At 58.4% G+C, this 57,185-nt stretch carries 52 protein-coding genes and 1 pseudogene (1 of these 53 running past the window's edge); 28 read left to right on the top strand and 25 right to left on the bottom strand.

Annotated features, from left to right (window positions below; all coding sequences use genetic code 11):
* Both IV01_RS09945 and IV01_RS09940 read right to left on the bottom strand, forming a co-directional pair.
* Positions 1 to 1,736 (bottom strand): filamentous hemagglutinin N-terminal domain-containing protein (locus tag IV01_RS09945; protein WP_032629478.1); only part of this gene is annotated, 1,736 nt, incomplete at its 3' end.
* 7 nt (positions 1,737 to 1,743) lie between these two features.
* Positions 1,744 to 3,330, bottom strand: coding sequence for a ShlB/FhaC/HecB family hemolysin secretion/activation protein (locus IV01_RS09940; protein ID WP_032629552.1), 1,587 nt, complete (start codon positions 3,328 to 3,330; stop codon positions 1,744 to 1,746).
* A gap of 171 nt (positions 3,331 to 3,501) precedes the next feature.
* Here IV01_RS09940 and IV01_RS09935 point away from each other — a divergent pair, with 171 nt between their 5' ends.
* Positions 3,502 to 3,954 carry a thiol-disulfide oxidoreductase DCC family protein gene (locus tag IV01_RS09935; protein WP_032629480.1) on the top strand — a complete coding sequence of 151 codons (453 nt, stop codon included), beginning with the start codon at positions 3,502 to 3,504 and terminating at the stop codon, positions 3,952 to 3,954.
* Positions 3,955 to 3,981: 27 nt separating this feature from the next.
* A complete protein-coding gene (locus tag IV01_RS0125225) occupies positions 3,982 to 4,587 on the top strand; it encodes an isochorismatase family protein (protein ID WP_050507713.1) in 606 nt (201 codons plus the stop codon).
* 164 nt (positions 4,588 to 4,751) lie between these two features.
* Here the strand turns inward: IV01_RS0125225 and IV01_RS09930 are convergent, their stop codons facing one another.
* Positions 4,752 to 5,393: an HD domain-containing protein gene (locus IV01_RS09930; RefSeq protein ID WP_032629481.1), complete on the bottom strand. Its 642-nt coding sequence runs from the start codon at positions 5,391 to 5,393 to the stop codon at positions 4,752 to 4,754.
* A gap of 131 nt (positions 5,394 to 5,524) precedes the next feature.
* Between IV01_RS09930 and IV01_RS09925 the strand changes: the two genes are divergently transcribed.
* On the top strand, positions 5,525 to 6,478 hold the full coding sequence (locus tag IV01_RS09925; protein WP_032629483.1) for a GlxA family transcriptional regulator: 954 nt from the start codon (positions 5,525 to 5,527) through the stop codon (positions 6,476 to 6,478).
* Positions 6,479 to 6,490: 12 nt separating this feature from the next.
* Here the strand turns inward: IV01_RS09925 and IV01_RS09920 are convergent, their stop codons facing one another.
* Entirely contained in the window at positions 6,491 to 8,344 is a 1,854-nt protein-coding gene (locus IV01_RS09920) for an ABC transporter ATP-binding protein (RefSeq protein ID WP_032629485.1), read from the bottom strand.
* Positions 8,345 to 8,700: 356 nt separating this feature from the next.
* On the bottom strand, positions 8,701 to 9,111 hold the full coding sequence (locus tag IV01_RS09915) for a YybH family protein (protein ID WP_032629487.1): 411 nt from the start codon (positions 9,109 to 9,111) through the stop codon (positions 8,701 to 8,703).
* Positions 9,112 to 9,312: 201 nt separating this feature from the next.
* Here IV01_RS09915 and IV01_RS09910 point away from each other — a divergent pair, with 201 nt between their 5' ends.
* Entirely contained in the window at positions 9,313 to 9,795 is a 483-nt protein-coding gene (locus IV01_RS09910; protein ID WP_032629489.1) for a hydrolase, read from the top strand.
* Between the two features lie 40 nt (positions 9,796 to 9,835).
* On the top strand, positions 9,836 to 11,086 hold the full coding sequence (locus tag IV01_RS09905) for a PrpF domain-containing protein (protein WP_050507716.1): 1,251 nt from the start codon (positions 9,836 to 9,838) through the stop codon (positions 11,084 to 11,086).
* Positions 11,087 to 11,126: 40 nt separating this feature from the next.
* Here the strand turns inward: IV01_RS09905 and mrdA are convergent, their stop codons facing one another.
* Positions 11,127 to 13,016 (bottom strand): penicillin-binding protein 2, encoded by a 1,890-nt coding sequence (mrdA, locus tag IV01_RS09900; protein WP_032629492.1) that lies wholly within the window; start codon positions 13,014 to 13,016, stop codon positions 11,127 to 11,129.
* Between the two features lie 174 nt (positions 13,017 to 13,190).
* Here mrdA and IV01_RS09895 point away from each other — a divergent pair, with 174 nt between their 5' ends.
* From IV01_RS09895 to IV01_RS09880, 4 genes are all read left to right on the top strand, one after another.
* The gene (locus IV01_RS09895) at positions 13,191 to 13,520 is read left to right on the top strand and encodes a hypothetical protein (protein WP_032629495.1); all 330 of its coding nucleotides are present in this window, start codon (positions 13,191 to 13,193) and stop codon (positions 13,518 to 13,520) included.
* A gap of 67 nt (positions 13,521 to 13,587) precedes the next feature.
* Positions 13,588 to 14,337 carry a gluconate 2-dehydrogenase subunit 3 family protein gene (locus IV01_RS09890; protein ID WP_032629498.1) on the top strand — a complete coding sequence of 250 codons (750 nt, stop codon included), beginning with the start codon at positions 13,588 to 13,590 and terminating at the stop codon, positions 14,335 to 14,337.
* A 5-nt stretch (positions 14,338 to 14,342) separates the two neighbouring features.
* Positions 14,343 to 16,106 (top strand): GMC family oxidoreductase, encoded by a 1,764-nt coding sequence (locus IV01_RS09885; RefSeq protein ID WP_032629499.1) that lies wholly within the window; start codon positions 14,343 to 14,345, stop codon positions 16,104 to 16,106.
* Entirely contained in the window at positions 16,103 to 17,335 is a 1,233-nt protein-coding gene (locus IV01_RS09880) for a c-type cytochrome (protein ID WP_032629501.1), read from the top strand. The genes IV01_RS09885 and IV01_RS09880 overlap by 4 nt, the downstream gene beginning before the upstream one ends.
* A gap of 216 nt (positions 17,336 to 17,551) precedes the next feature.
* Here IV01_RS09880 and IV01_RS09875 read toward each other — a convergent pair whose 3' ends face one another.
* A complete protein-coding gene (locus tag IV01_RS09875) occupies positions 17,552 to 17,950 on the bottom strand; it encodes a winged helix-turn-helix transcriptional regulator (protein WP_418903542.1) in 399 nt (132 codons plus the stop codon).
* 116 nt (positions 17,951 to 18,066) lie between these two features.
* Between IV01_RS09875 and IV01_RS09870 the strand changes: the two genes are divergently transcribed.
* Positions 18,067 to 18,924, top strand: coding sequence for an SDR family oxidoreductase (locus IV01_RS09870; protein WP_032629502.1), 858 nt, complete (start codon positions 18,067 to 18,069; stop codon positions 18,922 to 18,924).
* A gap of 156 nt (positions 18,925 to 19,080) precedes the next feature.
* Entirely contained in the window at positions 19,081 to 19,389 is a 309-nt protein-coding gene (locus tag IV01_RS09865; RefSeq protein WP_032629557.1) for an RcnB family protein, read from the top strand.
* A 113-nt stretch (positions 19,390 to 19,502) separates the two neighbouring features.
* On the opposite strand, the gene IV01_RS09860 is transcribed toward IV01_RS09865, so the two are convergent.
* The gene (locus tag IV01_RS09860) at positions 19,503 to 20,261 is read right to left on the bottom strand and encodes an SDR family NAD(P)-dependent oxidoreductase (protein ID WP_032629505.1); all 759 of its coding nucleotides are present in this window, start codon (positions 20,259 to 20,261) and stop codon (positions 19,503 to 19,505) included.
* A 142-nt stretch (positions 20,262 to 20,403) separates the two neighbouring features.
* Here IV01_RS09860 and IV01_RS09855 point away from each other — a divergent pair, with 142 nt between their 5' ends.
* Positions 20,404 to 21,303 carry a LysR substrate-binding domain-containing protein gene (locus tag IV01_RS09855; RefSeq protein ID WP_032629506.1) on the top strand — a complete coding sequence of 300 codons (900 nt, stop codon included), beginning with the start codon at positions 20,404 to 20,406 and terminating at the stop codon, positions 21,301 to 21,303.
* Between the two features lie 147 nt (positions 21,304 to 21,450).
* On the top strand, positions 21,451 to 22,284 hold the full coding sequence (locus IV01_RS09850; protein ID WP_032629507.1) for an AraC family transcriptional regulator: 834 nt from the start codon (positions 21,451 to 21,453) through the stop codon (positions 22,282 to 22,284).
* 2 nt (positions 22,285 to 22,286) lie between these two features.
* Here the strand turns inward: IV01_RS09850 and IV01_RS09845 are convergent, their stop codons facing one another.
* Complete coding sequence (locus IV01_RS09845; protein ID WP_032629559.1) at positions 22,287 to 22,874, bottom strand: LysE family translocator; 588 nt, start codon at positions 22,872 to 22,874, stop codon at positions 22,287 to 22,289.
* Positions 22,875 to 23,054: 180 nt separating this feature from the next.
* Between IV01_RS09845 and IV01_RS09840 the strand changes: the two genes are divergently transcribed.
* Together IV01_RS09840 and IV01_RS09835 are read left to right on the top strand one after the other, a co-directional pair.
* Positions 23,055 to 23,261, top strand: coding sequence for a hypothetical protein (locus IV01_RS09840; protein ID WP_032629508.1), 207 nt, complete (start codon positions 23,055 to 23,057; stop codon positions 23,259 to 23,261).
* Positions 23,262 to 23,392: 131 nt separating this feature from the next.
* Positions 23,393 to 23,608: a hypothetical protein gene (locus tag IV01_RS09835; protein WP_050507721.1), complete on the top strand. Its 216-nt coding sequence runs from the start codon at positions 23,393 to 23,395 to the stop codon at positions 23,606 to 23,608.
* On the opposite strand, the gene IV01_RS09830 is transcribed toward IV01_RS09835, so the two are convergent.
* Positions 23,609 to 25,063: an MFS transporter gene (locus IV01_RS09830; protein WP_032629509.1), complete on the bottom strand. Its 1,455-nt coding sequence runs from the start codon at positions 25,061 to 25,063 to the stop codon at positions 23,609 to 23,611.
* Positions 25,064 to 25,195: 132 nt separating this feature from the next.
* Positions 25,196 to 26,515 carry an Nramp family divalent metal transporter gene (locus tag IV01_RS09825; protein WP_032629510.1) on the bottom strand — a complete coding sequence of 440 codons (1,320 nt, stop codon included), beginning with the start codon at positions 26,513 to 26,515 and terminating at the stop codon, positions 25,196 to 25,198.
* A 332-nt stretch (positions 26,516 to 26,847) separates the two neighbouring features.
* Between IV01_RS09825 and IV01_RS09820 the strand changes: the two genes are divergently transcribed.
* Positions 26,848 to 28,272, top strand: coding sequence for an MFS transporter (locus tag IV01_RS09820; protein ID WP_032629511.1), 1,425 nt, complete (start codon positions 26,848 to 26,850; stop codon positions 28,270 to 28,272).
* A gap of 60 nt (positions 28,273 to 28,332) precedes the next feature.
* Here IV01_RS09820 and IV01_RS09815 read toward each other — a convergent pair whose 3' ends face one another.
* Together IV01_RS09815 and norR are read right to left on the bottom strand one after the other, a co-directional pair.
* Positions 28,333 to 28,557, bottom strand: coding sequence for a DUF6555 family protein (locus tag IV01_RS09815; RefSeq protein WP_032629513.1), 225 nt, complete (start codon positions 28,555 to 28,557; stop codon positions 28,333 to 28,335).
* A 157-nt stretch (positions 28,558 to 28,714) separates the two neighbouring features.
* Positions 28,715 to 30,268, bottom strand: coding sequence for a nitric oxide reductase transcriptional regulator NorR (gene norR / locus IV01_RS09810; protein ID WP_032629514.1), 1,554 nt, complete (start codon positions 30,266 to 30,268; stop codon positions 28,715 to 28,717).
* Between the two features lie 322 nt (positions 30,269 to 30,590).
* Here norR and IV01_RS09805 point away from each other — a divergent pair, with 322 nt between their 5' ends.
* Genes IV01_RS09805 through IV01_RS09790 form a run of 5 tightly spaced genes read left to right on the top strand, consistent with a single transcriptional unit; the run spans position 30,591 to position 36,587 of the window.
* Complete coding sequence (locus IV01_RS09805; protein WP_080290335.1) at positions 30,591 to 32,087, top strand: UbiA family prenyltransferase; 1,497 nt, start codon at positions 30,591 to 30,593, stop codon at positions 32,085 to 32,087.
* Positions 32,084 to 33,400 (top strand): FAD-binding oxidoreductase, encoded by a 1,317-nt coding sequence (locus tag IV01_RS09800; protein WP_032629517.1) that lies wholly within the window; start codon positions 32,084 to 32,086, stop codon positions 33,398 to 33,400. Before IV01_RS09805 ends, IV01_RS09800 begins: the two co-directional genes overlap by 4 nt.
* A complete protein-coding gene (locus IV01_RS09795; RefSeq protein WP_032629519.1) occupies positions 33,397 to 34,137 on the top strand; it encodes an SDR family oxidoreductase in 741 nt (246 codons plus the stop codon). Before IV01_RS09800 ends, IV01_RS09795 begins: the two co-directional genes overlap by 4 nt.
* The gene (locus IV01_RS0125230; RefSeq protein WP_032629521.1) at positions 34,134 to 35,123 is read left to right on the top strand and encodes a lysylphosphatidylglycerol synthase transmembrane domain-containing protein; all 990 of its coding nucleotides are present in this window, start codon (positions 34,134 to 34,136) and stop codon (positions 35,121 to 35,123) included. Before IV01_RS09795 ends, IV01_RS0125230 begins: the two co-directional genes overlap by 4 nt.
* Positions 35,124 to 35,153: 30 nt before the next feature.
* Positions 35,154 to 36,587 (top strand): hypothetical protein, encoded by a 1,434-nt coding sequence (locus IV01_RS09790; protein WP_032629523.1) that lies wholly within the window; start codon positions 35,154 to 35,156, stop codon positions 36,585 to 36,587.
* Positions 36,588 to 36,836: 249 nt separating this feature from the next.
* Here IV01_RS09790 and IV01_RS09785 read toward each other — a convergent pair whose 3' ends face one another.
* Together IV01_RS09785 and IV01_RS09780 are read right to left on the bottom strand one after the other, a co-directional pair.
* A complete protein-coding gene (locus tag IV01_RS09785) occupies positions 36,837 to 38,663 on the bottom strand; it encodes a glycoside hydrolase family 15 protein (protein ID WP_032629525.1) in 1,827 nt (608 codons plus the stop codon).
* Positions 38,656 to 39,456, bottom strand: coding sequence for a glucose 1-dehydrogenase (locus tag IV01_RS09780; protein WP_032629528.1), 801 nt, complete (start codon positions 39,454 to 39,456; stop codon positions 38,656 to 38,658). Before IV01_RS09780 ends, IV01_RS09785 begins: the two co-directional genes overlap by 8 nt.
* A gap of 192 nt (positions 39,457 to 39,648) precedes the next feature.
* Between IV01_RS09780 and IV01_RS09775 the strand changes: the two genes are divergently transcribed.
* Positions 39,649 to 40,581 (top strand): LysR substrate-binding domain-containing protein, encoded by a 933-nt coding sequence (locus tag IV01_RS09775; protein ID WP_032629530.1) that lies wholly within the window; start codon positions 39,649 to 39,651, stop codon positions 40,579 to 40,581.
* A 9-nt stretch (positions 40,582 to 40,590) separates the two neighbouring features.
* On the opposite strand, the gene pstB is transcribed toward IV01_RS09775, so the two are convergent.
* The 4 genes from pstB to pstS all read right to left on the bottom strand — a co-directional run bounded on the left by pstB (position 40,591) and on the right by pstS (position 44,345).
* Positions 40,591 to 41,370, bottom strand: a complete 780-nt coding sequence (pstB, locus tag IV01_RS09770) for a phosphate ABC transporter ATP-binding protein PstB (RefSeq protein WP_032629532.1) — start codon at positions 41,368 to 41,370, stop codon at positions 40,591 to 40,593.
* The gene (gene pstA, locus IV01_RS09765; RefSeq protein ID WP_032629533.1) at positions 41,370 to 42,257 is read right to left on the bottom strand and encodes a phosphate ABC transporter permease PstA; all 888 of its coding nucleotides are present in this window, start codon (positions 42,255 to 42,257) and stop codon (positions 41,370 to 41,372) included. Before pstA ends, pstB begins: the two co-directional genes overlap by 1 nt.
* Positions 42,254 to 43,249: a phosphate ABC transporter permease subunit PstC gene (gene pstC, locus IV01_RS09760; protein WP_032629535.1), complete on the bottom strand. Its 996-nt coding sequence runs from the start codon at positions 43,247 to 43,249 to the stop codon at positions 42,254 to 42,256. The genes pstA and pstC overlap by 4 nt, the downstream gene beginning before the upstream one ends.
* Positions 43,250 to 43,319: 70 nt before the next feature.
* Positions 43,320 to 44,345 carry a phosphate ABC transporter substrate-binding protein PstS gene (gene pstS / locus IV01_RS09755; RefSeq protein WP_032629536.1) on the bottom strand — a complete coding sequence of 342 codons (1,026 nt, stop codon included), beginning with the start codon at positions 44,343 to 44,345 and terminating at the stop codon, positions 43,320 to 43,322.
* A 343-nt stretch (positions 44,346 to 44,688) separates the two neighbouring features.
* On the opposite strand from pstS, the gene IV01_RS0125235 reads away from it, so the two are divergent.
* Entirely contained in the window at positions 44,689 to 44,994 is a 306-nt protein-coding gene (locus IV01_RS0125235) for a hypothetical protein (RefSeq protein ID WP_050507724.1), read from the top strand.
* A 389-nt stretch (positions 44,995 to 45,383) separates the two neighbouring features.
* Entirely contained in the window at positions 45,384 to 46,715 is a 1,332-nt protein-coding gene (locus IV01_RS09750) for an OprD family porin (protein WP_032629538.1), read from the top strand.
* A gap of 29 nt (positions 46,716 to 46,744) precedes the next feature.
* On the opposite strand, the gene IV01_RS0125240 is transcribed toward IV01_RS09750, so the two are convergent.
* Entirely contained in the window at positions 46,745 to 48,511 is a 1,767-nt protein-coding gene (locus IV01_RS0125240) for a VRR-NUC domain-containing protein (RefSeq protein ID WP_154232234.1), read from the bottom strand.
* Positions 48,512 to 48,661: 150 nt separating this feature from the next.
* On the opposite strand from IV01_RS0125240, the gene IV01_RS09745 reads away from it, so the two are divergent.
* Entirely contained in the window at positions 48,662 to 49,183 is a 522-nt protein-coding gene (locus IV01_RS09745) for a nucleoside 2-deoxyribosyltransferase (RefSeq protein ID WP_080290336.1), read from the top strand.
* A gap of 131 nt (positions 49,184 to 49,314) precedes the next feature.
* Here IV01_RS09745 and IV01_RS09740 read toward each other — a convergent pair whose 3' ends face one another.
* Together IV01_RS09740 and IV01_RS09735 are read right to left on the bottom strand one after the other, a co-directional pair.
* Complete coding sequence (locus IV01_RS09740; protein WP_032629540.1) at positions 49,315 to 49,545, bottom strand: hypothetical protein; 231 nt, start codon at positions 49,543 to 49,545, stop codon at positions 49,315 to 49,317.
* A 96-nt stretch (positions 49,546 to 49,641) separates the two neighbouring features.
* Positions 49,642 to 50,544: a LysR substrate-binding domain-containing protein gene (locus IV01_RS09735; protein WP_032629542.1), complete on the bottom strand. Its 903-nt coding sequence runs from the start codon at positions 50,542 to 50,544 to the stop codon at positions 49,642 to 49,644.
* A gap of 115 nt (positions 50,545 to 50,659) precedes the next feature.
* On the opposite strand from IV01_RS09735, the gene IV01_RS09730 reads away from it, so the two are divergent.
* On the top strand, positions 50,660 to 51,748 hold the full coding sequence (locus IV01_RS09730) for an AbrB family transcriptional regulator (RefSeq protein WP_032629544.1): 1,089 nt from the start codon (positions 50,660 to 50,662) through the stop codon (positions 51,746 to 51,748).
* A 63-nt stretch (positions 51,749 to 51,811) separates the two neighbouring features.
* A complete protein-coding gene (locus tag IV01_RS09725) occupies positions 51,812 to 52,600 on the top strand; it encodes an exodeoxyribonuclease III (protein WP_032629546.1) in 789 nt (262 codons plus the stop codon).
* A gap of 1,031 nt (positions 52,601 to 53,631) precedes the next feature.
* On the opposite strand, the gene IV01_RS09720 is transcribed toward IV01_RS09725, so the two are convergent.
* The 3 genes and pseudogenes from IV01_RS09720 to IV01_RS27520 form a co-directional block, all read right to left on the bottom strand.
* On the bottom strand, positions 53,632 to 54,876 hold the full coding sequence (locus IV01_RS09720) for an AGE family epimerase/isomerase (protein ID WP_032629548.1): 1,245 nt from the start codon (positions 54,874 to 54,876) through the stop codon (positions 53,632 to 53,634).
* A 91-nt stretch (positions 54,877 to 54,967) separates the two neighbouring features.
* On the bottom strand, positions 54,968 to 55,831 hold the full coding sequence (locus IV01_RS27515) for a methyl-accepting chemotaxis protein (RefSeq protein ID WP_418903543.1): 864 nt from the start codon (positions 55,829 to 55,831) through the stop codon (positions 54,968 to 54,970).
* A pseudogene (locus IV01_RS27520) lies at positions 55,826 to 56,731 on the bottom strand (MCP four helix bundle domain-containing protein); the annotation flags it as partial. The pseudogene IV01_RS27520 and the gene IV01_RS27515, both read right to left, overlap by 6 nt.
* Before the next feature lie 127 nt (positions 56,732 to 56,858).
* Here IV01_RS27520 and IV01_RS09710 point away from each other — a divergent pair.
* Positions 56,859 to 57,185, top strand: partial view of a GFA family protein gene (locus tag IV01_RS09710; RefSeq protein WP_032629550.1) — the 5' portion only. Its footprint extends 156 nt past the window's final position; 327 of the gene's 483 nt are visible here — the first part of the coding sequence; its start codon is at positions 56,859 to 56,861; its stop codon lies beyond the right edge, outside the window.

Raw genomic sequence — 57,185 nt, forward strand, 5'->3', positions numbered from 1 at the left:
GCCGCCTTGGCCGCAGCATCAGCGGCGGCTTGGGCAGCGGCTTGGGCGGCAGCCTCGGCAGCAGCTTGAGCAGCGGCCTGCGCAGCAGCTTGGGCAGCAGCCTGCGCGGCCGCTGCAATTTCTTCGGGCGTTGGGCCGGGTGGCGTAGGTGGCGGCGTGATGACGGTGCCATTAATATCGCTGATGGTCAGCTTTCCGCCGGCAGTAGCCACCCCTTCTCGAATGACCTGCCCGGTTCCCGTGGCCAGACCAGCGCTGTTGTCGTTGGCCGTCAGGGTAATGTCTCCGGCAAAACGAATCAGGGAATTGACGTAGATGTTATTGCCCGCCTGCGCCGTCAGGCTCACCCCGGTGTGGGTATTTTCAAACCCGGTATAGAACGTGATGTTGCTGCTGGCCTGTAGTACCACGTTGCTGGTAGCGTTTTTCAGCAGATTGGAATCAATTTCCGTGGATTCGTCAGGGTCGTTGGTAAAGGCTGAAACATCGCTCAGGGTCTTTGAGGTGCCCGCCGTCGGCGTATTGACCGTAATGTCTTTCGGATCGAGCAGCCAGCTGCCGGTTTTGCCGTTCAGCGCCCGGGTATCGACCCGTGCGCCGGTCACGTCGAGCACATTGGCCGAGGTTTCGACGAAGCCCCCATCACCGGATGCAGCGCCGCCACGGGCTGATATCGCACCGTAAACCCGCGCGGTCTGCGCCCCCCAGACAATCACCCTGCCCCCCTTGCCGCTGCCGAGCGCGTCCGCCGAAATCTGCGCATCCTTGCTGACATAGGCTTGCCGGGCGTTCTGCACCGCAGGATTCTTGCCCTGATAGTCGCCGCCGACCAACACCGTCCCGCCCCCCAGTTTGCCGCTGGCATCTACTCGCGCGTCCGCCATCAGGCCCACCTGATCGCCAAGCACCTGAATCTCACCACCCTGACCCGCGCCGGTGGCAGTGGTGGTGCTGCCCGCTTCCAGCAAGGTCGCGCGGCTGGCCTTCAAGACAATCTTGCCGTTCTCGCCGACGGTGGCACTGTTGGCGTTGACCGTGCCGCGCTGATTCACCAGCGCGCCGTAAATGCCGACCGTACCCCCCTGAGCAATGACGCTGCCCAGGTTCAGTGCCTGATCATCAGTCGCCGAGACCACCACGTGCATGCCGGGATTACTGGAGTCGACCAACTGCACCGAATGCCCCGCCGCCAGCATTGTTTCGCCCTGCGGGGTGTTGATGATGCCGGTATTGGTCACATCCGGCGCGATCAGGTAGACCTTGCCACCGGAGGGTGTGGTGATTGCCCCCTGGTTGGAAACCGCGCCAGCAGTACCCTGCGCGGCGAAACGATTGTTGCCCGCGAGGAAGTCACTGTTGGAGATCGCCAGGCTCGACGCCACCAGGCCGGCCACGTTGATCTGCGAATTGGCGCCAAACATGATGCCGTTGGGGTTGATCAAAAACACCCGTCCATTGGACTGCAGCGTCCCCAGTATCACGCTAGGGTCCTGACCGGTAATACGGTTGAGCACGCGGCTGTTGCCGCTCTGCTGCAGGAATCTCACCATCTCGCCCTGGGCGACAGAAAAGCTCGACCAATTGATGATCGCATTAGGGCTGTTGGTGATCGTCAGCTGGTTGCCCTGCTGCGCGAAGCTGACCTGCCCGTTCACGACGACAGGATTGAGCGGGGCCGCCATGCCGTTGCCGGCGGCAACCAGGCACGCGCCGATAAAGGTGATTTTTATTTTCATGACTTCCTCAAAACGACAGGCTCAGGCGGGCGTGCAGGCGATTGTCACCGCGCTCGGTCTCACTGGCCTCGGCGTGCAGCACGTGACCGTAGTCGACCTGTAGGTTCAGATTGCGGCGATACGAAACCCGCATGCCAAGCCCGGTGCTGCTCAAGGCCACATGAGTGAATTCGCCAGGCAACGCGTGGTTGCGCGTCAGGTAGGCATTGTCGTAAAACGCCAGAGCGCGACACTGCCAGCTGCCACCCCCACAAATCGGCGGGGTATAAGCCTCAAGGTTGCTGCTGATGCCAGAGTCATTGGACACCTCACGCTCACGAAAACCACGCACCGACATCGCCCCGCCTGCGCCAAACTGCTCGCCCGGGATCAGCGCATCGTTGCTGTACTGCCCGTTCAGAACACCCCGCAACTGCCAGTCAGCCGGCAGTGCCTGGGTGATGTTCGCTGCCAGACGCAATGCGTTGTAGTCGTCTCGGGCGTTGGTCCGTGCCAGATCAAAATCACTCTGCCGACCGCGAGAACCACCGGGCAGGTTATGCACCAGGGTGACACCGAAATTCGCATCGCCATCCAGCTGCACCCAGGTGCCTTGGTAACCCAGGCTGAGGGGATGCACGGTGATGTCGTTGCCGAGCTGGACATCTTCGGCTTCAAGGTTGTTCTTGTAGGCCTTGTAGTCGATGCCGTACACCAGCTTGGACTGGTAATTACCGTCCGTGGCCAGGTTGTGGTTATAGCGTCCGCCAAAGATCGTGCCTTTGCCGCTGACCGCCAGATCAAAAATACCGGCGGTGACCAGTCCGTTGTCCACGTCCGAGTAGCTGGTGAAGACGTCCAGAGAATCGCCCAGTTCATATAAAGGCAGGTGATAGCCAAGCCCATAGACGCTGACCCGCTCGGGCTTTTCGAGAGTCGTGGTGTATTGCAGGCTCATGACCTGATCACGACCGAACAGGTTGGCGTTTTGAAGCACCGCGCCCATGTAGGTCTTGCCGGTTTCCCTGGTGCCGCTGTTGTCCATATTCAGCGACGCGCTCCACGGCGACTCATCCGTGACCTGCAGTTCAGCATCGACAGCCGCTTCTTGTGCGTCACTGTCCTTGAGCTTCATCACCGTCTGTTTGGCCGGGTTCTCGTTCGCCAGCTTCAGGCTTTTGGAAATCGCCGTCAGGTCAGGCGTCTGGCCCTCCTTGAGGCCCGGCAAGGCATAGCGAACGTTGTCGTTGCTGAAATGCTGGTTTCCGGCGATTCTGACCTGGCCGATGCGGGCTTCAACGACCTGAAAGACCACCACTCCGCCGTTCAGCTCCTGCTCGGGAAGGTTTACACGTACCAGTTGATAGCCACGCCGATGATAGGCAGCTTCCAGCGCTTCCTGTGCCTTGACCACATCGCCAAAATCACGCTCTCCACCCACGAAGGCCGCCAGACTGTGCTCAAGCTCGTGAGCCGGCAATAAGGTATTGCCGCGCACATCGAACTTATTGATGTCAAAACGGGGAGAAACGGATGCAACTTCATCGGCAGCGGCAAAACTGGCGCATGCGACCAATGAGGCAGGCACCAGAAACAGCAACGAGCGGTAGGTCATTGTTTGGCCCTTGGGCAGCAGTAAGATACGCAAACACTCAAATACGCACTGCATTCCGAGCCTGCAGGGGGTTTTCTCCTCCACAGTCTAGCCGGTGTAATATCAAACTGGAATCATTCGAATGTTGTGCCGACGAAATACGTCTGCAGTACACACACTGAGAACCCTGCCATGCCTGTCTCCCTGACCCGCCCCTCTCCCGCCCCGTTTCTGGCCCCTGGAGAAACCGTGGTGCTGTTCGATGGCGTCTGCAAACTGTGCAACGGCTGGGCGAAATTCCTGATCCGCCATGACCGGAAACAGCGCGTACGACTGGCGACGGTACAGTCGCCCGAAGGCCAAGCGCTACTTGCCTGGGCCGGTTTGCCAGCGGATGCGTTCGACACCATGGCGGTGATCCGGGACAACCATTACTGGGTACGCTCGGAAGCGTTTTTTGAAGTGGTCGCGCAATTGCCGGGCGCCTGGCCAGCGCTGCGACTGCTGCGTATTGTTCCGCGGTGGTTGCGAGATTGGATGTATGACCGAGTGGCGCTCAACCGTTATCGCCTGTTTGGCAAGCATGAGGTTTGCATGATGCCGACCCCGGATCACCAGCGACGCTTTCTCAAGGCGAAGACATGAACACCCACCTGAAAGGAATGAGATTAAATGACCGCTCCACTCAGCCCTGTTCCCCTGATCATTCTTGACGTACAGGACGCTATCGATCAGCCGTGTTGGGACGGCAAGAGTAATCCCGGCTATCTGGCAGTGATCCAGCGCCTGCTCCACCACTGGCGGTCCAACGGCTGGCCCGTTATTCATATCAAGCACGATGAACTGACGCCCACCTCCAGCTATTTCCTGAATGGCCCCTGGAACGCCATCAAGAAAGAGGTGACGCCGTTAGCCGAAGAAGTTGTCATCACCAAACAGCAGAACTGCGCCTTTATCGGTACGGAGCTGGACACTGTTCTTAAAGCCATGCAAGTCAAGCGTGTGGTGCTGACGGGGGTTGTCATCCACAACAGCATGGACGCAACGGTCCGTGCCGGCAAAGCCCTGGGTTACGCCTTCATCCTTCCCTCGGACGCGACCACTGCTGTCCCGGTGACTGGACCCCATGGAAAGACCTGGGACGCCACAACCGTTCATGAACTGACCCTGGCCATACTCGGCGGTGAATATGCTGAGGTCATGCCATCAGAAGAAGTGATTGCCCAGACCGGGAACCACGCCCAACTCCGGAGCGCGCTTGCTCGCAAAGAACGATGACGCGGTCTATCTGGATGACCCCGCCCCTGTGGGAGCCGAGCTTGCTCGCGATAAACGATAACGCGGTTTATCTGGATGACCCCGCTCCCTGTAGGAGCCGAGCTTGCTCGCGATGAACGATAACGCGATCTGCCTGACACACCGCCAGGGAAGACCCGGGCATATCACCCCGGCCATTGCGAGCTACGGATCACACTGCAGAAATTGCCCGCCTTGAACGATGGGGATTTGTCTGCCAGCACGTCCGCCTTGACGTTACCGAACGTGCTGTCGGGCTTATGTTTGATGCCGTCGTAAAAGGTTTGAATGATATCTTCCTTGAACGCCGATCCCCGCGGGTGAACGCGGGTGATGGCCTCACGTTCCTCGTCGCTGTATTGGGAATAGGTCAGGCCCAGCACGTCCATTTCTACCCCGGCCGTGACCAATGCGATCACCGGGTGCATATGTTGCGGGATGCCTGGCGTGGTGTGCAGCGCGATGGACGTCCACACGGTGTCGACGTCCTGTTGGGCAATCCCGCGCTCGTGCAAAAAATCCCTGGCGGCATTGGCGCCATCGACCTCGAATCGCTCACAGGCGCTGCTGTGTTGGTGGGTCAGCCCCATGTCATGGAACATGCAGCCGCAGTAGAGTAATTCAGGGTCGAATTTCAAGCCCAGGCGTTGACCCGCCAGCGCAGCAAAATAGAACACACGGCTGGAATGATCAAAAAGCAGCGGCGACTCGGTGTCCCGTACACATTCAGTGATTTCACGGGCCAATTGGCTGTCGGGAATGCTGATCCCATGGATGTTCAGCGTCATGTTTTCGCTCCAGAGGGTGGTTTGGATGGAGGACCAGTGTCACTCTCCACCGTCTTGTCCTCAATTGGCGTGATGCGTCATATACTGCCATTTCATGTGATTCCAGGACGCAGGCGAGGCCATCACTCACCATGAGCAAAATCATCGCCATTCTTGCACTGCCCGGCATGCAGTTACTGGACGTCTCGGGCCCACTCGACGTGTTCGCCCAGGCCAATCTGGAAGTCAACCGGCAGGTCTACAGCTTGCGGGTTGTCGCCTGTGAACCAGGCCCGATCACCAGCTCTTCAGGCGCACGTCTGTTGCCGGATTACGTCGCGGGTGAGCCTATGGGCAAGCTCGACACTTTCATCGTTGCCGGGGCGCCGCATGCGCCGAACATGCAGTTCAACACTGAATTGCTTGCCTGGATGCGCACCTGCGCCGGGCAATCAAGGCGCTTTGGTTCGGTGTGTACCGGGGCGTTTGCCTTGGCGGCGACGGGCTTGCTCAATGGTCGGCGGATCACCACACATTGGGCCCATGCAGGGAAGTTGGCCCTGCAATACCCGCAGGTGACGGTTGAGGAAGATGCATTGCATGTTCGCGATGGCAAGCTGCGTACATCGGCCGGTGTAACCGCAGGCCTGGACCTGGCATTGACGCTGGTCGAGGAAGACCTGGGGCGCGAGGTGGCGATGCGGGTCGCTTCGCAACTGGTGATGTTCTTCAAGCGCCCTGGCGGGCAGCTGCAATACAGCCGCAAAGGGGGTGTCGGTCCACTTGGACGTTCAGTATTACAAGAGGTGCAGCGCTGGGTTGCCGCCAACCCGGCGCTACCGCTAACGGTCGAGGCGCTGGCCGCTCATGCTGGCCTGAGCCCCAGGCATTTCGCACGTTTGTTTCACGCCGAAGTCGGAGCCACTCCAGCGGCCTGGGTGGAAGTCACCCGTGTGACCGCCGCGCGGGCCCTGCTGGAGGCGGGAGAGGACGCGCCCAAGCAGGTGGCTGCCAAGTGTGGCTTCGCCAATGTCGACACCTTACGCCGCGCCTTCGTAAAACACATGGGTATCACACCGGCCGACTATCGAAAACGGCACGCATAGCTCTCCTCAGCCCTACTCCACCGCCTCCGCCACGCCCTGATCTTCACCCAGGAACCCGCCACTCTGGTGCTGCCACAGCCGCGCATAGGTGCCATTTTTGCTCAGCAGTTCGCTGTGGGTGCCTTGTTCGATGATACGGCCGTCGTCCATCACGATTAGCCGGTCCATGGCTGCAATGGTGGACAGCCGGTGGGCAATGGCGATCACGGTTTTGCCCTGCATCATTTCATCGAGGCTTTCCTGGATGGCGACTTCGACTTCCGAATCCAGTGCGCTGGTGGCCTCGTCAAGCAGCAGAATCGGTGCGTTTTTGAGCATCACCCTGGCAATCGCGACCCGTTGACGCTGGCCGCCGGACAGCTTGATGCCACGCTCACCCACCAGGGTGTCGTAGCCGGAGTGGCCTTGCTTATCGCTCAACTGGCTGATGAAGCCATCGGCCTGGGCGTTAGCTGCGGCTGTGCGGATTTGCTCATCGGTGGCGTCGGGCCGGCCATAGGCGATGTTTTCGCGAATGGACCGGTGCAGCAGCGACGTATCCTGAGTGACCATGCCAATGGCGCTGCGCAGACTGTCCTGAGTGACGTGGGCAATGTTTTGCCCGTCGATGCGAATCTCACCCTTGTCCACGTCATAGAAGCGCAGCAGCAGGTTAATGAGCGTGGATTTGCCAGCGCCGGAGCGACCCACCAGGCCGATTTTTTCTCCGGCCCGAATGCTCAGGCTCAGGTTATCCAGCACCTGACGCTCGCCGTTGTAGTTGAAGCTCACGTTGTCGAACGTCACCGCCCCGCCGGTGGTAACCAGCACACCCGCGTCCGGCGCATCCTGCACCTTGGGGCCACGGGTCAAGGTCTCCATGCCATCCTGCACCGTGCCGATGTTCTCGAACAGCGAGGTCATCTGCCACATGATCCAGTGGGACATGCCGTTAATACGCAGCGCCATGGCCGTAATCGCCGCCACCGCACCGGTGCCGACTTCACCCTGGTGCCAGAGCCACAGGGCATAACCGCCTGCACCCATGATCAAGGCGACCACCAGTGCCTGATTGACGATTTCGAATTGGCTGACCAGACGCATCTGGCGAAACCCGGTGAGCTTGAAATCCTCCATGGCTGCGCGGGCGAAGTGCGCTTCACGTTTGGAGTGGGAGAACAGTTTCACCGTGGTGATGTTGGTGTAGGCATCTGAAATGCGACCGGTCATCGATGAGCGGGCATTGGCCTGCTCCTGGCCAACTTTCCCGAGACGCGGCACAAAATACAGCATGGCCAACCCGAACAATGCCACCCAGGCAATGAAAGGCAGCATCAGTTTCAGGTCGAAGCCGCCAGCCAGTGCGATGATCGCAATGAAATACACGCCGATCCCGGGTGCGATCTCGATAATGGTGAACAGCACCTCGCGTACCGACAGCGCCGTCTGCATCACCTTGGTCGTGACCCGCCCGGAAAACTCATCGGAAAAGAACGACAGGCTTTGGCGCAGCATCAGGCGGTGGAAGTCCCAGCGCAGACGCAGCGGCAGGTTGATCGCCAAAATCTGGTGCTGAACCATCGTGCGCAACGCCACCAACCCGATACTGGTGACCAGCACGAGGCCAATGCCCCATAGGACTCGACTCTCCTGTCCGGAGGTATCGCCGCCTGCTTGCCAGGTCGACAGCAGATCCACGACCTGACCGAGAAAGGAAAACAGCCAGGCTTCGTAAATCGACACACCGGCGCTGAGCAGCGCAAGCGCCAGAACATAACCACGAGCCCCCCGCGTGCAAGCCCACAGGAACCGCGGCAGACCATCGGGCGGCGGCGGTGCCTCGTCGGGCGGGAAAGGATCAAGTCGTTGTTCAAAAGCGCGAAGCATGGTGGTCTCCAAAACGATCTAATGGGCGCGATTCTGTCATTGAACAGTGTTGCGGGGTTCAGAAACTCCAGCTCAAAGCACCAACGGCCCGGCCAGCGTTGCGTTACTGTCGACGCAGTACCGAGTTTTCATGCCGGTACTGACAACACCTGCGCAGCCACGTTCGGATAGGCATACCGCGTTATCTTTCTTCGCGAGCAAACCCGGCTCCAACAGGTTCGGGATTCTTCTGTGGGAGGTTCTATGTTTGCTCGCAAGCGGATGTGGCGACGTGGGACCGCGATCGGGCTTAATCGATCTATCTGAAACCGAGCACATTCCAATCAAAAATCAACTATGGAATGGGTCCAACCGACTCAGGCTTCAATGCCCTGGTCGAGCAACGCCGTGCCATAGGAATTGTCCACGACGCACAGCCATTGCTGCGATATCTGGCGAAAGACATAGGTCGCTCGGCGTGTAATCTCGGTTTTCACCCCGGTCACGTCAGTGGCCTGAAGCAGGGTCTCCATAACAACGAGAGCTACGTCACCAGCCGGTATGACCTGTATTTCCCCTTGAGTGACGATAATGCTGTGGTTGAAATGCTCTGCAATCGCGACAAAGGCTCGGCGGATGCTGTCTTTGCCGGTAACCGTCAGTCCCGGTTTGACGACGAGCGTTGCATCATCGGCATAAAAGCTCATCAACGCATCGAAGTCTTCGGCCGTAATCGCCCGGTCTGCGGCTGCGATTGTCTCTTTGAGCGTTCGGGTAAGTTCGTCCATGGCTGTTGTTGTCCTGAAGAAGTCAAAAGACGATTACATAACCGCAGGCGTTTCGCCACTGTGTTGATCCCTGCGTGGGACAGGAAGCCGAGTGAATATGGCGAGGAGGCGAACCGGCGTAGTACGACTGTGATAAATTCTCGCCATCATTGCGGAGGTGAAGATGGGCGTTCCAGGGACTGATTGGCAGAGTATCCAGCCATGGTAATCAACCCACACTTTATCGTTCACGAGACCCATCACTGGATTCTCAACCACCACGTGTCCAACACCCTCCCCGGCTACCTGATGCTGGGTGCGAAGGTTCAAACCTCGTCACTGTCCGAGCTGGCGCCTGAGGCGTTGGCAGAACTGGGAGGGTTGCTCGCCAGAACCCAAGAGCAGCTTGAACGGCAGTTACAGCCAAAGCATCTTTATATCAGTCGGTTCGGGCACCAACCGGGGTTGCCTATTCACTTCCATTTCATCCCGGTCTATACATGGGTTGAGGATATGTTCTGGAAAGATCATAGATACCGGTTACTTGAAACCTTTGGCTGCTCTCAAAACGCCTCCACACTCACTGACGGCGCCGAGCTGACGTTGTTTATCTGGAGGGAGTTTGGCGAGTGCCCGGAGCCACCAGACATTCAAGGCCCGTCCATAGAGAAGGTGATCGACGAGTTGCGTACTGCATTCGCCTGAGAGCCCTGCCAAACCCGTTAGCCTATTCACGGAGTCACTGATGCACACTGACCAAGCCCCGCTACCTGCCGACCCAGGCCTCACTCTTCGGCACCACTCAGGGACAGTGGAGTTCCCGGTGCATTACATGCGTGGCGGCACCTCGACAGGCATCGTGGTGTGGGAGCCGTTATTACCCAACGACGAGAAACTGCGTGATGAGTTACTGCGCCATCTGATGGGCGTTCCCCTCTCGGGCAAACACCCGGGAAACCGGCAGATCACGGGGTTGGGGCGCGGGCCGGCAACCAGCAACAAGGTCTTTCTGGTGGGCGTTGAAGAATCGGCGAACGGTCCGCGATTGGTGAGCACCCTCGCCCAGCTTGCGAGTGACCACGCCGAAATCGACTGGAGCGTGAACTGCGGAAACATGTCCAGCGCGTTGCCGCTATGGGCCATCGATACCGGCTTGTTTGCCGCCTCGGCCGATCAAACCTGCGAAATTGAAATCAAGAACACCAACACCGGGGTTGTCACGATCACGCGCATGAGGCGAGATGAACAAGGACGGTTCGTCACCGCTGAAATCCCAGGCGTCCGGGGCGCTTTTCCCAGCGTAGATCTGTTCCTGCAATCGCCCGTGGGCAACAAAACCGGCGCCCTGTTACCCACGGGATCGGTGATCGATGTGGTCGCCGGGCATGAAGTTTCTTGCGTGGATGTCGCCGTGCCCATGGTGATCGCCGAGGCCGCGAGTTTTGGCAAGACAGGCCACGAGCCCGTCGCTGAGCTTGAAGCCGATCAAGTGTTCATGAAAGCGCTGCGTGAAGTGTGGGTCGAGTGCGGTTTGAAAATGGGCTTGCGTCGCAAGGACGGTGAGCTCATGACCCGTGCGCAGATTGAGAGTAGCGAAACCATTCCGAAAGTGTGCATCGTCAGCGCCCCGCGCGATGGCGGCAACATTGCGGTTCGCTATTTCACTCCCCAGACCGGCCACGCTTCAATGGCCGTTTCGGGCGGTTGCTGTCTGGCGGGAGCCTGCTTGATTCCAGGAACCACCGCCCACAGAAACGCCACCGGGATAACGCCTCCAGCCCATGACGTTTCAGATATTGAAGTCAGCATCGAAAACCCCGCCGGACGCCTGGACGCGACCGTGGTTGCGGCGCTTGAGGATGGCCAGGTCACGATCGAAAGCGCCGCCTACCGGCGCAGTGCGCAGATCCTGATGCGCGGACATGTACCGCTTTACCAGGCTTCAAAGCAGCTGTTACTTGCGCTAGAGGCCACTGGCGACCTCCAGCGCACGTGAATGGGCACTGAACAATCTGGTGGAACAGGAAACCAGAAACTTAAACGTGCGGCGTCCCCGGCTTGGCCGCCACAACGTCCGGCACCTTCAGCTTGCCGTCCTTGTCCAGCAGCCATGCATCGAGAATCTGTCTGACCACGGGCCCTGCAACCCGACCGCCCGCCTCGCCGTTTTCAATCATCACCGAGACCACGATTTTCGGATGCTCGGCAGGCGCGAAGCCGACGAACAAAGCGTTGTCCCGATTCCGTTCGAGGGTCTTCATGCGGTCGTAGCGCTCGCCCTGCTTGATCGCCACCACTTGCGCCGTGCCGCTCTTGCCCGCGATGCGATATTGCGCGCCCTGGGCAGCCGCCCGTGCGATGCCTCGGGGATCATGCATCACCATCTGCATGCCGATGTTGACCTGATTCCACTCATTGGGATCGTGCAGCACGATGTTCGGCATCGGGTGTTCATCCACCGGCGCAATACCGCCAACTTCCATCGCCAGATGCGGGCGAACCCACACCCCTTTGTTGGCGATCAACGACGTGGCTTGCGCCAGTTGCAGCGGCGTGACCTGCATGTAGCCCTGGCCAATGCCGAGAATTACGGTCTCGCCGGGGAACCAGGCCTGGCGCCGGGTGGCGCGCTTCCATTCCCGGGAAGGCATCAGGCCCGCAGACTCTTCGAACATGTCCAGCGAGACCTTTTGCCCCAGGCCGAACATGGTCATGTAGTCGTGCATCCGGTCAATGCCCAGCTTGTGGGCCAAGGTATAAAAGTAGGTATCGTTGGAGCGCATGATCGCAGCGTCCATGTCCACCCAGCCATCGCCACTGTGGTTCCAGTTGCGGTATTTGTGGTCGAAATCCGGTAGCTGGAAATAACCGGGATCGAACACTTTGGTGCTGGCGTTGACCACGCCGCTATCGAGCCCGGCAATCGCCACCTCCGGCTTGATGGTCGAACCCGGCGCATACAGGCCGCGCAGTACCCGGTTAAACAGCGGACGGTCGATGGAGTCGCGCAAGGCCGCGTACTCCTTGAAGCTGATCCCGGTGACAAACAGGTTCGGATCGAAGCTCGGCTTGCTGACCATCGCCAGCACCTGACCGGTGGCCGGATCGAGCGCCACCACCGACCCACGCCGATCACCCAGGGCCTCTTCGGCAGCTTCTTGCAGGTGGATATCCAGGCTCAGGGTGATGTTTTTGCCGGGGATCGGATCGGTGTGTTTCAACACCCGCAGCACACGGCCCTGGGCGTTAGTCTCGACCTCCTCGTAACCCACGGTGCCATGCAGCTGGGATTCATAAAACCGCTCGATGCCGGTCTTGCCGATGGATTGCGTACCGCGATACTCCACCGAATCCAGCTGTTTGGCTTCTTTCTCGTTGATCCTTCCGACATAGCCAATCGAATGGGCGAAATGCGCCCCCAGCGGGTAATGGCGGACAAACTGCGGTTCGACATCGATGCCCGGTAACAGGTACTGATTGACCGCCAGAATCGCAATCTGCTCTTCCGTCAGCTCGTACAGCAGGGTCACCGGCTCAAACGGGTGACGGACCTGCTTGAGGTCCTTGTCGAACAGGATGCGCTCCTCGTCAGGGAGCTTGAGCAGTTCCATGACCTCATCAATAACCTTGTGCCAGTCCCCCGCCCGCTCGCGGGTCAAAGTCATGTTGAAGCTGGGCCGGTTATCCGCCAGCACCACGCCGTTACGGTCGTAGATCAGCCCGCGCTCTGGGGGGATGGGCAAAACATGCACGCGGTTGTTTTCGGAGATGGTCGAGTGGTAGGCGTATTCGGTGACTTGCAGGAAATACATCCTGGCCACCAGACAGACACTCAACAGGCCCACGAGCAGCGCGCAGGCAATCAGTCGGCGATTGACCAGACGCGCATCTTTCTCGTGATCCTTCAATGGAATTGGATCGGGCATTTCTGAAGCTTCTCGGTGATAACAAAATTAACGATTTATTGAATTGAGGTGCTTTTCCTGTAGGAGCGCACGAGCATCGCGAGGCCGCGATGGCGGTGTATCTGGCGGACCGCTATCGCTGCCTCGCGGTGCTCGTGAGCTCCTACAGGGAATGGCGCGGCCGCAGGAAAATGTGTGAACAAACATTTCCAAGCGCATCAGGGTACGCACGATACCAAGAAGTGCCTGTTTAGGGAGTATTGTCTTGCAGAAACCGGCACCAACGGTATGGAAAAGCACCTGGATTGTTACCGATCACGCAAAGGTAATTTGCGAAATCAGACCGGCGCAATAGTTAGTAACACAATTATGATGGCGCAGCGTCTGGAAAAGATGGCTGAGAAACTGGCTATTCCCCGCTTAGCGTGCGCCATGTGCAGGCCGCATAGCCAGAGACTTAATGTCACACCCATACGCAAGCTTTTCATTTGCCCGGCCAAGTCCGGCAAAAAAACCGTGTTTTGACCGCGAAGTGCACTCCCTCAGGGAAGTAACGGGCATTTCCGTTGCAGCCTTCGCAGGAGCCTCCTGAATGACTGAAAAATCCGCGAAAGGTTTCACCCGCCGCCAACTCCTCTTTACCTCCGCCACGACTCTCGCCGTCGGTGCTGCCGCCAGTGCCAAGGCCGCCACCCTGACCGGTGTGCCGCAGTGGGTGCCTTTCGATCACAACGGTCCGATGCACTATCAGACGCCGGGCTGGAAGTTTTTCACTGCCGATGAAGCCCGTGAAGTGGAGGCTATCGTCGAGCGCCTGATCCCCGCTGACGACCTGAGTGTCAGCGGCAAGGACGCCGGTTGTGCAGTCTTCATCGACCGTCAGCTGGCCGGTGAGTACGGCACCTTCGACCGCCTGTACATGCAGGGCCCCTTTGCCAAAGGTACGGCCATGCAGGGCGATCAGTCGCCATTGGTGCCGCAACAACGCTATCGCCTTGGGATTGCCGGCCTGACCGCGTATTGCCAGAAACAATCGCAGAAGAACTTCAGCGCCCTGAGCAACGAAGAGCGCGACAAGGTACTCACTGACCTGGAAAACGGCGCTATCGAGCTGCAAGGCATAGACGCCAAACTCTTTTTTCAGCAGTTGCTGGGCAACACCATGGAAGGCTTTTTCGCTGACCCGATCTATGGCGGCAACCGCGACATGGTGTCGTGGAAAATGATCGGCTTCCCCGGTGCCCGTTATGACTACCGCGACTACATCGGCCTGCATAACCAGAAGCTCGACCTCCAACCGATCTCCATCATCGGCAGCTCCGCCTGGAACAAGAAGGGTTAATCGACATGGCTAGAAAACTACCTTCCACCGATGTGGTGGTTGTCGGACTCGGCTGGGCCGGATCTATCATCGCCAACGAACTGGCCGATGAAGGCTTGAGCGTCATGGGCTTCGAACGTGGCCCATGGCGGGACACTGCTGCCGACTTCAACATCGCTTCGGCCACCGACGAGCTGCGTTACTCGCGCCGTCAGGAACTGATGCTGCGCACCAAACAGAACACCTGCACCGTGCGCAATAACGTGACCGAAACCGCGCTGCCGATGCGCTCCTGGGGTTCATTCCACCCCGGCAACGGCACCGGCGGCGCGGGCAACCACTGGGCGGGGATCACTTTCCGCTTTCAGCCCAACGAGTTCCGTCTGCACAGCTACCTGACCGAGCGTTATGGCAAAGAGCTTTCGCCTGAACTGACCCTGCAGGACTGGGGCACGGACTGGGAAGAAATGGAGCCCTTCTACACCAAGTTTGACCGCCTGGCGGGTGTTTCCGGCAAGGCGGGCAACATCAAGGGCGTGATTCAGGAAGGCGGCAACACCTTCGAAGGTGCGCGCTCGGAAGAATATCCAAACCCTCCCACCGAGCAGACCTACGCGCCGACGCTTTTCGCCGAAGCAGCCAAGAATCTGGGCTACAAGCCCTTCCCCGTGCCTTCGGCACTGGTGTCCCGGGCTTACACCAACTCGTTGGGCGTAAAGATGGGCGCCTGCACCTTCTGTGGGTTCTGCACCAACTACGGCTGCGCCAACTACTCCAAGGCCAGCGCCATCACCACCGTATTACCGGTGTTGATCCGCAAGCCCAACTTCACCGCCAAGACCAACTGTGAAGTGCTGCGGGTGACCATGGACAGCACCGGCAAACGCGCCACCGGGATCATTTTTGTCGATGCCAACGGTGACGAGTTCGAACAGCCGGCAGACCTGGTGGTGATCAGTGCCTTCATCTTTGAAAACGTGCGCCTGATGCTGCTGTCCGGTGTCGGCAAACCTTACGACCCGGTGACGAATACCGGCACCACGGGGCGCAACTACGCCTACCAGACCGCCAACAACGTGAAGCTGTTCTTCGATGACAAGAACTTCAACCCGTTCATTGGTGGCGGCGCCATCGGCATGGGCATCGACGAGTTCAACAACGACAACTTTGACCACTCAGGTCTGGGTTTCGTCGGCGGCGGCAGCACTCGGGTCACGCCCATTGGCGCAGCGCCCATTGACGCACGTCCGGTACCACCCGGCACCCCGACCTGGGGGTCGAAATGGAAGCAGGCCACCGTCAAGAGCTACGCCAGCACCATGTCCATCGGCTGTGAAGCCAGCAGCTATTCGATGCGCGGCAACTACCTGTCGCTGGACCCGACCTACAAGGATCCGCTGGGACGTCCGCTGTTGCGTATCACCTTCGATTTCCCGGAGAACGATCGCAAGATGGCGGCCTATGTCACCGGCAAAGTCCACGAAATTGCCAAGAGCATGAACCCGCTGCAAATGGTCGACAGCGCTCAGACCGGCCATTGGAACAGCTCGCCGTATCAGTCTTCGCACATTGTTGGCGGCTTCATCATGGGTGCCGACCCGAAGACCAGTTCGGTGAACAAGTACCTGCAAGTCTGGGACGTGCCGAATCTGTTTGTAGTCGGCTCTTCGGCCTTCCCGCAGAACCCTGGTTATAACCCCACCGGCACCGTTGCGGCCCTGGCCTTCAAGGCCGCCGACGCGATCCGCACCCGTTATCTGAAGCGCCCTGGGGAGATGATCCCGGTATGAAGACTCTTCTTTCTTTCAGCGTCGGCGTACTGGCCTTGGCTTTGAACGTCAGCGTCGCCCATGCTGGCACCGGTGCCGACTCGTACAACCTGGTGGAAAAAGGTCGCTACCTGTCGACACTGGGCGACTGCACGGCGTGCCACACCTTGCCGGGTAAACCCGCGTTCTCCGGCGGCGTAGTACTCGACACCCCGTTTGGCAAACTGCTCGGCGCGAACATCACCCCTGATCCGGTCACCGGCATTGGCCGCTGGAGCTTCGAAGACTTCCAGAACGCCATGTCCAAAGGTCACGGCCTGGACGGCAAGCGCCTATATGGTGCCATGCCGTACACCGCGTACACCAAGGTCACGCGCCAGGATAACCAGGCGATCTGGGCCTATCTGCAAACCATTGATGCGGTGGACAACAAGGTTGAAACCAACCAGCTGCCCTTCCCGTTCAACGTGCGCACCAGCCTGCTCGCCTGGAATCTGATGAACTTCAAGGAAGGCGAATTCAAGGCCAATCCACAGAAGTCTGAACAGTGGAATCGCGGCGCCTATCTGGTGGAAGGCCTGGGTCACTGCGGCACGTGCCACACCCCTAAAGGCCTGACTGGCGGCGACAAGAACGATCAGTTCCTGACCGGTGCCAACCTGCAGAACTGGGTTGCGCCGAACATCACCGCCGACGCTCACAGTGGCATCGGCAGCTGGACCGAGGACGACATCGTCAAGTACCTGAAAACCGGGGCCAACCGCTTCGATATTGCTTCGGGTCCCATGGCCGAGGAAGTCGAGCACTCTTCCCAGCACTGGCAGGATGCAGACTTGATGGCGGTTGCGGTGTACCTCAAGGATGGTGCCAAACCCGCTGCGCCACCCAAGGCGCTGGACGCCAAGGACCCGGCCATGGTCGCCGGGAAAATGATCTACGCCGACCGCTGCTCCGCGTGCCACGTGGGTAATGGCGAAGGTGCCGAGGGCCTGTTCCCGAAACTGGCCATGGCGCCACTGGTCAACAACGCCGATGCATCGTCGATGATTCGCGTGGTTCTGGCCGGCAGCCGTGCGGGTGCCACCGATGCTGCACCAACCGCTCCGGCGATGCCATCACTGGCCTGGGCGCTGTCCGATGACAACGTGGCCAATGTACTCACCTATGTGCGTAACAGCTGGGGCAACGCGGCACCTGCGGTGTCCAGCAGCGATGTGAAAGCCGTGCGCGACGCCCTGCAACCCAAGTAAACGATTCACCTCCCCTTGCCCGGCATTGTCATGATGCCGGGCTTTTTTTTGGATCGAATGTTTATGGCTACAGAGGGCGGTACGTGATGGCTCGGCGACGTGGGACCGGCTTTAGCCGGGAAGAGGCCAGTACAGCCGATGCATATTTGTCGACTCAACTGCCGCCTTCCCGGCTAAAGCCGGTCCCACGTCGTCGCTCGCACAGCCCGCAGGCGATCACCGAACTTTTTGGAGCTCTTCACCTTCACGAGCCTGCATGATCCTCGGCAGGTTGTGCTCGATCCAGGTCGCCAGGTTCTCCACTTGCACGGCCACTTCTTCACCCAGGGGGGTCAGGCGGTATTCCACGTGGGGCGGGACCACGGGCAGGGATTTGCGCTCGACAAAGCCATCGCTTTCCAGGTTCTGCAAGGTCTGCGACAGCATCTTCTCGCTCACCCCGCCAATCCTGCGCCGCAGCTCACTGAAACGGTGCATGCCCTCGCGCAACACCACCAGCACCAGCACGCCCCAGCGGCTGCACACGTGGCTGAGCACGATTCGTGACGGGCAATCGGCCGCCATCAACTCCCCCGCACGTGCTTCCATCACCGCCGAGAGCAAGGGGCTCATCATTTGTTTGGTTTCGCTCATGACACTTACCTTTTTGTAGGTACTTACGAAAGGTTAGCATAGCGACTATGGTGGGTCTGTCGTTGAATCTTTCTTAAAACACCTCGAGGAAACTTGCCATGTACGTCGTTACCGGAGCCACCGGCCAGCTGGGCCGCCTTGTTATCGAGCAACTGCTGAACAGCGTGCCTGCCGCGCAAATCGTTGCCGCCGTGCGTAATCCGCAGAAAGCCAGTGACCTCGCGGCATTGGGGGTGCAGGTGCGTCAGGCTGACTATTCCCAACCTGCCACCCTGGACAGCGCCTTTGCGGGCGCAGAAAAAATCCTGCTGATCTCCTCAAGCGAAATCGGCCAGCGTGCTGTTCAACATCAGGCGGTGATTGATGCGGCCAAGCGCGCCCAGGTCAAGCTCTTCGCCTATACCAGTGTCTTGCATGCCGACACATCCTTACTGGGCCTGGCTGAAGAACACCGCCAGACTGAAAACGCGCTGCAGCAATCCGGCGTGCCGTTCGTGCTATTGCGCAACGGCTGGTACACGGAGAACTACACCGCAGGCGTTCCTGCAGCGCTGGAGCATGGCGCGGTATTTGGCAGCGCTGGCGACGGTCGCATCAGTTCAGCGGAGCGCACCGACTACGCCGCAGCCGCAGTGGCCGTGCTGACTTCAGCTGAAGATCAAGCCGGGCGGGTTTATGAACTGGCAGGTGATGAGTCATACACCCTGGCTGAGTTTGCGGCCGAGCTGTCGAAACAGGCTGGCAACCAGGTGCCGTATACCGACCTGCCCCAAGCTGACTTCCGGGCCGCACTGGTCCAGGCCGGGCTGCCTGATTTCGTCGCCGAACTGCTGTCTGACTCCGACGCGGCAGCGGCCAAAGGCGCGCTGTTTGATGATGGCAAGCAACTGAGCCGCCTGATCGGACGCCCTACAACGCCATTGAAAAGCACCCTCGCGACAACCTTGAAACACTGACCGTCAGACTCGCTCGCCCTTTGCTTCAAGGGCGAGTGAGCCAGCAGTAAGCGCAACGCCATCACAAAAAACCGAATGATTTTTTATCCCGGTGGTCCTAGAGCTTAGACAGAGCATTCAGCACTGAGCCCCAGGAGTACTTATATGAAGAGCCTCATGAAGAGCAAATCACTCATCGCTTGTCTGGCTATTGCTGGCTGCGTTTCGATGACCAGCCTTGCGGTTCACGCCGCAGACACTCCAGAGCCTAAAGTCGAAGAATCCAAAGACAACATGCGTGATCTGGAACTTGGCTCCCGCGCCCCGGAGAAATTCCGTCGCCCTGAAGCAGCTCTGAAGGACTGGGCTAAACGCGGCCTGAAAGAACCGGTCAAGGAATCCCAGTGGGTGAAAATCAACGATAAGTACGTGCAGGTGCAGATCACCAACAGCCAGATCACCGAGATCGTGCCGATCAAGAAGTAAGCGGGTCTATTTGTAGGAGCTCACGAGCAACGCGAGGCAGCGATAGCGGTTTGTCAGATCCGCCGCTATCGCTGTCTCGCGTTGCTCGTGAGCTCCTACAGAGGATTTTTACATCACAGAAAAATCCCGCCCGAAGCTTCGATCCGCTGGCCATTGATCCACTTGCCGCCGTCTCCCAGCAGCATGCTGATCGCCGCGCCGATGTCATCCGCCTCACCTACCCGGCCCAATGCTGTGCTGGAGGCAATGACTTTGTTGACCTCTGGATTATCCCGCACGGTGCCACCGCCGAAGTCTGTCGCGATCGCGCCAGGGGCCAGGACGTTTACGTTGATGCCCCGTGGGCCCAGTTCCTGCGCAAGGTAACGGCTCCAGACTTCCACCGCGCCTTTCATCGATGCATAAGCGGCGTAGCCGACCATGCTGAACCGCGCCAGGCCGCTGGACACGTTGACGATCCGCCCACCGTCGGCCATCAGCGGCAGCAGTTTCTGGGTCAGAAAGAACGGGCCCTTGAAATGGATACTCACTAGCTGGTCAAACTGATCTTCGGTGGTCTGGGCAATGCTGTTGTAGATCCCGACACCTGCGTTGTTGACCAGGAAATCGAAATGCTCGGCATTAAAGACTTCTTTCAACACGCTGCCCAACTGCTCGGCAAATCCATCGAAACTGTCGCTTTGACCGACATCCAGTTGCAGCATGTGCGCCTTGGCGCCCAGTGCCTGAACTTCGGCGATAACGGCTTCAGCATCCGCCTGACGACTTTGATAAGTACCGATAATGTCCACGCCTTGCGCAGCCAGATGCAGCGCGGTGCTTTTACCCAGGCCACGGCTGGCGCCGGTGATGAGTGCGATTTTTCTGCTCATGGGATATTTCCTCGGTTGTTGTGTTCAGGGATTGAGGAAAAGTCTATTGTTCGCTGGCAGCGCGATAAACCGTAGAGATACGAAATGACTGGTCGCCTGAGCCGAACAATCTTCAAATCCTTTTCCGCAGGGAGCCCTCCTCATGAACAAGCTGGAATTGTTGCGCTCGTTCGTGCGTGTGACAGAGCTGTCCAGCTTCACCCAGGCGAGCGAAGCGCTGGGCCTGCCGCGTTCGACCGTCTCGGAACAGGTTCAGGCCCTGGAAGAATTGCTCGGCACCCGCCTGTTGTTGCGCACCACCCGTAAAGTGCAAGCCACCCCCGATGGCGAGGTGCTGTATGAGCGTAGCAAAGACATGCTCGCCCAGATGGACGAGCTCGAAGGTCTTTTCCGCAGTGATGCGACCCTTAGCGGGCGTTTAAGGGTCGATATGCCCACGGCGGTAGCCCACAACATCGTGTTGCCACGCCTGAGCGATTTTCTCGCCGAGCACCCAGGCCTTGATCTGGAAATCAGCAGCAGCGACCGGCGAGTGGACCTGGTTCGTGAAGGCTTCGATTGCGTGCTGCGCGTTGGCGAGTTGCCGGACACGACTCTGGTCGCGCGCAATCTGGGTGAACTGGCCATGGTCAACTGTGTCGGGGCCGGTTATGCCCGGCGTCATGGCACGCCCCACACGCTGGAAGACCTGCGCCAGCATCGAATGATCCATTACGTGCTGGCGTTCGGTTCTCCGCACGCCACTTTCGAGTATCAGGAAGACGGCAAGACCCACAACCTGCCGATGGCTCGCAGCGTGGCGGTCAACAACATCCAGGCGTTCGAGGCGGCGTGTCTCGGCGATCTGGGCATCATTCAGTCACCACGCATGGGATTGCGCAAACACCTGATGGCTGGCCAACTCATTGAAATCCTGCCTGACTACCGCCCGGCGCCCATGAAGATATCTTTGCTGTATGCCCATCGCCGCCATCTGCCGGAACGCTGTAAGGTGTTCATGGATTGGTTGCAGGGGTTGATTGCGGAGCACAATATTGTTTGATCGACCGGGTCGAAGCAGGCCCCTTTGTGGGAGCGGTGCTTGCCCGCGATAAGGACACTGCGATTCATCAGCCAGACCGCGTCGCTCTTGTCGCGGGCAAGCACCGCTCCCACAAGGATCTGCTCACTTTGAAAGGACGTGTAGGACATGGACGCACAGCAAAATACCGACGCCACCGCCCCTTTCTTCTGGCGTGACGACCGCCTGCCCTTCATCGAGGCGCGTTCGGTGGGTGATGGCCGCAAGCTGTGTTATTCCAGGCATTCCCATGAGGTGTTTTCCATCGGCGCGATCACCGCCGGGCAAAGCACTTATCTCCACGAAAAAACCAGCCAGCGAGTGCAAGCCGGCACTGTGGTGCTGATGAACCCCGGCGAGGTGCATGCCTGTAATCCTATCGCCGAGCAGCAATGGTCGTACCTGATGCTGTATGTGGACAGCCAGTGGCTGAAGGCGCTGCAGCAGGATCTGGGCCTGAATCCCAATCACGAGTTTCAACCTCTGGCTCACACCCACAGCTGCGATCCGGAGTTATTCAGCGGGTTGACGGGTCTTTACCAAACACTCATCGACGCCGACGCCAGCCTCCTGCAAAAGCAGTGCAGTGCACTGTCATTCTTCACCCTTATGCAGCAGACACTGGGTGCATCAGAGGTCAGGCCCGAGCAGGCGGTCCCGCGCATTGAGCGGGTCGCGCAGTTCATCAATGACAACTTCAAACACGCCATCAGCCTGGACGACATGTGCAGCGCCGCGAGCCTGTCGGGCTCCTATCTGATCCGCGCCTTCGAACAGCGCTATCACATGACGCCCCATGCCTACCTGATCAACCGGCGCATCCAGCATGCTCGCACCCGACTCAAGGCTGGCAGCCTGATCGTCGATGTCGCCCACGAGTTAGGGTTTGCCGACCAGGCGCATTTTCAGCGGGTGTTCAAGAAGCATCTGGCGGCAACGCCGGGGCAGTATCGTCTGCCCTGAATTCAGTGAATAAACAAGTAAACCGCACAGCCCACCAGCAACGCTGCCATGCTGCGATTGAATACCCTCACACCTCGCGCGCTGTCCAGATAAGGCCGCAGAAAAGTCCCGGCAAATGCCCAGCACGCCAGAGACGCATAGCAGATCACGAAATAAATCCCGGCGAACTGCCAGATCAGCCGCGCCTCACCGCTGGCGACAAACGCCCCCATTCCCGCAATACAGGCCAGCCAGGCTTTGGGGTTAAGCCATTGCATGATCGCCCCCTTGAGCAGCGAGGACTTGCTACTGGCATCGTCAGCATCCAGTCGGCCGTCATCCGCCGCCAGTTTCCAGGCCATGAACAGCAGAAATGCGACCCCGGCCCAACGAATCGCCAGGGTCAGGAACGGCCATTGCAACAACACTTCATGCAGGCCGAAGCCGATCAGGATTAATAACAGCGTGAAACCGAACGTCGCTCCGGTGACATGCAACAAGGCCGAGCCCAGCCCATGCCTGGCCCCCGAACTCAAGGCCACGATATTGACCGGCCCCGGCGTAATCGACGAAGCCAGCGCAAAAGCGGCCATGGACAGCAACAGACTCATTTCAACATCCTCATTGGTCAGCAAAGAGCGGACCAAGATAAGGATGCTAAGCGACTGGGTATTGAAGAAAATCACCCAGGATTACGCCTATGTGGCCCTGAATCAGGCAGAATGACCCGCACTGGATGGGCGGCCTCCGGTCCCGCACGCCCCCACGGCCATCATTTGCAGAGCGCAATAATGAACAGTTTTGAAGAGTCGATCATAGAAGCCGCGCAGGACGCGACGCCCAATAACACTGAAGCAGAGCGCTCGGCTGCCAAAGCCGCCGCCATCGAAGCGGTGGCCCAGATCATGGCCACCACCTCAGGGCTACAGCGCACCCTGGCACTGGCGGCACTGCTGGATTCATATTCCGACTCCGATGCTGATCTGGAAGACGAATAACAAGACAGAGCATTGAAATACGCACACTATATCAATGTGCTAGCATGTGGCTCGTTTGAATGCCACTCAATTGAATAGCCTCCCCTTGACCTGGATGTCAAACGCCCCTGGGCCCGTCGACTTCCGGAGTCATGAGTTTGAACATCGAAAACCTCAAGGTCATTCAGACTGATTTAGAGCGTACCGCCAGTGATCTGGAGGGTGTGTGGCTAAACCTTTCCGGGCACCTGCAATACCTGCAGCACTCGTACCAGATACGAGATGCCGCCGACGTCAGTTTGCAGATCGAAAAGCTTCAAGCCTCAGCTGAAGATTTACGCGACGTGGCGCAGCGTCTGGACTGCTGATCAGTCCTTCGCCTGAGACAACGGCCTGGCAACCTCCTCCAGTGACCGTCGCTCCGCAGCCATCCCCCAGATGCTTTGCACCAGCGCTGCCAGTAGCATCAAGCCTGCCCCGATCAGATAACCGATCAGCAAATTGCTCCGGTCATGTGTCTCGATCAACCGACCGAACAGTGTCGGCCCGATGATCCCGCCCAAGCCTGTCCCGAATGCATAGAACACAGCGATAGCCAGTGCGCGTATTTCCAGAGGGAAGGTTTCAGCGACGGTGAGATAAGCCGAGCTAGCGGCTGCAGACGCAAAGAAGAAAATCACCATCCAGGCCACGGCTTGCTGGCCGACATCGAGCAAGCCCTGCTGGAATAACACACCGCTGATAGCCAGCAGAATCCCGGACACTGCGTAAGTCAGGCTGATCATCACCCGTCGGCCCACCACGTCGAACAAACGCCCCAGCAACAGCGGCCCGCAAAAGTTACCCAGGGCCAATGGCAATACGTACCAGCCGATATGGTCGGCGGGCACGTCGTAGAAGTCTGTGAGCACTAAGGCGTAGGTAAAGAAAATCGCGTTGTAGAAAAATGCCTGGGCAGTGAGCAGTGTCAGGCCGACCAGCGCCCGCTGGCGGAAGGTCACGAACAGGGTCTGGAAGATTTCCTTGAGCGGCGTGTGATCGCGCACATGAAGACGCAATGGCCGGCCTTGCGGCGCAGGCAGAGTGTGGCCCTGAGCGCGGAGTTGATCTTCGATCTGTTCAACAATGCGCGTGGCCTGTGCCGCCTGACCGTGGATCAGCAACCAGCGCGGGCTTTCCGGCAGCCAGAGACGCATGAACAGGATCAGCAACCCCAACACCGCACCGATACCGAAACACAGGCGCCAGCCCAGATCGCCGCCGATCCATTGCGGGTCCAACAGCACAATCGAACCGCCCGCCCCCAGCGCCGCGCCGAGCCAGAACGTACCGTTGATGGTCAGATCCGCCCAGCCGCGATAACGCGCCGGAGTGAATTCCTGAATGGTGGAATTGATCGCCGTGTATTCGCCGCCAATGCCCATGCCAGTCAGAAAGCGGAACAGCAAAAAGCTTTCAATACTCCAGGAAAAGGCCGTGGCGGCGGTAGCACCGACATACAGCAGCAAGGTGATGAAGAACAATTTGCGGCGTCCGAGGCGGTCGGTGAGCCAGCCGAAAAACAAAGCGCCGAGCACCGCACCGGCAATATAAACACCGCCCGCCAGGCCGATATCGCTGTTGGACATGTGCAACGCCGGGCTGTCTTTCAACGCGCCGGACACCGACCCCGCGAGGGTGACTTCAAGGCCGTCGAGCAACCAGGTAATGCCCAGGGCAAACACCAGCAGCGTATGAAACCGCCCCCACGGCAGACGATCCAGACGAGCCGGAAGATCGGTTTCGAAGATTTGGCCCTGGATGGAGTTGTCGTGGATGGTCATCAGGCATGTGTACTTCGTTAGGACGCTATCGCGCGGTCGCTCCTACAGACGAGAACCCTGTAGGAGCGCGCTTGCCCGCGATGACGTCGGTACAGGGTTCATCACAATCAGAGCCTGTCACGCGACCGGGGTTCAACTCACCCAAAACCACAACAACATCAGATTCGCTGCAGAGATCAGCCCGAACAATCCCCAGGCGACTGTTTGTATCAAGCGGCTGTTAACGAACGGCCCCATCAACTGCCGGTCGCTGGTGAAGCGAATCAGCGGCCAGAGGGCGAATGGCAATTGCAGGCTGAGCACCACCTGGCTGAGGACCAGCATCTTGCCCACGGAGCTGTCGCCCAGCCACATGACCCCGATCAGCGCCGGGATCAGGGCTAATGCGCGAGTGATCAAGCGTCGCTGCCAGCAGGGAATTTTCGCCTGTAAAAAACCTTCCAGCACCACCTGCCCGGCGATGGTGCCGGTAAAGGTCGAGCTCTGCCCGGCCGCCAGCAAGGCAATCCCGAACAACACACTGGCCACCGCCCCACCCACCAGCGGGTCGAGCAAATGGTAGGCGTCCTGGATTTCCACCACGTCGGTATGCCCGCTCCTGTGGAAAGCCGCAGCGGCGAGAATCAGGATCGCCGCATTGATCAACAGCGCCAGGCTCAACGAGGCGATGGTATCGATCCGGGCAAATTTGATGGCACTGGCCTTGTGCACGTTATCGCTGCCATTGACCCGGGTCTGGACCACCGAAGAATGCAGGTACAGGTTATGGGGCATGACCGTTGCGCCGAGAATACCGATGGCGATGTACAGCGGCTCCTGACTGCTCAGCACATCCCAGCTTGGCTTGAGCCCCGCAGCAACGTCGGGCCAGAAGGGTTTGATGAGGATCAGCTCCACGGTAAAACAGGCGCCGATGGTCGCGATCAGCCCCAGGACAATCGCTTCCAGACGACGAAAGTTCGCCCCTTGCAGGGCCAGCACGATCAAGGTGTCAAAAGCGGTCAGCGCCACCCCGGTGGTGATGGAAACACCCAGCAACAAATGGAAAGCCAGCGCTGTGCCCAGCACCTCGGCGAGGTCGGTGGCAATAATCGACAACTCGGCCAGCAACCATTGCCCCTTCGCCACCCGAGGGCTGTAATGCGAAGCGCAAAGCTGTGCCAGATCCCGCCGAGTGGCGATCCCCAGTCGGGAGCAGAGGTTCTGCAAGACCATGCCTGACAAGCTTGCCAACACCACCACGAACAGCAATGCATAGCCAAAACGCGAACCGGCCTCAATCGCCGTGGCCCAATTGCCAGGGTCCATGTAGCCGATGGAAACCAGCAGACCGGGCCCGACAAACAGCAGCATCTTGCGCGCCAGCGAAGCATTGGCCGGGATGGGCACACTGTCAGTCACAGCCGACGGGCAGAAAGGAGCAGTCGCGGTATCAGGAAGTTTGAACGTCACAGGAACCAGGCAGGCAGCAGAACGAGGGGTTTAGCTTAGGGCTTCGCGACACATTCTGATACATCAGGCGTTTAACACGGAGCCCGTAGGAGCGCGCTTGCCCGCGATGGCGTTGGGTCAGGCACCAATTTTTCGGCTGAACCACCGCCATCGCGGGCAAGCGCGCTCCTACAGAAAACGTGTTTCCACCCAGAAAATTCTTTTTTATGTCGTTAAAGTGATTAATAACGCAATAAAAATCCAATCTTATGATGTTTTTAATCATTATTAACAAACATTACCAATTGTAAAAAACCTACCATACGCCATCAAAAAATAACGGAACCTCGCGTATGTCTTCTTCCCAAACCACCCGCCTTGCAACGGACGGCATTGATCCGGTCCGCGCTGCGCAGATTTCGGCGCGGATTGATCGTCTGCCGGCCGTCGCGACGGTCTGGAAACTTGTGGCGCTGCTGTCCATTGGTGGGTTTTTCGAGCTGTATGACTTGTTTCAGACCGCCTACATCAGTCCAGGCCTGTTGCGCGACGGCATTTTCGCCACCGGTGCTCAAGGGGTGTTTGGTTTCTCCGACCAGGCGGCCTTTGCTTCAGCGACCTTTCTGGGACTGTTCCTCGGCGCCAGCTTGCTTAGCCCCATCGCCGACCGTTTCGGTCGTCGGGCAATCTTCACCTTTGCGCTGATCTGGTACACCTTTGCTACCGTGTTGATGGGGATTCAAAGCGATGCACTGGGCATTATCTGCATGCGCTTTCTGGTGGGTATCGGACTGGGTATCGAGTTGGTAACCATCGACGCTTATCTCGCTGAACTGGTCCCCAAGCGTATGCGCAGCTCAGCGTTCGCATTCGCGTTTTTCATTCAGTTTCTGTCGGTACCGGCAGTAGCGTTGATGTCCTGGTGGCTGGTGCCTCAGGATCCGTTCGGTTATTCCGGCTGGCGCTGGGTGGTATTGGCCAGTGCCGTGTTTGCCTTGTTCATCTGGTGGTTGCGCTCGCGGTTGCCCGAATCACCGCGCTGGCTGGCGCAGCACGGCCGCTTCGCCGAAGCCGAACGCATCATGGATGACATCGAGGCACGCTGCGTGCGTGATCACGGCAAGGCGCTGGATGCTCCGGAGCCGGAAGTGGTCGCGGTTTCAGGCAAAGGTCGTTTCGCCGACATCTGGCAGCCGCCTTATCGTCGCCGGGCCTTGATGCTCATCGTGTTCCATATTTTCCAAGCCATCGGTTTCTTCGGCTTTGGTAACTGGCTGCCAGCGCTGTTGTCTGGTCAAGGGGTCAGCGTCACCCACAGCCTGGGTTACGCGTTCATCATCACCCTCGCCTATCCGCTGGGCCCACTGTTGTTCGTGAAATTCGCCAACCGTTTCGAAAACAAGTGGCAGATTGTCGGCTCGGCATTGGGCTCGATGATTTTCGGCACGCTGTTCGCGTTCCAGTCGTCAGCAGTCGGCCTGGTGTTCTGCGGGGTCATGATCACGTTCTGTAATGCGTGGCTGAGCTTCAGTTATCACTCTTATCAGGGCGAGCTGTTCCCGACCAACATTCGCGCACGGGCGGTGGGTTTCTGCTATTCGTTCAGCCGGTTGTCCACGGTCTTCAGCAGCCTGCTGATCGGCTTCTTTCTGGAACACTTCGGTACGCCGGGTGTGTTGGCCTTTATCGTCAGCAGCATGTTGATCGTGATGATCACCATCGGCCGCTTCGGGCCACGCACGCGTAACCTGGCGCTGGAAAATATCGCGCACCGTTGAAGGATCAAAGGTACCTACTGTGATTGCCGGCTCGCGTCATCAGCGAGCCGGCATGGTTGATCAACTCTGTATCCACTCGACGTTGGTGATCCCGAAATGCTCTGCGTAGGGTTTCGAGACCCGAGGGACTTTTTCCAGTCGATATTTGGGAATCCGCGCTATCCCGGCATCCACACTCGCATGATGCCAAGCCTCAGTGTTATCCATGTGCTCAGCACTGATATAAAAGGATTTGAACGCGCCGTTTAACAAATAATCGATTCGGTAATGTTTGTACTGTGACATTTCAGGCAACGGCTCCATTGATTGCTTAGTGCAATAGATGACCTGCTGCCTTCTGGAAAAATTCAGTCTTTTTTTTTGGCATGCGACAAGTTGCGCGCGGCTCTGCGACACACCTCACGAGCCACTCAAACGGCTGAACTACACTTCAAAAACATGCTTAACGAATGCCCAAACGTTTGGCGAGCCGACTCAGATTAGCGCGATCCAGACCCATCTCCCGAGCCACCTCAATCCATTTGCCTTGATGTTTCAGGAGCGCCTGTTCGATGAGGATTTTCTGATAGGCGTCGACTGAGGCCTTGAGCGTTAGTCCAGTACTGACAGCCATTGCTGCTCCCTCGACAGCCACCGGCGCGACAGCAGCAGTCCGGGCTTCGAGCCCGAGCATGTGCGCTTCGATGGTCAGGATCCGCGGCCGTTCGGGATGCATCGACAGGGCCTTGAGCACGCCACGACTGATGAGATGCTCCAGCTCCCGAACATTGCCGGGCCATTCATAACCCAGCAACAGCTTCTGTGCCTCACTGGTCAGCCGCAAACTGCGCAAGCCCATGCGCGCGCGGTTCTCTTCAAGGAAGTAACCGGCCAGCAACAGGACATCCCGACCCCTCTCGCGCAGGGGTGGCACGCGCAATGGGTACACGCTCAAGCGGTGGTAGAGGTCGGCACGGAAACGCCCACAACGGACTTCTTCGGCCAGGTCACGATTGGTGGCGGCGATGATCCGCACGTCCACCTGATGCTCCTGATCTGAACCCACCCGTTGCAACTGACCGCTTTGCAGCACCCGCAGTAGTTTCGCTTGCACCGGCAGCGGCAACTCACCCACTTCATCAAGGAAAATAGTGCCGCCGTCTGCCAGTTCGAACTTGCCACTGCGGCCGCTCACCGCGCCGGAAAACGCGCCTTTCACATGCCCGAACAGCTCGCTCTCTACCAGCATCTCCGGCAGCGCGGCGCAATTGAGACTGATCAGGGGTTTATGCGACCGCGGCGAATTGAAGTGGATGGCTTCGGCGACCAGTTCTTTGCCGACCCCGGTTTCACCGGTGATCAACACGGACAGCGGGCTGTTGCCCACCAACTGGATTTCCTGCTGCAGACGTTTGTGAATGGCACTCTGGCCGATCATTTCACGAGGCCCACGCCCGCCCGCGGCACGTTTGTAGACTTCAGCGAGTTGCCGCTGATCCTCGAAACCGCGGGCCAGTTGGTTGATCCGTTCGCTGGCCATGACGGTGGCGGCTGCCAGGCTGGCAAACGCCTCAAGGTTTTCCAGATCCACTGTGCCAAAGCTCGCCGGCTCCAGAGAATCCAAAGTAATCAGGCCCCAGGGTTTGCCCTGAAAGGACAAGGCGCAGCCAAGGCAATCGTGAACTTCAAGCTGGCCATGGTGGCCTTCCACCAGCCCATCATAGGGATCTGGCAGCTCGCAATCCGTGGAAAACCGCGTTGGGCCAGCACTCTCCAGCAGTATTCTCAACCGTGGATGCTCGTCAACCCGGAAGCGTCGGCCCAAGGTATCGGGGCTCAGCCCTTCGACACATAACGGGATCAGCACGTCACCTTCGAGTTTGAGCAGCGCCACCGCATCGCAGGGCAACAACTGCCGCAACGCCCGCAACAGACGTCGATAGCGCTCATCGTCGGGCAGTTCACGGCTCAGATCCGCAACCAGAGGTATCAGCGCCAGCAACAGGGGGTTGGTCATTACGACTGCATTCCAGTGATCGAAACGCGGTCATTATGACTCTTGGGGCGTTTAAAGACAGCGTTGAGGCTGCCGCATCGGGCTCCGACGTTATAAACACAGGGAAAAGTCCGTCGTCAGCCCATGAATCATCAACACCGTATCAACCCTGAGATGATGTAACTCCGGCGATACAACCCCTTGCCTGACAAGGCCTGCAGCGCACGGAAGGTTTCTGACGTCAGCGTCCTGACGATATGGGCGCAGCTGTTTAATTTTATTGAAGTGGCGAATCTGTTTTTCCGTTTCATAGTGCGCTCAATCCTGGCAGGAGTGCATTGACATGGCGAGAATTCAGGGAAGAGTTCCAGTAACTAGTCCTTTAGAAACTGACACTCTGGAGGTCATCACTCCAGAAACCAGCCACCCGTTAGTTGTCGATCTGGATGGCACCTTACTGCGTTCGGACCTATTGATGGAAACAGCGATGACATTTATTCGCAGCCATCCAATGCAAGTTTTCAAACTGTTCGGATGGTTATTGAAAGGCAAGGCGGCACTCAAAGAAGGTCTGGCGTTAAATACGCATATTGATGTAGCCGTATTGCCTTACGATCCCGAAGTCATCGCCTTGATCGAGGCACAGCGGGCCACCGGACGCGTGATCGTGCTCGCCACGGCCAGCCATGACAGCCTCGCGGTCCGGATCGCAGAACATCTTCAGCTGTTTGACCTGGTGGTGGCGTCCAACGCCGAGCGCAATCTGTCCTCCCACAAAAAACGCGATCTGTTGGTGGAGCACTTCGGCGAAGGCGGTTTCGACTATTTGGGCAATTCCCGGGATGACCTGGCGATCTGGGGTGCAGCGCGGCACGCCATCGTCGTCAACCCGGAACCCGGCGTTGAAAACCGGGCCAGGGCGCTGGGCAATGTCGAGCAGGTCATCCGCTCCAATGCTTCGAGCCTGCGCGACTGGCGCAAAGCGTTGCGCATGCACCAGTGGATGAAGAATGCGCTGATTTTCGTACCCCTGCTGGCCGCCCACCAGCTGAGCCAGCCGCAGCAACTCTTCAATGGAGTGCTGGCCTTCCTGTTTTTTGGCCTGTGCGCCTCCAGTGTCTACGTACTCAACGACTTGCTGGACCTGGCCGACGACCGCCACCATTCAACCAAATGCAAACGCCCTTTCGCCTGCGGCAAGCTGTCGATCAAAGCCGGTCTGGTGATCGTCCCGTTGCTGCTGATTGCCGCGTTCAGTGGCGCCGCGCTGCTCTTGCCCTGGCAGTTCTGCGGCGTATTGGCGGCTTACTACCTGCTGACCCTTGCCTATTCGTTGAACCTCAAGCGGCAGATGGTCACCGATGTGATCGTCCTGGCGATGCTCTATACCACACGAATCCTCGCCGGGGCGGCCGCATTCAACCTGCCGCTGACGTTCTGGATTCTGGCCTTTTCGATGTTCATGTTTCTCAGTCTGGCGTTGGTCAAGCGCTACGCGGAACTGCGTGAAGCACGAGCCAAAGACCTGCAGGCCAAGACTCGCGGACGAGGCTATTACCCCGGCGATCTGGACATGATCGCTTCGCTCGGTGCCTCGTCCGGGCATCTGGCGGTCATGGTTCTGGCGTTGTACATCCACGAAGGCACCACGGTTGCGCTCTACGGCCATCCCCACGTGATCTGGCTGGCGTGTCCCCTGCTGCTGTTCTGGATCACACGGGTATGGATGCTGACTCATCGCGGCCTGATGAACGACGACCCCGTGGTGTTCGCCATACGCGACCGCACCAGCCAGGCCGTCGGGGTTCTGTTCGCACTGGTGTTCTGGATCGCAGCATGACGGACGCTCTGTATTCCTGGGGACGCTACCCGCAGAAACCGCAAAGCGGTCACGCCTGCGCCTGGATCGATGGTCTGACCGAGCACCTGGATACGGTGATCAAACAACATCAGACCAGCCTTCCTTACGGCAGCGGCCGCAGCTATGGCGACAGCTGCCTGGCAGCCAGCGACCAGGTCATCGAGATGCGCGGCCTGGATCACTTCATCCGTGCGGACTGGAAAAGTGGCACGGTGCGGGTTGAAGCCGGGGTCACGCTCGCGGAAATACTTGCCGCGGCGATCCCTCACGGCTGGTTTCTGCCAGTGACCCCGGGTACCCAGTTCGCCACCGTTGGCGGCGCCATCGCCAACGATGTCCACGGCAAGAATCATCACCTGCGCGGCACCTTCGGCAATCACGTGCTGCGCTTCGGCCTGCTGCGTCATGGGGAGAAAGCGCAGATCTGCTCGCCCTCGGAAAACACCCGGCTGTTCGCCGCCAGTATTGGCGGACTGGGTCTGACCGGGGTGATTAACTGGGCCGATCTGCAACTGATGCCGATACGCGCCAGCCAGATCGACAGCACCGTGGTGCGTTTTGCCAACCTGGGTGAATTCTTCAGCCTCTCGGCGGAACTGGACCATCAGCATGAGTACAGCGTGGCCTGGATCGACTGCCTGGCCAAAGGCGCCAACAGCGGTCGCGGGGTTTTTATCGTCGGCGACCACGCGCGCTATGGCTCGCTTGAAGTCGAGCATGGCAGCTCGATGAAAATGCCGCTTACCCCGCCCATCTCGCTGATCAATAACCTGTCGCTGCGCAGCTTCAATTCCCTGTACTGGAATGCCCACCCAAAACAGCGCAGCGCAAAACGCAGTGCCTACACGCCTTTCTTTTACCCGCTGGATCGCATCCTGCACTGGAACCGCATCTATGGCCGCAAAGGCTTCCAGCAATATCAGTGTGTGATGCCCGAGGCCAACGCCGAAGTCGCCATGGCTGAACTGCTGAGCGCCATTGCCGATTCCGGTCAGGGTTCGTTTCTGGCGGTGCTCAAGCGCTGTGGCGATATTGCCTCGCCCGGGTTGTTGTCGTTCCCCATGCCGGGCACCTCCCTGGCGCTGGACTTTCCCCACAACAGCGAGCTGATCAACGGTTTGTTCCCGCGCCTGGATGCGATTGTCCGGGCAGCAGGCGGCCGGCTCTATCCAGCCAAGGATGCCCACATGAGCGGCAGCGATTTCCGTCAGGCCTATCCGGCCTGGGAGCGCCTGGAAGCGTTGCGCGATCCCTCCCTGATGTCCCGCTTCTGGAAACGAGTGACTTTATGAAAAGAGTGTTGATCATCGGTGCTACGTCAGCGATTGCCACCGCCTGTGCTCGCCTGTGGGCCAGCGAGGGCAGCGATTTTTTCCTGGTTGCGCGCAGCGCCGACAAGCTCGAACAGACCGCCGCCGACCTCAAGGCCCGAGGCGCCAAGACCATCACCGTGCATGAGATGGACGCCACCGACCTGTCCGCCCACCCCGCCATGCTGCAAAACTGCCTGTTGGCGCTCGGACAGATCGACGTCGCGCTGATCGCCCACGGCACCCTGCCCGACCAGAAACTCTGTGAGCGCGACGTCAGCGTCGCCATGCAGGAGTTCGCCACCAATGGCACCTCGGTCATTGCCTTGCTGACCCTGCTGGCTCAGCAGTTCGAGACCCAGCGCTGGGGCAGCCTGGCGGTCATTTCTTCGGTCGCGGGTGATCGCGGTCGGCCTTCGAACTATCTGTATGGCGCGGCCAAGGCCGCTGTCTCGACGTTCAGCGAGGGCTTGCAGGCCCGTCTGTTCAAGGTCGGGGTGCATGTCTTGACCATCAAACCGGGCTTTGTCGATACGCCCATGACCAAGGGTCTGGCGCTGCCAGCAGCCTTGCTGGCGCAACCGCAACAGGTGGCCGAGCGCATCGTCACCGGTATCGCCCGCAAATCGCCGACGCTGTACACGCCGGGGTTCTGGGCGCTGATCATGCTGATCATTCGCTCGATACCTCAACCGGTATTCAAGAGGCTGAACCTATGAATGAAGCCGTCTTTCTCTCCGGATGGCGTTACCGGGCGGTGGTGCTTTCGGTTGTGTTTTCAGCCTTGGGTTACCTGGGTTTTTCCCTGTGGGGTGGCTGGGCAGCGGTGAGCAAAGCAGTGGGTGAAGTGGGCTTGCTCGGCATCACTATTGCGCTGGGCATGTCGGCCGCCAATTACGGCCTGCGCTTTGTGCGCTGGCAGGTTTACCTGCGGACCCTCGGCCATGCCGTTCCGTGGCAGCCCAGCCTGAAGATTTATCTGGCCGGATTCGCCCTGACAACCACCCCAGGCAAGGCTGGCGAGGCGCTGCGTGGTGTGCTGCTCAAACGCTGGGGCGTCCCCTATCCGCAGAGTTTTGCGGCGTTTTTCAGTGAACGGCTGTCGGACCTGCTTGCCGTGGTGCTGCTGACCTTGTTCGGTCTGTCGCTGTATCCGGAGTCACGCCCGATGATTCTGGTAGGCCTGAGCCTGGTGGGCATCGGTTTGCTGGTGCTGTCCCAGCAGCGTCTGCTGGCGGCACTTGCCGGTGCTATACCAGCCACCGGCGGCAAGGTCATCAGCCTGACCCGCCATCTGTTTGAAGTGCTGCTGGCCGCACAACAATGCCATCGCCTGAGCCTGCTGATCGGTGTGACCTCGCTCAGCGTCGTGGCCTGGAGCGCCGAAGCGCTGGCGTTCCACTGGATCCTCAACTGGATGGGCGCCGATATCGAGCTGACATTCGCGGTGTTTGTCTACGCCCTGGCGATGCTCGCCGGTGCAATCAGCTTCATGCCTGGCGGGCTTGGCGGAGCCGAAGCGGTCATGGTCGGACTGCTGGTCTGGAAAGGCATGTCCAGCGCCGACGCTATCGCAGCAACCGTGCTGATTCGTCTGGCCACCTTATGGTTCGCTGTGGCGATTGGCGCCGTCATGTTGCTGCAACTGAAGTCCGGCAACGCCGTGGATCAACATCCTGTCGAGCGATCTGCGCTGGATCAATAGCATTGGATTAACAAGCAAGGGAGTCTTCGGATGGTTCAGGGAAGTGGCAGTCAATCTTCAATCAGAATTGCGTGGTTCCTGCTTTGCGCGGCGATCGTCGCCAGCTTTATCGCTTCCAGCGGTCCCATCCAGTGGATGGACAATGGCGTATTTCTCGCCGACGCGTCCGAGGGCCGCTACTTCAGCGAGTCCCTCGGTCCTCTGGACCATCCGCTGTATCAGTTCTTCAACACCTTCGTCTTCAACCTGTTCGGCCCTTACATCCTGAGCCTGCTCAACTCGATCCTGCTCATACCGATGGCGTGGATCATTTATTCCCTGGCGCTCAGTGTGGGAGCCAGTCGACGTCAGGCATTACTCGCTGCCACGGCGACGATTCTGGCTCACGGGGTGTTCTGGGTCTCGACCAAGGCCGAGGTGTACATCTTCCACTCGCTGTTCGTGCTGGCGGCTTATCAGGTGCACCTCAATCAGCGCTCGCGCATGGGCGTGCTGAGCCGACTGTTCGTTATTGGGGTCTTGACCGGCATGGGCGCGGCGGTTCACCAACTGACTTTTGTGGTGCTGCTGCCGCTCTATTTGCAGCTGCTGTATCAGTACAGACTGAGCATCCTCATTACCCTGCCTGGTTTCGCGGTGGGTTTTTCGGTGGCTTTTCCGGCGATTGCCCATGATTTGCAGTCCGGCATGAACCTCATCGAAATCTTTCATCGTTACCTGACCGGCACCTCGGCGAAGGTGGCCCAGCCAGGCTGGGAAGGCAGCCTGTTTCGCTTCGACGATATGTGGCACGAGAAGAATTCGGTGTTCATCTTGCTGCTGTCGTTGATCGGCCCGCAGCTGATTGGCCTTTTGCTTTTCCCCAAAGACAATCGCTTGCGCCTGCTGTGGTGCGCCGCATTGCTGAACTTCGTGTTCGCGGCGTCTTATAACGTCACCGACCGTTTCACCTTTTTCCTGCCTGGCGTCGCTTTGCTGAGCGTCATCGGAGTGATGAAACTGCAGAAGCTGCTGCCGATGACGCCCGCCGGAAAAACCGTGATGAACCTCTCGGTGCTCAGTGCGCCGGTAACTATCGTTCTGGTGTATTGGCTGTACGCCTCGGGGTTTATCAAACTGCCGGTACACACCGAAGCGCTGCCGTTTCGCGATGACATTCATTACTTCATGGCCCCGTACTTGCCTGACCACTCTGCCCGGCAGTTTGTGCAGATGTATGAACAGACCGCTCCTCAAGGCGCACTGATCATCGCCGACTGGACCCCCATGGGCGCCCTGCGCTCGGCCCAGGCCAGCGGCCGACTGGAAAACCGCACCCTGAAAATGTGTGAAGAAGTCGCCGATATTCAGGTCTATCTCAACGGCCCCGGCGCTTACCTTGCCCGCACCAGCTACTGCGCGATGATTGGTGAAAGGTTTGTATTGAAGGGGTCGGCGGTGGGGTATGCATTGCACGGGAAGTGAGGTTTGAGGTCGGGCCTGATTCAAGGCGACTCAATATTTAGCTGCAGTCTCTGTTGGAGCGAGGCTTGCCCGCGAAAAACCATAACGCGGTCTGTCTAGCTGACCGCGTCAAGTGATTCGCGGGCAAGCCTGGCTCCAACAGGTACACGTGATAGCAAGAGCCAACTTGTTGGCGAGGCGTTGGGCCGGTGTTGTCAGGGATATCGCCTCGCGAACAAGTTCGCTCCTACCGGATCTCATCAACCGCAACTACGGCTGCCACAACGTTTTTTCACCATCAAGCTTGCGATCCAGAAAGCTCGCCGCGCTGATCAGGGCCAGATGGCTCAGCGCCTGGGGCGTATTGCCCAGGTGGTGGCCGTGGCTGTCGAACTCTTCGGCGTACAAGCCCAACGGATTGGCGTAACGCAGAAGTTGTTCGAACTCCAGATGCGCCTGTTCCACTCGACCCGCCCGAGCCAGGCATTCGACGTACCAGAATGAACAGGCCGTGAACGCGCCCTCTTCACCTGCCAAACCATCATCATGGTCGTCGTCGTTGCGATAGCGGAACACCATGCCATCCCGAACGAGGGTGGACTCAATGGCGTCCAGGGTTGCCAGCCAGCGTGGATCACTGGCACCCACGAAGCGAACCAGAGGCATCAGCAGCATCGACGCATCGAGGTTGCGACTGCCCTTGTGCTGGACGAAGTGGCCGAGGTCGGCGTTCCAGAAGTTCTTCCAGATGTCGTCGTGAATCGCCTGACGCTCTTTGTCCCAGCGGTCGAACGGGGCTGGCAGTGAACGTTTGAAGGCCAGGCGCAAAGCGCGGTCCAGTGCCACCCAGCACATCAGCCGGGAATGCAGAAAGTGCTGATCGCCGCCGCGCATTTCCCAGATGCCTACATCTTTTTCACGCCAGTGCTTGCACACGTAATCCACTTGCTGAGTGGCGTGCTGCCAACCCTCGTAAGAGATGGCTTCACCGTATTTGTTGGCCAGGTACACCGCATCCAGCAATTCACCGTAGATATCCAGCTGCGTCTGTTTGTACGCCTCGTTACCGATGCGTACCGGCAGCGCTCCGCCGTAGCCGGCAAAATGCTCGAGGTGTTCTTCCGGCAACTCTTCACGACCGTCGAGGCTGTAGAGGATGCCCAGCTTGCTGGACTCTTCGCAGCAATCACCCAGGCGTCCGCGCACCCAGCGCATGAAACCATTGGCTTCGTCGGTATAACCCAGGCGCATGAAGGCGTAGACCGTGAACGACGCATCGCGGACCCAACTGTAGCGGTAATCCCAATTGCGCTCGCCGCCGGGGGTTTCCGGCAAGCCAAAGGTGGCGGCAGCGACGATTCCACCATGTTTGCGGGAGGTCAGCAGCTTGAGGGTCAGCGCCGAGCGATTGACCATTTCCTGCCAGCGTCCACGGTATTCCGACTGCTTGCTCCAGCGTCGCCAGTACGCCAGGGTGTCGATGAAATAGCGTTGACATTGGCCTGCCTTGACTTGGGGGTCATTGATACCGCCCAGGATGATTTCCAGGGTCTCACCTTGTTTCAGCGTGACTTCTGCAACCGCCGTCTGCTCAACGATCGTCAAGGGCGAAGTGGCCGAAAGTCGCATACCGGGTTGACCGGAAGCCTCGAAACACACGTCCTCACCCTGCATGCGCACGCTCATTTGGGCGCGACTGTAATCCAGTCGAACCCGGCACCGCATGCGAATCGTCGCACTGCCGTAGCGCACATCGACACGGCGCACCAAACGGGGTAAATCGTCAACGTTGTCGCCTACCGGCATCAGGTCGGTGACCTCGACCACCGCGTCTTCATCGATCCAGCGCGTCTGCAATACGTTGGTGTCCGGCAGATAGATCTGCTGACGCCGGGCTTTGGGCAGGTCGGGAGCGAGCTGAAAAATGCCTGCCTTGTTGGTGTCCAGCAAGGCACTGAATATCGATGGGCTGTCGAAATCCGGCCAGCAGCAAAAATCAATGCTGCCGGTGTCGGCCACCAGAGCAGCGCTGCGCATGTCGCCGATAATGCCGTGGTTCTCGATGGGGTTTTGCGCTTCTTCCGGGAAATCAGCCATTGTCTCGAAACCCCGGGTACAGGCTCATGCCGCCATCGATAAACAACGTCGTGCCATGAACATAATCAGACAGGTCAGAGGCCAGCCACACCACCGCATTGGCGACATCTTCAGCCTCACCAACCCGGCCGTAAGGAATCAGCTTGAGCAATTTGTCTTCTTGATCACCGGCCATCGCGTCTTCGTTGATCGCCGTGCGGATGGCGCCCGGTGCAATGCTGTTGACCCGGATACGCTGCTCGCCGACTTCTTGGGCGATGCTGCGCATCAACAGGTCCACACCGCCCTTGGAGGCGGCATAGTTGGCGTGCCCGGCCCAGGGAATCAATTGATGCACAGAGCTCATGTGGATGATTTTCCCCATGGCCCGGGAAACCACCGGGCGCATACCCTGGCGAATGAACTGACGCAGCGCCGCCCGGGCACAGAGGAATTGGCCGGTCAGGTTCACATCGATGACTTTGTTCCAGTCCGCCAGGCTCATGTCAGTGATTGACGCGTCCTTCTGCAGCCCGGAGTTGGCCACCAGAATATCCAGACGACCAAATTGTTCCACGGTTTTGCTGAACAGCCGTTCAACGTCCTCTTCCTTCGAGACGTCTGCCTGGACGGCGATAGCCTTGCCGCCTGCGGCGATGATTTCTGCAGCCAGCTTTTCAGCAGGTTCGGGTTGCGAGTTGAAATTGATCACCACCGCCGCGCCTGCCGCTGCCAACCCCTTGGCAGCGCCTGCCCCCAGCCCGGAACTGGCCCCTGTGATCAGTGCGACTTGTTGTTCCAACGAAATATGCATGGATTCGAGCCTCTTGATCAGCATGTAAAACTGACCGATGGGGCTTGGATGAAGTTCAAGTACAAGCAGCTGCAAGCTTCAAGCAGCAAGCTGCAAGTGCGCTGCGCGGGTGGCTTGTAGCTTGCAGCTTGCCGCTTGGGGCTGGTAGCGTGCCCACACCGAGCTAAAGCCCCCCCGCGGACCGCTACCCCAATGAACCGAAACGAATTGCGCAAGGCTGACATCAATCTGATGGTGGTCTTCGAAACCTTGATGCAGGAGCGCAACGTCACCCGTGCCGCCGAAAAGCTGTTTCTCGGCCAACCGACCATCAGCGCCGCGCTCAATCGGTTGCGGGCGCTATTCAATGATCCGTTGTTCATCCGGGTCGGCCATCGCATGGAGCCTACCGCCAGGGCGCAGGAGATCATCCATCACCTGTCCCCTGCCCTGGACGCCATGTCAGTCGCCTTGAGTTTGACCCGCGAGTTCGACCCGGCCAGCAGCGACATGACCTTCCGCATCGGTCTGTCCGATGACGTGGAGTACAGCCTGTTGCCGCCCCTGCTGCGGGCTATTCGCAAAGAAGCCCCTGGGGTGGTCATCGTGATCAAGCAGGTGAATTTCTGGAATGTCTCGGAATTGCTGATGTCCGGTGATATCACCGTTGGCGTGTGCCTGACCCGGGAGTTGCCCGCCAATGCCAAGCGCAAGCTGCTGCGCTCGGTCAAACCCATGGTGGTGCGAGCGGACCATTCAGCCACACCCATGACCCTGGATGAATACTGCACGCGGCCCCATGTGGTGGTTTCTCATGTGGCCAACATCAGCAGCTTTGCGGATGAATGGCTTGATGCCATTGGCCGCAAGCGCCATGCCGTGCTCTCGGTCCCTCAATACAGCACGCTGCCTGCGTTGATGGCGGGCACGGATCTGCTTTGCAATCTACCGGATCACTTGACCGAGGCGATGGCCAGTACGGGGCTGTTGTTTGGCGAAGAGTTGCCATTCATCACACCCAATCTTGAGCTGTCGATGGTCTGGCTAAGTGTGATGGACACAGATCCGGCAGAGCGCTGGCTGCGTAAGCGGCTGGAGGAGTTTATGGGAGACCGAAGCCCGGCCTCCCATATTGTCGAAGAATGACGCTGACAATCAGCCAAAACGACCGGTGATGTAGTCTTCGGTCTGGGTCTTGGACGGCTTGGTGAAGATCGTATCGGTGTCGCCATGCTCGATCAGTTCACCCATGAACATGAACGCCGTGTAGTCGGAGCAACGCGCCGCCTGCTGCATGTTGTGGGTCACGATGATCACGGTGAACTGTTCTTTGAGCTCGGTGATCAGCTGTTCGATACGACCGGTAGAGATCGGATCGAGGGCTGAGGTCGGCTCGTCGAGCAGCAGCACTTGCGGGCGCAACGCGATGGTGCGGGCGATGCACAGACGTTGTTGCTGACCGCCGGAAAGACCGGTAGCGCTCTTGTTGAGCTTGTCTTTCACTTCATCCCACAGCGCCGCGCCGCGCAAAGCCTGTTCAACCCGATCTTCCATTTCACGACGCGACAGCTTTTCATGGTGCTTGATGGCGTAGGAGATGTTGTCGTAAATCGACATCGGGAACGGCACAGGCTTCTGGAAGACCATACCCACGTGGCTGCGCAGACGGTTCATCGAGTAGCCTGGGGCCAGGATGTTCTCGCCGTTGAGCAGCACTTCACCTTTGGCTTCCTGCTTCGGGTACATCGCGTAGATACGGTTGAACACGCGCAGCAGGGTCGACTTGCCGCAACCCGAAGGGCCGATGATGGCGGTGATGCGTTTTTCCGGGATCACCATGTCGATGGATTTCAGCGACTTCTGGTCGTTGTAGAAAAACTCCAGACCACGAACTTGAATCTTGGTTTTTTCGTTGGCAAGGGAAAGGTTATTCATCAAGACGCCCTATTGCGCAAAAGAATTAAGCGGGAAGCGAGGCTGAGTACCAGCACGAACAGCGTCATTACCAGGGCGCCAGCCCAGGCCAGGGAATGCCAGTCGTCGAACGGGCTCATGGCGTATTGGAAAACCACCACGGGTACGCTGGCCATCGGCTTGAGCAGATCGCTGCTCCAGAACTGGTTGCCGAACGCGGTAAACAGCAGCGGCGCGGTTTCACCGGTGATACGCGCCAGAGCCAGCAATACGCCAGTGACCACACCGGCCTTGGCAGCACGCAGGACGATCTGCAGCGTCAACTTCCATTGCGGCACACCCAGGGCCAGCGCAGCTTCACGCATGGTCGAAGGTTGCAGTTGCAGCATTTCATCAGTGGTACGCACCACGACCGGAATCACCAGCAGAGCCAGCGCAAGGGCACCGGCAATTGCCGAGAAGCCGACCTTGTGATCAGTCCATTCATTGAGTGGCAGGATCACTGCGGTGTACACAAACAGACCAAGCACGATGGAAGGCGCGGACAACAGAATGTCGTTAACGAAGCGCACCGCGTTGCCCAGCTTGGAGTAACGAGCGAACTCAGCCAGCCACACGCCAGCCATCAGGCCAATCGGCGTACCGATCAACAGGCCGATGCCAGACATCAGCACGCTGCCGTAAAAGGCATTGGCCAGACCGCCTTCAACTCCCGGCGGTGGCGTCATGCCGCTGAACAAACGCAGGTTCAAGGCGTCGACACCGTTGATGATGGTGGTCAACAGGATCCACACCAGCCACAGCAGGCCAAACGCCGTCGCGCCACAGCTGAGGACCATTGCCGCCTTGTTTTTCAGGTCACGAACCCGGTAGAGGGTCTCGTTGCCAGTCACATCCTTACTACTCATAACCCCTCCTTGCGGGACAGACGCGAGAGCATGACCCGAGCCAGTGCCAGAACGATGAAGGTCACCACGAACAGCAGGAAGCCCAAGGCAATCAACGACGAGCGATGCAAGTCGGTGTAGGCCTCGTTGAATTCGTTGGCGATAACCGAAGCGATCGAGCTGCTTGGCATCATCAGCGACGCCGAGAATTGGTGGGAGTTACCCAATACGAAAGTCACCGCCATGGTTTCACCCAGTGCGCGGCCCAGACCGAGGAATATCCCGCCGACAACCGCTGAACGGGTGTAAGGCAAGACGATGTCCCAAACCACTTCCCAGGTTGTACCGCCCAAGGCATAAGCGGATTCTTTCAGCGTCGTCGGAACGCTTTTAAAGACTTCGACCATTACCGAGGTAATGAACGGCGTGATCATGATCGCCAGAACGATACCGGCGGTGAGCATACCGATACCCAACGGCGGCCCCTGGAACATGGGGCCGATAAAGGGCAGATCGCCAAGATTGTCATTGATCCACGGGGCAATGTGTTCAGCCATATAAGGGCCAAACACGAACAGACCCCACATGCCGTAGATGATCGAAGGAATACCCGCCAGCAGTTCGATAGCCGAGGAAATCGGCAGGCGCAACCAGGGCGGCGCTACTTCGGTCAGGAAAATCGCAATGCCGAAGCTCACCGGAACGGCGATTAGCAAAGCCAGAAAAGAGGTCACCAACGTACCGTAGATCGGTACCAGTGCGCCAAACTTGCCACCGACCACGTCCCACTCGGTGCTGGTCAGAAAACCGAAACCGAAGGTCTGGAATGCGAGGCTGCCGCCCCACAAGGTCGAAAGTGCGATACAGCCGAGCAATGCCAGAACCAGCATTGCAGCCCCGCCCATGGTGCGCTTGAACCAGCGATCATGACGCTGATCGCGAGCCGCTCGGCGCTCACCCTCGGAAACGGACGCAGGGATCGCAGCGGACAAATATTGGGTGTTTTCAGTCATCTTGGGTCCACTCGCAAAGAAACCCTGTCATCGGGCAGCGATGACAGGGGTGAGCCGGAGAAACGTCGAATTACTTGGTGAATTCGGTTTTCCAGTAGTCTTCAACCTTGGTGACCAGGGTCTTAGGCAGTGCTACGTAGGACAGCTCTTCTGCTTGTTTCTGACCGTTTTCCAGGGACCACTTGAAGAAGTCGAAAGCAGCAGCGCTTTGCTCGGCGTTCTTGGCCTTCTTGTACATGATGATCCAGGTCGTTGCGGTGATCGGCCATGCCGTTTCACCCGGAGCGTTGGTCATGATCAGGTTGAAGTCTTTGACGCTGTTCCAGTCAGCAGTATCAGCTGCGGCGGCGAAGGCTTTGGCGTCAGGCTTGATGAACTTGCCAGCAGCGTTTTTCAGCTGGGTGTAAGACAGTTTGTTGGTTTCAGCGTAGGAGTGTTCTACATAGCCGATAGAACCTTTGATCTGCTTCACGTAGGCCGAAACACCTTCGCTACCCTTGCCGCCCACACCGGCTGGCCATTGAACAGTCGAACCGAACTTCAGCTTCTCGTTCCACTCTGGGCTGACTTTGCTCAGGTAGTTGGTGAAGTTGTAGGAGGTGCCCGAACCGTCCGAACGGTGAACAACGGTGATGGCCTGATCTTTCAGTTTGTCTTTGAGCTCAGGGTTCAAGGCAACGATGGCTGGATCATTCCACTTCTTGATTTCACCCATGAAGATCTTGGCCAGTGTTGGACCGTCCAGTTTCAGTTGGCCAGGCTCGATGCCTTCAACGTTGATGATTGGAACGATGCCGCCGATCACGCTTGGGAATTGGCCCAGGCCACCCTTTTCCAGGTCTTCAGCGGACAGAGGAGCATCGGATGCGCCGAAGTCTACGGTTGCAGCCTTGATCTGAGCGATACCGCCACCGGAACCGATGGACTGGTAGTTGATGCGATTGTCGGCAGATTTGCTGTAATTCTGCGACCACGCGGAGATAACCGGGAAGACGAAACTCGAACCAGCGCCTGTTACGTCTACCGCATGAGCCATACCACTCAGGCACATCGAAGCGAGCAGAACCGACAAGCGTTTTTTAGTCAGCAGAATCACGGCGATACCTCAACAAGGGAAATTTGGTGGCCCATCCATGGGAAGGCCCGATGCGGATTTAAACCCTCCAATGTTGCGGTTTCATGACAATCAGTCGAGTTGTGTCCTCGCAAGACGATTTTGTAGGATTTAACTTACAACGGAAATCCTGAAAAAAGCGGGTTTCGCGCAATAAAATAAGGCGTTCTACGACTTTCAGAGCATGGCGGCCAACTTGATAGCGCTAAGCCATCAAACATTCAGCTAGACGGCGATATGCCATTGGTCGGGACGTGTGGCACCTAATTGATTGGTCCACGCACAAACGCAAGTAACGACCCTGACATCAATGGAGACTCATCTCATGAATAAGAACAAATTGACGGCTCTAACCCTGGCCGGTCTGCTGACAATAGCCACTGGCTCGGTTATGGCAGGTTCCACTGGCCCGACTGACCCTGTGGATGGCTCGGCCAAGACCCCGCCTCCTGTGTTGAAGAAAGACACCGACGGCAGCTCGCCCGGCGCTGAGGGAACTAGCCCTGGCACTAAAGGAATGGACACTGTGCCAAAAACCGGCACCGAGTCCGGCAAAGGCGGTATGACCAACGACCAAGGCATGGGCGGCAATGGTGGTGGCGGCGAAAGCGGTGGCTCAGGCAGTAAGTGATCAGGCTTGGGCGAATATCTATTCCGGCGAAACCCAATACTTGAATTGAATGCTTTTTCTGTAGGAGCGAGCTTGCTCGCGATAGCGTCAGGCCAGAGGATGAATTGTCCTCAGACATATCGCATCGCGAGCAACCTCGCTCCTACAGGAAAATTTTCCGAAGGAAGTTATGTTTCGCTAATGAAACAGATCCAGCCGTTTCAATATCAATCCCCTGACCTTTTCAAATAACCAATCGTCAGAAACATATGGTTACTTGTCATTGAGCAACCCCCAACAGTGGCGATTTCAATGACTCCTATTAAGCTTGGCCTCTTGCGAGGCAATGATGTTTGCCATGATTGCAGAACAATGGCAGACAACCTACAAGCGCCAAAGGTGGAGCCATTATGAAAGTGATGAACATTAGTTTGATCGCACTGGCCATTTTAGCGGCCAGCATTCCAGACGCTCTTGCGGACCCCTTTGTCAGTGATCAAAAGGAAGCCAATGGTTTCATGGAAGATGCCAAGGCTAATATCCTGCTACGCAACTACTACTTCAATCGAGATGGTAAAAACGGCCTGGGTGATCGGCGTGACTGGTCACAGGGAATCAAAGGGACATTCGATTCCGGATTTACCCAGGGCACCATTGGCGTGGGGGTCGACGCCTACGGCTGGTTCGGCCTGAAACTCGATGGTGGCGCGGGCCACTCCGGCACCGGCAATATTCCGGTCGACAGCGATGGCAGCCCGGAGAGCAACTTCAGCAGTGCCGGTGCTGCGTTGAAAGTTCGCCTGTCCAAAACAATGCTCAAATGGGGGCAGATGCAACCCACCGCTCCTGTATTCGCAGCCGGTGGTACTCGTCTGTTTCCACAAACCGCAACCGGATTCAATTTGCTCAGTAGCGAGATCGACGGTCTTGATCTTGAAGCCGGACATTTCACTGCGGCCAACGGCCCGAACCACACCGACTCCGACGGTGAAATATTCGCCACCTATGCCAATGTAGCCGCTAATAGCGTGGACTTTGTTGGCGGTAAATATGCAATCAGTGATGCGCTCTCCGTTGCGTTATATGGCGCCGAAATGGAAGACATATACCGCCAGTACTACGCCAACGCCAATTACACTCTGGCGCTGGCCAACGAACAGTCCCTGGTATTCGATTTCAATATCTATCGCACCAACGATGAGGGTCAGGCCAAGGCTGGCGACATCAGCAACACCACCTGGTCATTGGCAGGCGCTTATTCATTCCTGACCGGACATACCTTCACCCTGGCCTATCAGCAAGTTCATGGCGATGAGCCCTTTGATTACGCAGGTTTCGGGGATAACGGGCCGGGCTCGGGGGCCGACTCGATCTTCCTGGCCAACTCGATCCAGTATTCAGACTTCAACGGCCCCGGGGAAAAGTCCTGGCAAGCACGTTATGACCTGGCCAGGAGCGCCTACGGCGTACCCGGTTTGAGCTTCATGGCACGCTATGCCAACGGCAAGGATATCGACGGCACCAAAATGGCCCTAGACAGCCCGTATCGCGCCTATGGTTATGGCGAGGACGGCAAACATCACGAAACCAACCTGGAAGCCAAATATGTAGTCCAGCAAGGCCCGGCCAAAGACCTTTCATTCAGGCTGCGCCAGGCATGGCATCGCGGTAATGCCGACCAGGCCGAGGGCGACCAGAATGAATTTCGGGTGATTGTGGATTATCCGATTTCGATTCTTTGATGGTCAGCCGCGGTCGTTCCTTGTGGGAGCTAGCTTGCTAGCGAAGAGGCAGGTAGATCCGAGATATCTGTTGGGTCTGAAACATCGTCTTCGCGAGCAATCTCGCTCTCACAGGAGATCTCCTCAACCAACAGTTCCCACTGCACATAACACACCACCACCGGCATGCCATGCTCGGCGCAGAAATCCAGCCAGCGCAATTGGTTGTCCTGCAATTTGTCGCCCGGCCCTTTGACTTCGATCATCCGGTAACGGCGTTCTCCCGGGAAGAACTGGATCAGGTCCGGCATGCCGGTGCGATTGGCTTTGATGTCCAGCAGCAAGCGGCGGAACCAGTGGCGTAAATGCTCAACCGGCAAACAATTCAGGGCCTGTTCCAGCAGCGCCGGGGTCAGTGTGCCCCAGAACACGAAGGGCGACTGCAGGCCGAACTTGCTGCTGTAATGCTGGCGGACGGTAGCCTGCCACTGGTTGCTATCGAGCTGCGCCAGGCATTCCTCGAACAATTCGGCCCGTCGTTGATAGAAGTCAGGGCTGTGCAAGTCGCTAGGGCCGCTGTGGAACGGGTGGAAGAACGCCCCTGGGAGCGGGGCGAAAACCGCTGACCAGCACAACAGGCCGAACAGCGAATTGATCAGCGCATTCTCGACGTAATGCACTTCGCTGCCCTCCTCTGCCAGGTGCAACTGGATTAATTGCTCCACGCTGAGATCCGGCCTGGGCGCAATGCGCACATCCAGGCGCTCGACCGTACGCATCACCCTGCGCGCCTTGCCTGCCATCCCCAGCTTACGCTGCAGGCGCGGCTGCACCCGTAGCAGTTGCTGAACCTCGGCGGCACTTTCCGGCGCCGCCTGGGCATGTTCAAGCAACGCCAGGGCGCCGACGTAGTCTTCGGCGCGCTCCAGCACACGAATGCGCCGGGCACGCGCGCCGGGATAGTTACTGTGTTCATAGACACTCAGCGCCAATGGCCAATCCTGCGCCCGCTCTGCCTGCTGGCCAATTTGAAACAGGGTCTTGGCCCGGCGCATTTGCAGCCATGGATTGTCGGAAACCACAGCCAGGGCACGCGGAGCCAGCTCAGACAAGCTTGCACCTTCGTCCAGCGCCTGACGGCAAGCGTGCAATTCAAGGCAGACGTCGATATCGGAGCGTTGAGCAATCCCTCGAGAGTCCAGGGAAAATTCGACTTTTTCGTAGCGATACACCCCCAGATCAGCCAGCACAAACTCCGTCCATTCCTGATACAGATTGCCGAAATACAACAACCGCAAGCGATCACAGATGGGCATCACGTTAAGGGCGAAGATGGTCTCGTCAAACCCGGCGTACCAGTCCTCCAGCGCTTGCGGGGATGGATGCAGCGGCTGAAGCAAGGTCAGCAGCTCAGTTTTTTTCTCGGTGCCGCGAACGCCGTGAGAGCGGAAACAGGCAGCCAGCTCAGCCTTGCGCAACAGCGCAAACAACTGCTCCAGATTCAAGGTAGGCCGCGGGTCAACCCAGCCGTTATCCAGCAGCGGCCGCACCGCCTGCAAGGTATCGCCGAGTTCTGCATAGCTGAGTTTACTGGCCCGAAACAGCGTCCCTTTGCGCATGACCATACGTACCAGCAAACCCTGCGCAGCCTGGGGCAGACTGGCGAAGGATAAGATGAACAGGCGCTCTTGTTCGTCGAGCAGATCGTCGTAGCGCCGGGCTATCCAGTCCAGCACCAGACGGAAATTTTCGAGGTAATAAAACGGGTTCTCAAGAGGTGACGTGTTCACTGCCAGATTCACGCGACGGATAGACATGCGCTCAAGGATACTGGTTATCTGTACAGATTCCAGCTTCTAACCTGTTGGCCTGATAAATGGTGCGCAGCAGGCCGCCATACGAAGCGATAGAATCGTCAGACTTGCTTTAAAAAGGCACTGTCTCAGAAGCACCACCGGGAGATCGAGATGCAGATCACCACTATGCCGCTGATTTACCTGGCGGGCTTCGATGTGTTTCGCCAGGACGCTATCGAACATGGGCAATACTTGAAAGCGCTGTGCATGGCTCACAGCCTGGAGGGGCTCTACCCCTTTGATAACGAGGTGGCCAGTGACCTCGACCAGAAGGAAACCGCCAGAGTTATCTGCGAGATGAACATCGCGATGATCCAGCGTTGTGACGCAGTGCTGGCCAATCTGAACGTGTTTCGCGGCCTGGAGCCGGATTCCGGCACAGCCTTCGAAGTCGGCATGGCGGTGGCTCTGAACAAACCGGTATGGGCGTATTTCGATCCTGTGGGATCGCTGCGGGACTTGATCCCACACGACCTCAATGGCTGTGATTCGCAAGGTTACGTGGTGGAAGATTTCGCGCTGCCGAGAAACCTGATGCTGGCCTGCACCTGGACGGGATCGAGTTCGACCGTGGAACTGGCTGTTGAGGCGCTGTCGATTTATCTGGCGAAAGTGAGAGATGGCAAGGCTTGAACTTGGCTCAGATCCGTGGGAGCGAGCTTGCTCGCGAAGGGGTTGGTGCATCCTCTACATTTCTGGCGATTGAAATGTCCCATTCGCGAGCAAGCTCGCTCCCACAGTGATCTGCTGCTGAACAACTGCGGTCAACTAACCGAGGACGATCCCACATCACTACTGAAGATCGGGTCGAGCTTGTCTGAGTCGCTGAATTCGTCCAGGCCCAGTTCGTCCAGGTCCAGATAGGCTTCCGGATCATAATCTTCATCGGCGTCTGAATCGTTTAGCGGCGACTGATCGCCACCGAACTGGTGATCGGTACTAGCGAATATCTGCGTGAAGGCCAGGTGCGTGTCGAGGGGTGAAGGTGCCTGCATCGTGATGCTCTCCTGATTGTTCTTTATCGACTGCTTGTTCTTTTCGGCTGGTTACCAAGGCTAACTCAGCCCGCTGTCAAAAAGCAGCCACCCAACTTAACTCCAGCTCAAAAATTCCCCGCTGCTGTCGTGCAGCATTTGCACCATGGCCTGAGCGGCCGGTGACAAATAGCCGCCCTTGCGCACCGTGCAACCGATGGTGCGCTTCATGGTGGTCTGCCCCACGACCACCTCACGCAGATGCCGCATGTTGTTGCCGAATTCCAGGGTCTCCCTGGCGGTGAAGCTCAACAGGCTGGTGCGCTCAATGAGCCCGGGCAACAGCGGAATCGAGTTGGCTTCAATCTGCACCACGGGCAACGGCAAGTGCTCGTCGGCGAAGGCCTGATCCAGCCATTTGCGCGATGACACGCCCGCCGGCGGCAACACCCAGCGATAGGCGCAAAGGTCGGCCATGGCATAGCGGGACTTGAAGATCGGGTGATCCTTGCTGGCGATTACCACCGCCTCGTCCTCGAGGATCGCGAAGCTCTCGAATTGCTCGTCGTCGGTGATCAGCGAGCAGATGATCATGTCCAGTTGCCCGGAACGCAGGGAATCGCGCAACAGGTCGTCCTGACCGATGAGCATTTTCAGGGTGATGTCCGGCGTGCGCTGCAATAACGCAGAGGTCAGTTTCGGTAGCAAGTATTCAGCCATGGTTGACGCGCAGCCGACGCGGATATTGCCCACCGCACCGCTGGCAAAATCCCGGACCTCGCGCTGAGTCTGAGCGATGCTTTGCTGCAAGACCTTGCCTCGGGCCTGAAGCAGTTCGCCGACCGGCGTGAGTTTGATGCGCCGGCCGTCACGCTGAAACAAGCGAGTGCCAAACGACTCTTCCAGACGCTGGATGCTTTTGGTCAACGCCGGCTGGCTGCGATTGAGTTTCTGGGCCGCACGGCCCAGATGGCCCAGCTCGGCAATCGTTTCGAAATAGGTGAGATCGCGGAGATCCATAATCTATCAACCAAAGTTATCAATTCATGATTATTAGAAAATAGACTTGATCGATTGATGTGTCGATACTTTCACCGTACGGACGTCCCGACTCGTCCGCCTCTGGAGCATCCCCTTGTCACGTGCCGCTGGCTTTTCCCTTAATACCCTTCCCAAATCGCTGCAATGGTTTGCCTTGATTCTGTGCGCGGGTGTCGCCGGTCAACTGCTCAAATACTGGCAAATGCCGGCTGCCCTGTTCCTCGGGCCGATGCTGGTGGCGATTGGGTTCGGGGTGATGGGCGCCAATATCCGTGTGCACAAAAACTTCTTCCGCCTGGGCCAGGGCACGGTGGGTGTGCTGATCGCCCACTCGATGACCATGGCGGTACTGATCACGGCGCTGCATTCCTGGCACGTGATGCTGTTTGCCACCGTGTTGACCGTGTTACTCAGCGCAGCGGTAGGCCTGGGGCTTGTGCGCTTTGGCGGCATTGCCGGCAGCACGGCGGCGTGGGGCACCTCTCCCGGCGCGGCCTCGGCGATGGTCGCCATGTCTGAAGATTACGGCGCCGACTCGCGAGTGGTCGCAACCATGCAATACGTGCGGGTGGTATGCGTGGTGGTGATCGGGGCGATTGTCAGCCGGATGATCGGTGTGGAGGGTGGCGCGACTGAAACCCACAGCGCTGACGTGGCACTCAAAGGCATGAATCTGCTGAACTTCGGCTTGAGTCTGGCGGTGATCGTGTTCGGCGTCCTGGTCGCCAATAAAATCCCCGCCGGGGCGTTAATGGGACCGCTGCTGATCGGCGGCGCGTTGCAGCTCAGCGGCCTGCTGCAAATCACCTTGCCAGTCTGGATGCTGACCCTCGCATATGCTTCGATAGGCGCCTACGTCGGCCTGCGCTTTGATCGCCCCACCATTGCCTATGTCTGGCGGCGCTTACCGGCCATGATCCTTGGCTCGTTGATTCTGATTGTGCTCTGCGCCCTGTCTGCCTGGCTGATTGCTGTGATGCTCGACAAGGACTACCTTTCGGTTTACCTGGCCACCAGCCCAGGTGGGCTCGATGCGATGGCAATTATTGCCATCGACACCCATTCAGATGTGGGTTTCGTGTTGGCCATGCAGACCCTGCGTCTGGTTGGCGTGGTCCTGACGGGCGCGTTCCTGGCGCGGCAGATCATCCGTCTGACGGATAAACGCCTGCCGTCGCACTGATCATTGAATCTCCAGGCTCAGCACTCCTCAAACAGCTAATCGCTGCTGCTTTGAGAGGATGCAATGAGCACCGTAAAAATTGCCACCTTCAACATCAATGGAATTCGCGCTCGCTTGCCGATCCTCCTGAACTGGCTGGAGCGCGAGTCACCTGACGTGGTCTGCCTGCAAGAGCTAAAGGCCACCGACCTGGCCTTTCCCATCGACGAAATTCGCGAAGCCGGTTATGGCGCGATCTGGCAGGGACAGACCTCCTGGAACGGGGTCGCGATTCTGGCCAAGGACATGGAGCCGCTGGAGATCCGGCGAGGTTTGCCGGGGAACGAAAAGGACACCAGCAGCCGTTATCTGGAAGCAGCTGCCCACGGCGTGATTGTCGGTTGCCTGTACTTGCCTAACGGCAACCCGCAACCGGGGCCCAAGTTCGATTACAAACTGGCCTGGTTTGAAAAGCTCATCGAGCACGCGGCGTCTTTGTATGCCAGTGGCCATCCGGTGGTCCTGGCGGGCGATTACAACGTGGTGCCCACCGATGAAGACATCTACAACACCCGTTCATGGCTCAAGGATGCGCTGCTGCAGCCTGAGAGTCGCGAGTGTTTTCAGCGCCTGATGAGTCAGGGCTGGACCGATGCCATCCGCGCTTGCTTCCCGGACGAGCGAATCTATACCTTCTGGGATTACTTCCGTAACCATTGGCAGACCAACTCAGGGCTGCGCATCGACCACTTGCTGCTCAATGCCGAGACCAGCGCCCGCTTGCTTCAGGCCGGCGTGGACCACTGGCCCCGCAACGAACCTCACGCCAGCGACCATGCGCCAACATGGGTGGAGCTGGATATGGCGGGGTGAATGAACACGCACGACTGGCGCAGAACCCTGTTGGAGCCGAGCTTGCTCGCGATGAACAAGGACGCGGTGTGGCTGATTAACCGAGGCGTCTATATCGCAGGCAAGCACTGCTCCCACAGGATCAATTTGAACCATAGGACCGGCTTTAGCCGGGAGGGCGTCAGTGCAGTCGCTGCATCTCCTTCGCTGCTAATACCGCTATCCCGGCTCAAGCGGAGCGCCGCCCGGCCGGTCCTACGCCATTGCAGACGAACATAAAATCTCCCGCAGATACACCGTGTCGTCTTTCTTCGCGGGCAAGCCTCGCTCCAACGGGTTTGCAATCGTCTGTAGGAGCCGAGCTTGCTCGCGATGAACAAGGACGCGGTGTGGCTGATTAACCGAGGCGTCTATATCGCAGGCAAGCACTGCTCCCACAGGATCAATTTGAACCATAGGACCGGCTTTAGCCGGGAGGGCGTCAGTGCAGTCGCTGCATCTCCTTCGCTGCTAATACCGCTATCCCGGCTCAAGCGGAGCGCCGCCCGGCCGGTCCTACGCCATTGCAGACGAACATAAAATCTCCCGCAGATACACCGTGTCGTCTTTCTTCGCGGGCAAGCCTCGCTCCAACGGGTTTGCAATCGTCTGTAGGAGCCGAGCTTGCTCGCGATGAACGATGACGCGGTGTGGCTGATTAACCGAGGCGTCTATATCGCAGGCAAGCACTGCTCCCACAGGATCAATTTGAACCATAGGACCGGCTTTAGCCGGGAGGGCGTCAGTGCAGTCGCTGCATCTCCTTCGCTGCTAATACCGCTATCCCGGCTCAAGCGGAGCGCCGCCCGGCCGGTCCTACGCCATTGCAGACGAACATAAAATCTCCCGCAGATACACCGTGTCGTCTTTCTTCGCGGGCAAGCCTCGCTCCAACGGGTTTGCAATCGTCTGTAGGAGCCGAGCTTGCTCGCGATGAACGATGATGCGGTGTGGCTGATTAAACGAGGCGTCTATATCGCAGGCAAGCACTGCTCCTACAGATCACTCCCTCATCAGCCCATTGCCGCCAGCCCGCTGGCCAGGCTTGGGGCCAAGGGCAGTAACGGCAACAGCGTGGCTTGGTAGGCGTGATAAAGATCAGGTTTGCCTGCCCAGATATCCGCACTTGGCACGTTTTGCGGGCTCAACTCGTGATGCCAGCTGCCCAATTGGCGGTCAATGAAGTGGCTTTCGTTGAATTCCCAGAAACGGCGATACCAGTCCTCGTACTGTTTTTCATCAGTACGTTGCAGCAACGCCGCTGCAGCTGCCGCCGCTTCGCAATGCACCCAGTGCAAGCGATGGCGTACGACCGGCTGTTTCTGCCAGTCCAGGGTGTAAACAATGCCCGGCAGACCATCGACGTTCCAGGCATCGCGGCAGGCATTGGCGAACAGTTGACGCGCATCGGCCAGCAGCCAGGTTGGCGTTGCCAGCCGGGCACGCTGGCGCGAGGCTTCCAGATGCAATAACAATCTGGCCCACTCGAATGCGTGCCCCGGCGTAGTGCCGTAAGGACGGAAGCCGTCGGCGCGATTGTCGTGGTTGTAATCCGGCAAAGGCTCCCAGCTTTGACTGAAGTGTTCGATCACCTGATGATCATTGCCCGCCGCATGGCCATGGATCACCCGCTCTACGATTCGTAATGCCCGGTCCAGCCACTGGGCGTCGCCAGTCACATCCGCCAACGCGAGAAACGCCTCCACGCTGTGCATGTTGCTGTTAGCGCCGCGATAGCTTTCTTCCTCGCTCCAGTCCCGAGCGAATGATTCGCGCATGGCGCCTTCTTCTTCGCTCCAGAAGCGCGACTGGATGACATGCATCACGTCCGACAGCAGCTCCTGAGCGCCCGGCCGTTGCGCCACGACAGCCGAACTGGCCGCCAGTGCGACAAAAGCATGAAGATAGGCTTGCTTGTCGGTCTTGTTGCCGTCTGCCAGCGGGGCACTGAACCAGCCGCCCTGTTCGCTATCACGCAGAGGTCCGGTCAGGGCGGCAATACCGTGATCCACCAACGCCGCGCAGCCGGGGATGCCGCGAACATGCGCCATGGCAAAGCTATGGGTCATACGCGCAGTGTTCATGGTTTCGGCACGAGCGTTGACCGACAGGACGCCGCGCTCATCAAGGTTGCCGAACCCTTGGGGTAGCCGTGAGGCCTTGGCGAAATCAAGCAGCCGGTTACCCTCGCCGGCCAGCCACTGCTGGTGACCGGACGCACGTAGCCAACTGCTGAAGAGATTGTTTTTATTGTCCATGAAGCTGTTTCGCCTCTGTCATTGAGCAGAGGCGAATCATGCCCGGCGCAACCTGCCCACAGCAAGCGCGCCGGTCCAGATCGCTCAATGATCAGACTTTGAAGCGCGCGACCACCTGATTCAGGTCCCCGGCCAGACGCGACAACTCATTGCTCGAAGCACTGATCTGGTTGGCGCCCTGGGTCGACTGCATTGACAGGTCACGGATGTTGACGATGTTGCGGTCCACTTCCCGCGCCACTTGCGCCTGCTCCTCAGCGGCGCTGGCGATGACCAGGTTACGCTCGGAAATCTGGTTGATCGACGAGGTGATATCGGTCAGTGATTCGCCAGCGCCCTGGGCCAGGGTCAGGGTCTCACTGGCCTGTTCGCTGCTGGTTTGCATGGACGCCAGGGCCTGAGCCGAGCCGCTGCGCATGGCACCGACCATCTTGTCGATTTCCAGCGTGGACTGCTGAGTACGATGAGCCAATGCCCGTACTTCATCGGCCACCACCGCGAAGCCACGCCCCGACTCCCCTGCCCGTGCCGCTTCGATGGCGGCATTGAGTGCCAGCAGGTTGGTCTGTTCGGCAATGGAGCGGATTACGTCCAGCACCTTGCCGATGTCCTGGGACTGATCCGCCAGGTTTTGCACCAGCGCGGAAGTCGCCTGCACATTATTGGTGAGCGTCTGGATTGACTGAACCGTTTCCACGACACGCGCCTGACCCGCCTGCGCCGAGCGATTGGAATGGTTGGAGGCGTCAGAGGTGGAGACGGCGTTACGTGCCACTTCTTCGACTGCGGAGGTCATCTCGTTGATCGCGGTGGCCGCCTGATCGATCTCGGCATTTTGCTGATGCAAGCCGCGATAGCTGTCTTCAGTGACCGAGTTCAGCTCAGTGGCCGCAGACGCCAGTTGCGTCGCCGAACTGCCAATGTGCTGCATGGCTGAGCGCAAGTTGCCTTGCATCTTGTCCAGCGCCACCAGCAAGCGAGTCACTTCGTCGCTGCCATCGACTCTGATGGTCTGGGTAAGGTCGCCATTGGCGACATGTTCGGCGGCTACGACGGCGACTTCCAGCGGACGGACGATGCTGCGGGTCAGCAACAAGGCCAGGCCAATGGTGCCCAGGCCAGCGATGATTACGAAGATAAACACAATGTTGCGGGATTTATCATACTGGGCCTCGGCGGCCTGGCCTTCGGCGTCTACATGTTGCGCATAGAATTCACCCAGATCGGCGAGCTGTTTGCCTGACCCGTCGACGATGGTCTTCATGTCCACCAACAACAATTTGTTCAAGGCTTCGCGGTCGTTTTGTGCGGCAAGCGCAAAAGATTGATCCAGCGCCTTCTGATACTGTCCCAACGTCGCTCGGAATTGATCGCTGAGCACCTTCTCCTCCGGGGTATCGACGAAGGCAGCGAAGATGTCGAGTTTCTTGTTCAGGTCCGCATTACGCACATCCAGCTGACTGCGGTAAGTGGCGATGTTCTTGGGATCGGGATCCAGGGCCATACGCAGGGAAATAGTGCGGATGCGCAGCATATTCTCCCGGATGTCGTTGACCGCTCGCATGCTAGGCATCCAGTTGGTTTCAACCGCCACTTCACTCTCGCGAATCGCCGACATTTGAGCCAGCGCAAACCAGCCCAGTACAGCGACCAAAAGGGAGATCAGCGTAAAGCCGAGACCAGCACGGCGGGCGATGGTCAAATTGCGTAGGTTCATGCGCAGGCTCTTTTCTATTGGGCGTAGGTTATTGGGCAGTAGGTAATCAGTGGAGAGTTGTAGGACAACCTGCAGAGATATCGACAGATACCCGCTTTTCTTAAGTGAACAAAAGAGCAACCCTTCGTCTATTTCCATTTATTACCGCGCCAACCTTGGGAGGGCTCCGACGAATGCCATCAAGTAAACCCGACATCTGCTTGTCTACACCCTGAGAAGCCCGAAATCACGCCCATTGAAAAGGCGTAATAAAAGGAGAGCAGTCATGCATCTGGAAGGTTCATGCCATTGCGGTGAGGTCGAGTTCAGCCTGAACAGCCCTCACCCCTACCCTTATCAACGCTGCTATTGCTCAATCTGTCGCAAGACCCAGGGCGGTGGCGGTTATTCCATAAACCTCGGTGGCGACGCCAAAAGCCTGAAGGTCAAAGGCCGCGAACACATTTCGATCTATCACGCAAAAATGCGCGAGGATCACCACGTCCGCATCAGTAGCGCCGAACGGCACTTCTGCAAGTTATGCGGCAGCGGCCTGTGGTTGTTCAGCCCCGAATGGCCCGAACTGATCCATCCTTTCGCCTCAGCCATCGAC

It is taken from the genome of Pseudomonas syringae (assembly GCF_000737245.1).
GTDB lineage: Bacteria > Pseudomonadota > Gammaproteobacteria > Pseudomonadales > Pseudomonadaceae > Aquipseudomonas > Aquipseudomonas syringae_J.

Bases quoted from the DNA above. Each gene is read 5' to 3' on its own strand.
- IV01_RS09890 (WP_032629498.1), top strand. From the start codon at position 13,588: ATGACTGAAAAATCCGCGAAAGGTTTCACCCGCCGCCAACTCCTCTTT.
- IV01_RS09910 (WP_032629489.1), top strand. From the start codon at position 9,313: ATGGTAATCAACCCACACTTTATCGTTCACGAGACCCATCACTGGATT.
- IV01_RS09745 (WP_080290336.1), top strand. From the start codon at position 48,662: ATGCAGATCACCACTATGCCGCTGATTTACCTGGCGGGCTTCGATGTG.
- IV01_RS0125235 (WP_050507724.1), top strand. From the start codon at position 44,689: ATGAATAAGAACAAATTGACGGCTCTAACCCTGGCCGGTCTGCTGACA.
- IV01_RS09885 (WP_032629499.1), top strand. From the start codon at position 14,343: ATGGCTAGAAAACTACCTTCCACCGATGTGGTGGTTGTCGGACTCGGC.
- IV01_RS0125225 (WP_050507713.1), top strand. From the start codon at position 3,982: ATGACCGCTCCACTCAGCCCTGTTCCCCTGATCATTCTTGACGTACAG.
- IV01_RS09815 (WP_032629513.1), bottom strand. From the start codon at position 28,557: ATGTCACAGTACAAACATTACCGAATCGATTATTTGTTAAACGGCGCG.
- IV01_RS09855 (WP_032629506.1), top strand. From the start codon at position 20,404: ATGAACAAGCTGGAATTGTTGCGCTCGTTCGTGCGTGTGACAGAGCTG.
- IV01_RS09930 (WP_032629481.1), bottom strand. From the start codon at position 5,393: ATGACGCTGAACATCCATGGGATCAGCATTCCCGACAGCCAATTGGCC.
- IV01_RS09740 (WP_032629540.1), bottom strand. From the start codon at position 49,545: ATGCAGGCACCTTCACCCCTCGACACGCACCTGGCCTTCACGCAGATA.
- pstA (WP_032629533.1), bottom strand. From the start codon at position 42,257: ATGAGTAGTAAGGATGTGACTGGCAACGAGACCCTCTACCGGGTTCGT.
- IV01_RS09795 (WP_032629519.1), top strand. From the start codon at position 33,397: ATGAAAAGAGTGTTGATCATCGGTGCTACGTCAGCGATTGCCACCGCC.
- IV01_RS09830 (WP_032629509.1), bottom strand. From the start codon at position 25,063: ATGACCATCCACGACAACTCCATCCAGGGCCAAATCTTCGAAACCGAT.
- IV01_RS09750 (WP_032629538.1), top strand. From the start codon at position 45,384: ATGAAAGTGATGAACATTAGTTTGATCGCACTGGCCATTTTAGCGGCC.
- IV01_RS09780 (WP_032629528.1), bottom strand. From the start codon at position 39,456: ATGCATATTTCGTTGGAACAACAAGTCGCACTGATCACAGGGGCCAGT.
- IV01_RS09860 (WP_032629505.1), bottom strand. From the start codon at position 20,261: ATGAGCAGAAAAATCGCACTCATCACCGGCGCCAGCCGTGGCCTGGGT.
- IV01_RS09850 (WP_032629507.1), top strand. From the start codon at position 21,451: ATGGACGCACAGCAAAATACCGACGCCACCGCCCCTTTCTTCTGGCGT.
- IV01_RS09920 (WP_032629485.1), bottom strand. From the start codon at position 8,344: ATGCTTCGCGCTTTTGAACAACGACTTGATCCTTTCCCGCCCGACGAG.
- pstB (WP_032629532.1), bottom strand. From the start codon at position 41,370: ATGAATAACCTTTCCCTTGCCAACGAAAAAACCAAGATTCAAGTTCGT.
- IV01_RS09905 (WP_050507716.1), top strand. From the start codon at position 9,836: ATGCACACTGACCAAGCCCCGCTACCTGCCGACCCAGGCCTCACTCTT.
- IV01_RS09835 (WP_050507721.1), top strand. From the start codon at position 23,393: ATGAGTTTGAACATCGAAAACCTCAAGGTCATTCAGACTGATTTAGAG.
- IV01_RS0125240 (WP_154232234.1), bottom strand. From the start codon at position 48,511: ATGTCTATCCGTCGCGTGAATCTGGCAGTGAACACGTCACCTCTTGAG.
- IV01_RS09820 (WP_032629511.1), top strand. From the start codon at position 26,848: ATGTCTTCTTCCCAAACCACCCGCCTTGCAACGGACGGCATTGATCCG.
- IV01_RS09940 (WP_032629552.1), bottom strand. From the start codon at position 3,330: ATGACCTACCGCTCGTTGCTGTTTCTGGTGCCTGCCTCATTGGTCGCA.
- IV01_RS09800 (WP_032629517.1), top strand. From the start codon at position 32,084: ATGACGGACGCTCTGTATTCCTGGGGACGCTACCCGCAGAAACCGCAA.
- IV01_RS09925 (WP_032629483.1), top strand. From the start codon at position 5,525: ATGAGCAAAATCATCGCCATTCTTGCACTGCCCGGCATGCAGTTACTG.
- IV01_RS09785 (WP_032629525.1), bottom strand. From the start codon at position 38,663: ATGGCTGATTTCCCGGAAGAAGCGCAAAACCCCATCGAGAACCACGGC.
- IV01_RS09915 (WP_032629487.1), bottom strand. From the start codon at position 9,111: ATGGACGAACTTACCCGAACGCTCAAAGAGACAATCGCAGCCGCAGAC.
- mrdA (WP_032629492.1), bottom strand. From the start codon at position 13,016: ATGCCCGATCCAATTCCATTGAAGGATCACGAGAAAGATGCGCGTCTG.
- IV01_RS09790 (WP_032629523.1), top strand. From the start codon at position 35,154: ATGGTTCAGGGAAGTGGCAGTCAATCTTCAATCAGAATTGCGTGGTTC.
- IV01_RS09875 (WP_418903542.1), bottom strand. From the start codon at position 17,950: ATGATGAGCCCCTTGCTCTCGGCGGTGATGGAAGCACGTGCGGGGGAG.
- IV01_RS0125230 (WP_032629521.1), top strand. From the start codon at position 34,134: ATGAATGAAGCCGTCTTTCTCTCCGGATGGCGTTACCGGGCGGTGGTG.
- IV01_RS09735 (WP_032629542.1), bottom strand. From the start codon at position 50,544: ATGGATCTCCGCGATCTCACCTATTTCGAAACGATTGCCGAGCTGGGC.
- IV01_RS27515 (WP_418903543.1), bottom strand. From the start codon at position 55,831: ATGCAAGGCAACTTGCGCTCAGCCATGCAGCACATTGGCAGTTCGGCG.
- IV01_RS09775 (WP_032629530.1), top strand. From the start codon at position 39,649: ATGAACCGAAACGAATTGCGCAAGGCTGACATCAATCTGATGGTGGTC.
- IV01_RS09880 (WP_032629501.1), top strand. From the start codon at position 16,103: ATGAAGACTCTTCTTTCTTTCAGCGTCGGCGTACTGGCCTTGGCTTTG.
- IV01_RS09840 (WP_032629508.1), top strand. From the start codon at position 23,055: ATGAACAGTTTTGAAGAGTCGATCATAGAAGCCGCGCAGGACGCGACG.
- IV01_RS09845 (WP_032629559.1), bottom strand. From the start codon at position 22,874: ATGAGTCTGTTGCTGTCCATGGCCGCTTTTGCGCTGGCTTCGTCGATT.
- IV01_RS09720 (WP_032629548.1), bottom strand. From the start codon at position 54,876: ATGGACAATAAAAACAATCTCTTCAGCAGTTGGCTACGTGCGTCCGGT.
- IV01_RS09935 (WP_032629480.1), top strand. From the start codon at position 3,502: ATGCCTGTCTCCCTGACCCGCCCCTCTCCCGCCCCGTTTCTGGCCCCT.
- IV01_RS09725 (WP_032629546.1), top strand. From the start codon at position 51,812: ATGAGCACCGTAAAAATTGCCACCTTCAACATCAATGGAATTCGCGCT.
- IV01_RS09865 (WP_032629557.1), top strand. From the start codon at position 19,081: ATGAAGAGCAAATCACTCATCGCTTGTCTGGCTATTGCTGGCTGCGTT.
- norR (WP_032629514.1), bottom strand. From the start codon at position 30,268: ATGACCAACCCCCTGTTGCTGGCGCTGATACCTCTGGTTGCGGATCTG.
- IV01_RS09870 (WP_032629502.1), top strand. From the start codon at position 18,067: ATGTACGTCGTTACCGGAGCCACCGGCCAGCTGGGCCGCCTTGTTATC.
- pstC (WP_032629535.1), bottom strand. From the start codon at position 43,249: ATGACTGAAAACACCCAATATTTGTCCGCTGCGATCCCTGCGTCCGTT.
- IV01_RS09805 (WP_080290335.1), top strand. From the start codon at position 30,591: ATGGCGAGAATTCAGGGAAGAGTTCCAGTAACTAGTCCTTTAGAAACT.